Source organism: Clostridium sp. AF32-12BH (assembly GCF_003477935.1).
GTDB lineage: Bacteria > Bacillota > Clostridia > Lachnospirales > Lachnospiraceae > Brotaphodocola.
Genome location: NZ_QUEH01000004.1, coordinates 1 through 57,671 on the forward strand (window position 1 = coordinate 1; position 57,671 = coordinate 57,671).

The 57,671-nt window shown below is 49.4% G+C and carries 49 protein-coding genes; 38 read left to right on the forward strand and 11 right to left on the reverse strand.

Annotated features, from left to right (window positions below; all coding sequences use genetic code 11):
- Positions 1 to 252: 252 nt before the first annotated feature.
- From DWZ40_RS04690 to DWZ40_RS04700, 3 genes are read right to left on the reverse strand one after another with little or no spacing between them, the layout of a single operon-like run.
- Positions 253 to 507 carry a transposase gene (locus DWZ40_RS04690; RefSeq protein WP_243035201.1) on the reverse strand — a complete coding sequence of 85 codons (255 nt, stop codon included), beginning with the start codon at positions 505 to 507 and terminating at the stop codon, positions 253 to 255.
- Positions 488 to 1,372: a LysR family transcriptional regulator gene (locus tag DWZ40_RS04695; protein ID WP_118531643.1), complete on the reverse strand. Its 885-nt coding sequence runs from the start codon at positions 1,370 to 1,372 to the stop codon at positions 488 to 490. The genes DWZ40_RS04690 and DWZ40_RS04695 overlap by 20 nt, the downstream gene beginning before the upstream one ends.
- The gene (locus DWZ40_RS04700; protein WP_182431616.1) at positions 1,354 to 2,361 is read right to left on the reverse strand and encodes a LysR family transcriptional regulator; all 1,008 of its coding nucleotides are present in this window, start codon (positions 2,359 to 2,361) and stop codon (positions 1,354 to 1,356) included. The genes DWZ40_RS04695 and DWZ40_RS04700 overlap by 19 nt, the downstream gene beginning before the upstream one ends.
- A gap of 252 nt (positions 2,362 to 2,613) precedes the next feature.
- Here DWZ40_RS04700 and DWZ40_RS04705 point away from each other — a divergent pair, with 252 nt between their 5' ends.
- The 10 genes from DWZ40_RS04705 to DWZ40_RS04750 all read left to right on the forward strand — a co-directional run bounded on the left by DWZ40_RS04705 (position 2,614) and on the right by DWZ40_RS04750 (position 13,525).
- Entirely contained in the window at positions 2,614 to 3,720 is a 1,107-nt protein-coding gene (locus tag DWZ40_RS04705; RefSeq protein WP_118541254.1) for a tripartite tricarboxylate transporter substrate-binding protein, read from the forward strand.
- Between the two features lie 82 nt (positions 3,721 to 3,802).
- Complete coding sequence (locus DWZ40_RS04710; protein ID WP_118531648.1) at positions 3,803 to 4,306, forward strand: tripartite tricarboxylate transporter TctB family protein; 504 nt, start codon at positions 3,803 to 3,805, stop codon at positions 4,304 to 4,306.
- Between the two features lie 21 nt (positions 4,307 to 4,327).
- Positions 4,328 to 5,821 carry a tripartite tricarboxylate transporter permease gene (locus tag DWZ40_RS04715; protein ID WP_118541256.1) on the forward strand — a complete coding sequence of 498 codons (1,494 nt, stop codon included), beginning with the start codon at positions 4,328 to 4,330 and terminating at the stop codon, positions 5,819 to 5,821.
- A gap of 215 nt (positions 5,822 to 6,036) precedes the next feature.
- Positions 6,037 to 6,930 (forward strand): alpha/beta hydrolase, encoded by an 894-nt coding sequence (locus DWZ40_RS04720; protein WP_243035202.1) that lies wholly within the window; start codon positions 6,037 to 6,039, stop codon positions 6,928 to 6,930.
- Between the two features lie 17 nt (positions 6,931 to 6,947).
- The gene (locus DWZ40_RS04725; RefSeq protein WP_118531654.1) at positions 6,948 to 7,406 is read left to right on the forward strand and encodes a DUF3237 domain-containing protein; all 459 of its coding nucleotides are present in this window, start codon (positions 6,948 to 6,950) and stop codon (positions 7,404 to 7,406) included.
- A 34-nt stretch (positions 7,407 to 7,440) separates the two neighbouring features.
- Complete coding sequence (locus DWZ40_RS04730) at positions 7,441 to 8,364, forward strand: alpha/beta hydrolase (protein WP_118541260.1); 924 nt, start codon at positions 7,441 to 7,443, stop codon at positions 8,362 to 8,364.
- Between the two features lie 125 nt (positions 8,365 to 8,489).
- Positions 8,490 to 9,470 (forward strand): mannonate dehydratase, encoded by a 981-nt coding sequence (locus DWZ40_RS04735; RefSeq protein WP_118541262.1) that lies wholly within the window; start codon positions 8,490 to 8,492, stop codon positions 9,468 to 9,470.
- Positions 9,471 to 9,785: 315 nt separating this feature from the next.
- Entirely contained in the window at positions 9,786 to 11,030 is a 1,245-nt protein-coding gene (locus DWZ40_RS04740) for an NAD(P)-dependent oxidoreductase (RefSeq protein ID WP_118541691.1), read from the forward strand.
- Between the two features lie 476 nt (positions 11,031 to 11,506).
- Positions 11,507 to 12,004, forward strand: a complete 498-nt coding sequence (locus DWZ40_RS04745) for a tripartite tricarboxylate transporter TctB family protein (protein WP_118541264.1) — start codon at positions 11,507 to 11,509, stop codon at positions 12,002 to 12,004.
- A 15-nt stretch (positions 12,005 to 12,019) separates the two neighbouring features.
- A complete protein-coding gene (locus tag DWZ40_RS04750) occupies positions 12,020 to 13,525 on the forward strand; it encodes a tripartite tricarboxylate transporter permease (RefSeq protein ID WP_118541266.1) in 1,506 nt (501 codons plus the stop codon).
- Positions 13,526 to 13,608: 83 nt separating this feature from the next.
- Here DWZ40_RS04750 and DWZ40_RS04755 read toward each other — a convergent pair whose 3' ends face one another.
- Positions 13,609 to 14,532, reverse strand: coding sequence for a LysR family transcriptional regulator (locus tag DWZ40_RS04755; protein WP_118541268.1), 924 nt, complete (start codon positions 14,530 to 14,532; stop codon positions 13,609 to 13,611).
- 267 nt (positions 14,533 to 14,799) lie between these two features.
- Here DWZ40_RS04755 and DWZ40_RS04760 point away from each other — a divergent pair, with 267 nt between their 5' ends.
- The 5 genes from DWZ40_RS04760 to DWZ40_RS04780 all read left to right on the forward strand — a co-directional run bounded on the left by DWZ40_RS04760 (position 14,800) and on the right by DWZ40_RS04780 (position 22,146).
- Positions 14,800 to 15,432: a TetR family transcriptional regulator gene (locus DWZ40_RS04760; protein ID WP_118541270.1), complete on the forward strand. Its 633-nt coding sequence runs from the start codon at positions 14,800 to 14,802 to the stop codon at positions 15,430 to 15,432.
- Between the two features lie 71 nt (positions 15,433 to 15,503).
- Positions 15,504 to 16,676 (forward strand): efflux RND transporter periplasmic adaptor subunit, encoded by a 1,173-nt coding sequence (locus tag DWZ40_RS04765; protein ID WP_118541272.1) that lies wholly within the window; start codon positions 15,504 to 15,506, stop codon positions 16,674 to 16,676.
- 27 nt (positions 16,677 to 16,703) lie between these two features.
- Positions 16,704 to 19,745, forward strand: coding sequence for an efflux RND transporter permease subunit (locus DWZ40_RS04770; protein ID WP_118541274.1), 3,042 nt, complete (start codon positions 16,704 to 16,706; stop codon positions 19,743 to 19,745).
- 30 nt (positions 19,746 to 19,775) lie between these two features.
- Positions 19,776 to 20,945: a TolC family protein gene (locus tag DWZ40_RS04775; RefSeq protein ID WP_182431617.1), complete on the forward strand. Its 1,170-nt coding sequence runs from the start codon at positions 19,776 to 19,778 to the stop codon at positions 20,943 to 20,945.
- A 13-nt stretch (positions 20,946 to 20,958) separates the two neighbouring features.
- A complete protein-coding gene (locus DWZ40_RS04780; RefSeq protein ID WP_182431618.1) occupies positions 20,959 to 22,146 on the forward strand; it encodes a TolC family protein in 1,188 nt (395 codons plus the stop codon).
- Between the two features lie 59 nt (positions 22,147 to 22,205).
- On the opposite strand, the gene DWZ40_RS04785 is transcribed toward DWZ40_RS04780, so the two are convergent.
- Positions 22,206 to 22,952 (reverse strand): stage II sporulation protein R, encoded by a 747-nt coding sequence (locus DWZ40_RS04785; protein ID WP_118541280.1) that lies wholly within the window; start codon positions 22,950 to 22,952, stop codon positions 22,206 to 22,208.
- Positions 22,953 to 23,061: 109 nt separating this feature from the next.
- Between DWZ40_RS04785 and DWZ40_RS04790 the strand changes: the two genes are divergently transcribed.
- Genes DWZ40_RS04790 through DWZ40_RS04800 form a run of 3 tightly spaced genes read left to right on the forward strand, consistent with a single transcriptional unit; the run spans position 23,062 to position 25,408 of the window.
- Positions 23,062 to 24,120, forward strand: a complete 1,059-nt coding sequence (locus tag DWZ40_RS04790; protein ID WP_118541282.1) for a D-alanine--D-alanine ligase family protein — start codon at positions 23,062 to 23,064, stop codon at positions 24,118 to 24,120.
- Between the two features lie 5 nt (positions 24,121 to 24,125).
- Complete coding sequence (gene murI, locus DWZ40_RS04795) at positions 24,126 to 24,947, forward strand: glutamate racemase (protein ID WP_118541284.1); 822 nt, start codon at positions 24,126 to 24,128, stop codon at positions 24,945 to 24,947.
- Positions 24,948 to 24,955: 8 nt separating this feature from the next.
- A complete protein-coding gene (locus DWZ40_RS04800; RefSeq protein ID WP_118541286.1) occupies positions 24,956 to 25,408 on the forward strand; it encodes a DUF1934 domain-containing protein in 453 nt (150 codons plus the stop codon).
- Between the two features lie 89 nt (positions 25,409 to 25,497).
- Here the strand turns inward: DWZ40_RS04800 and DWZ40_RS04805 are convergent, their stop codons facing one another.
- Positions 25,498 to 25,944, reverse strand: a complete 447-nt coding sequence (locus tag DWZ40_RS04805) for a hypothetical protein (RefSeq protein ID WP_118541287.1) — start codon at positions 25,942 to 25,944, stop codon at positions 25,498 to 25,500.
- Between the two features lie 203 nt (positions 25,945 to 26,147).
- On the opposite strand from DWZ40_RS04805, the gene DWZ40_RS04810 reads away from it, so the two are divergent.
- The 8 genes from DWZ40_RS04810 to yajC all read left to right on the forward strand — a co-directional run bounded on the left by DWZ40_RS04810 (position 26,148) and on the right by yajC (position 41,336).
- The gene (locus DWZ40_RS04810) at positions 26,148 to 30,005 is read left to right on the forward strand and encodes a DNA-directed RNA polymerase subunit beta (RefSeq protein WP_118541289.1); all 3,858 of its coding nucleotides are present in this window, start codon (positions 26,148 to 26,150) and stop codon (positions 30,003 to 30,005) included.
- Positions 30,006 to 30,023: 18 nt separating this feature from the next.
- The gene (gene rpoC / locus DWZ40_RS04815; protein WP_118541291.1) at positions 30,024 to 33,677 is read left to right on the forward strand and encodes a DNA-directed RNA polymerase subunit beta'; all 3,654 of its coding nucleotides are present in this window, start codon (positions 30,024 to 30,026) and stop codon (positions 33,675 to 33,677) included.
- Between the two features lie 586 nt (positions 33,678 to 34,263).
- The gene (locus tag DWZ40_RS04820; RefSeq protein ID WP_118541293.1) at positions 34,264 to 35,694 is read left to right on the forward strand and encodes a polysaccharide deacetylase family protein; all 1,431 of its coding nucleotides are present in this window, start codon (positions 34,264 to 34,266) and stop codon (positions 35,692 to 35,694) included.
- Positions 35,695 to 35,917: 223 nt separating this feature from the next.
- The gene (gene scfA, locus DWZ40_RS04825; RefSeq protein WP_118531699.1) at positions 35,918 to 36,064 is read left to right on the forward strand and encodes a six-cysteine ranthipeptide SCIFF; all 147 of its coding nucleotides are present in this window, start codon (positions 35,918 to 35,920) and stop codon (positions 36,062 to 36,064) included.
- 217 nt (positions 36,065 to 36,281) lie between these two features.
- A complete protein-coding gene (gene scfB / locus DWZ40_RS04830; RefSeq protein WP_118541295.1) occupies positions 36,282 to 37,682 on the forward strand; it encodes a thioether cross-link-forming SCIFF peptide maturase in 1,401 nt (466 codons plus the stop codon).
- A 13-nt stretch (positions 37,683 to 37,695) separates the two neighbouring features.
- Complete coding sequence (secD, locus tag DWZ40_RS04835) at positions 37,696 to 39,828, forward strand: protein translocase subunit SecD (RefSeq protein WP_118541297.1); 2,133 nt, start codon at positions 37,696 to 37,698, stop codon at positions 39,826 to 39,828.
- Between the two features lie 2 nt (positions 39,829 to 39,830).
- Positions 39,831 to 40,970: a tRNA guanosine(34) transglycosylase Tgt gene (tgt, locus tag DWZ40_RS04840; protein ID WP_118541299.1), complete on the forward strand. Its 1,140-nt coding sequence runs from the start codon at positions 39,831 to 39,833 to the stop codon at positions 40,968 to 40,970.
- Positions 40,971 to 41,075: 105 nt separating this feature from the next.
- Positions 41,076 to 41,336, forward strand: coding sequence for a preprotein translocase subunit YajC (gene yajC, locus DWZ40_RS04845; RefSeq protein WP_243035230.1), 261 nt, complete (start codon positions 41,076 to 41,078; stop codon positions 41,334 to 41,336).
- Positions 41,337 to 41,448: 112 nt separating this feature from the next.
- Here yajC and DWZ40_RS04850 read toward each other — a convergent pair whose 3' ends face one another.
- Positions 41,449 to 42,309 (reverse strand): class I SAM-dependent methyltransferase, encoded by an 861-nt coding sequence (locus tag DWZ40_RS04850; RefSeq protein ID WP_118541303.1) that lies wholly within the window; start codon positions 42,307 to 42,309, stop codon positions 41,449 to 41,451.
- A gap of 420 nt (positions 42,310 to 42,729) precedes the next feature.
- Between DWZ40_RS04850 and glf the strand changes: the two genes are divergently transcribed.
- From glf to DWZ40_RS04885, 7 genes are all read left to right on the forward strand, one after another.
- Entirely contained in the window at positions 42,730 to 43,833 is a 1,104-nt protein-coding gene (gene glf, locus DWZ40_RS04855) for a UDP-galactopyranose mutase (protein WP_118541693.1), read from the forward strand.
- A 2-nt stretch (positions 43,834 to 43,835) separates the two neighbouring features.
- Positions 43,836 to 44,825: a glycosyltransferase family 8 protein gene (locus tag DWZ40_RS04860; RefSeq protein WP_243035203.1), complete on the forward strand. Its 990-nt coding sequence runs from the start codon at positions 43,836 to 43,838 to the stop codon at positions 44,823 to 44,825.
- Between the two features lie 3 nt (positions 44,826 to 44,828).
- On the forward strand, positions 44,829 to 45,941 hold the full coding sequence (locus DWZ40_RS04865) for a glycosyltransferase family 2 protein (protein WP_118541305.1): 1,113 nt from the start codon (positions 44,829 to 44,831) through the stop codon (positions 45,939 to 45,941).
- Positions 45,938 to 46,870 (forward strand): glycosyltransferase family 2 protein, encoded by a 933-nt coding sequence (locus DWZ40_RS04870; RefSeq protein WP_118541307.1) that lies wholly within the window; start codon positions 45,938 to 45,940, stop codon positions 46,868 to 46,870. Before DWZ40_RS04865 ends, DWZ40_RS04870 begins: the two co-directional genes overlap by 4 nt.
- Positions 46,871 to 47,036: 166 nt before the next feature.
- Positions 47,037 to 48,083: a Fic family protein gene (locus tag DWZ40_RS04875; RefSeq protein ID WP_118541309.1), complete on the forward strand. Its 1,047-nt coding sequence runs from the start codon at positions 47,037 to 47,039 to the stop codon at positions 48,081 to 48,083.
- A gap of 233 nt (positions 48,084 to 48,316) precedes the next feature.
- Positions 48,317 to 48,841, forward strand: coding sequence for a hypothetical protein (locus tag DWZ40_RS04880; RefSeq protein WP_147354136.1), 525 nt, complete (start codon positions 48,317 to 48,319; stop codon positions 48,839 to 48,841).
- A gap of 87 nt (positions 48,842 to 48,928) precedes the next feature.
- Positions 48,929 to 49,111 carry a hypothetical protein gene (locus tag DWZ40_RS04885; RefSeq protein WP_118541313.1) on the forward strand — a complete coding sequence of 61 codons (183 nt, stop codon included), beginning with the start codon at positions 48,929 to 48,931 and terminating at the stop codon, positions 49,109 to 49,111.
- A 156-nt stretch (positions 49,112 to 49,267) separates the two neighbouring features.
- On the opposite strand, the gene DWZ40_RS04890 is transcribed toward DWZ40_RS04885, so the two are convergent.
- From DWZ40_RS04890 to DWZ40_RS04905, 4 genes are all read right to left on the reverse strand, one after another.
- Positions 49,268 to 49,810, reverse strand: coding sequence for an NADH peroxidase (locus DWZ40_RS04890; protein ID WP_118531709.1), 543 nt, complete (start codon positions 49,808 to 49,810; stop codon positions 49,268 to 49,270).
- A gap of 106 nt (positions 49,811 to 49,916) precedes the next feature.
- A complete protein-coding gene (locus tag DWZ40_RS04895; protein WP_118541315.1) occupies positions 49,917 to 50,312 on the reverse strand; it encodes a transcriptional repressor in 396 nt (131 codons plus the stop codon).
- Between the two features lie 88 nt (positions 50,313 to 50,400).
- Positions 50,401 to 51,339, reverse strand: a complete 939-nt coding sequence (locus DWZ40_RS04900) for a LysR family transcriptional regulator (RefSeq protein ID WP_118541317.1) — start codon at positions 51,337 to 51,339, stop codon at positions 50,401 to 50,403.
- Entirely contained in the window at positions 51,332 to 52,084 is a 753-nt protein-coding gene (locus DWZ40_RS04905; RefSeq protein ID WP_347560045.1) for a phosphatase, read from the reverse strand. The genes DWZ40_RS04900 and DWZ40_RS04905 overlap by 8 nt, the downstream gene beginning before the upstream one ends.
- Positions 52,085 to 52,291: 207 nt before the next feature.
- Between DWZ40_RS04905 and DWZ40_RS04910 the strand changes: the two genes are divergently transcribed.
- The 5 genes from DWZ40_RS04910 (at position 52,292) to DWZ40_RS04930 (ending at position 57,537) form a co-directional block, all read left to right on the forward strand.
- Entirely contained in the window at positions 52,292 to 53,017 is a 726-nt protein-coding gene (locus tag DWZ40_RS04910) for a S1 RNA-binding domain-containing protein (RefSeq protein ID WP_118541319.1), read from the forward strand.
- A 43-nt stretch (positions 53,018 to 53,060) separates the two neighbouring features.
- Positions 53,061 to 53,723, forward strand: a complete 663-nt coding sequence (locus tag DWZ40_RS04915) for a GTP pyrophosphokinase family protein (protein ID WP_118541321.1) — start codon at positions 53,061 to 53,063, stop codon at positions 53,721 to 53,723.
- Between the two features lie 3 nt (positions 53,724 to 53,726).
- Positions 53,727 to 55,529, forward strand: coding sequence for a glycerophosphodiester phosphodiesterase (locus DWZ40_RS04920; RefSeq protein ID WP_118541323.1), 1,803 nt, complete (start codon positions 53,727 to 53,729; stop codon positions 55,527 to 55,529).
- An 11-nt stretch (positions 55,530 to 55,540) separates the two neighbouring features.
- Positions 55,541 to 55,999 carry a D-aminoacyl-tRNA deacylase gene (gene dtd / locus DWZ40_RS04925; RefSeq protein ID WP_118541325.1) on the forward strand — a complete coding sequence of 153 codons (459 nt, stop codon included), beginning with the start codon at positions 55,541 to 55,543 and terminating at the stop codon, positions 55,997 to 55,999.
- Positions 56,000 to 56,136: 137 nt separating this feature from the next.
- Complete coding sequence (locus DWZ40_RS04930) at positions 56,137 to 57,537, forward strand: aminopeptidase (protein WP_118541327.1); 1,401 nt, start codon at positions 56,137 to 56,139, stop codon at positions 57,535 to 57,537.
- Positions 57,538 to 57,671 lie beyond the last annotated feature (134 nt).

Sequence of the window (57,671 nt, forward strand, 5' to 3'; positions counted from 1 at the left end):
GATATATAAAATGAGCTGCCGCACGTTAGTGCGACAGCCCCATTTTTTCGTATGATAGGAAATTCCTCCACTCGGAGGAAGTCATACTAAAAATGCCCGCTTTTATGCGGGCACCAAAACAAGACAATTACTGAAAGAAGTCGATATAGAAACCTTCTTCGGGTTCTTCACCATCCCAGTCATCATCTTCAGTTAGAAAATAGTGCATATCCAAAAGGTCTGAATCCGACATGTTCTTAACGAGTTTTGCTGTCATACCTTCTGGTGGATGAGCAAAGAAATAAAATCCAGTGCAGGGATACATTTTTTAACAAAAGCATTGTCTTCATGGCGATGATAATGGAAAGTAACATTTTTACCATCATAAGAATCAATGCGGTTTAAGGCAATGACAGGGCGTCTAAGATAGCGGCTGATATATTTGGTGACTGTTTTAGTATCGCAAAGATTAGGTTTGGCATAGACGTAGAAGCCGTTGGAATCTTTTTTACAGTGCGGAATGTTCAAAATGCGTCAGCAGAAGCCGGATCAGCTGCTTCATAGGCTCAGAAAGCGTACAGGTCTTTGGGTAAGCGGCTACAATGTAAAAGGTAAACGGAGGATTGAGGGAATACGTGCGGAAGGTGTCCCCCTCGTGGTGGGAATCGCCTGGTACAAACGCATTTCCAAGTCCTTTGTTTAACATATAGCGGCGGGAAACATTATCCTCGACCTCACAGATGACGTTGGGCTGCAGCTGCATCGCGCGGAGGATCTGTTCTTCACTGTCACGGGCAAAAGAGGGGGCGTGGGTGAGAACAAAGTAATCATCCCGGAGTTTTTCGAAATTACCGGCATGGATCTCTTCCTGGGAGACTTCCGGATGACCATCCGGGAGAGCGAGTAGAAGTTCTCCGGTCCACAATGGAAGATATTCCAAAACGGTGTGCTCTAAGGATGCAGTAAGCACAATCCCAAGATCTGCCCTGCCCATGATCAGATCTTCCTTGGCCTTTGGGCTGTTGCAGCGCTGGGACAGAATCTCTATGTCCGGATATAGTTCGCGGAATGCAGGCAGACATTCGATGGCGGATGAGGTCGCGCAGGCAAAACGGAGCGTGTTTTTATTACTGCGACTCATGGAGGAAATCTTTTTTAAGGCTTCCCGCTTGATCTGCAGGATAGAATGTGCCCCATTGATATAGATTCTCCCGGCATCGGTGATGGAAAGACCGTTCTTTTCCCGCAAAAACAGCGGGGTTCCAAGCTCGTCTTCCAGCTTTTTTAACCGCTGGCTGAGTGCTGGCTGGGAAAGATAGAGACGCTCGGCTGCCTTACTGAGGCTTTTTTCTTCTGCAATGGCAATGACATATTCTAAGATTTTGGTGTCCATGTGTGGGTTCTCCGTTCCGTATCATATAATTCGTATTCTTCTAAAAGTCTTTTGGCATTGGCATTCGGATTGAAACGGTAATTTGCCCGTTTGCTTTCCTGCAGATAGTTTAAATAGATCAGGAAACGTTCTTCCTCGCTCAGAATGTGATCGGGAGCGGACATGATGGTCATATGCACGGAATAAGACGGTTTCAAAGAAAAGTAGACCAGGTTTTTGGAAGGCTCCACATGACCGCGTCCAAGCAGCGCTACACCGGCGCCCTGGTCTGCCATGTGCTTTAAGATCAGGTTGTTGTCGGATTCGTAAACAACGGTCGGCTGCATCTGGTTCTGCTGAAAAATCATATCCGCAGTCTGCCGTATGGTTGAATTTTCTGTAGCGAGCAGGAACGGGGTATCCTGAAATTTGCGGATATCGATCGCGGTCAGGTGATCGAGGTCCTGGCTTGCCTGGTAGGCAAGTGGATGGAAGGAAGGAACGAAAAGAACCAGTTCTTCCTCATGGAAAGAAGTATGGATGATATCGGGTTCGTCCGGGTCGTTGCAGGTGCCAAGTGCCAGTTCGACGCTGTGGTCCTGGATGGCGCGGCGCAGTCCTGCCATATAACGTTCTTTCATCTCGATTTTTACATTGGGGTAACGGCGGTGAAACTGGTTGAAGATCTGGGCGATGGCGATGGAACCGCGCAGCGGAGTCACGCCAATGTGCAAGGTTTTCTGGTAACCGTTGGAGAGCTCGGAAATCATCTGATATGTCTGCTCTTTCACACCGATGATACGGGTAGCGGCTTCCAGATAGATTTTCCCTGCAGCGGTTGGATACAGCTGTTTTTTATAACGAAGGAATAATTCCGTTCCCAGTTCGTCTTCCAGTTCTGCCAGGTATTTGCTGAGCGCCGGCTGGGATACTCCGAGTTCTTTGGCAGCAGCAGACAGACTGCCGGTTTCGGCGATCGAAAGCACATAAGTAAGTTGTCTGGTATTCATGTGACAGCCTCCATAACAAGCATCGCTGTGTGCAAAACGCAGGAGCAACGATGTATAACTTTTACTTATATGATATATAAAATTAACCTGTTTGTCAATCGTCATATTGTGTATTATAATACAGACATAGATGAGAAAAGAAATACAGATTGACTCATCAGAAACAAAATCGTAAATTTTTTCATAACAGGTAATCGGGAAAAACTATAATTATTTGTTATGAATTAGAAAAAAGGAGAGGGAGAAAACACTATGAAAAAGAACAGATTATTTGCAGCAGCTATGGCAGCATGTCTGACCGCAGTAAGCCTTGCAGGATGCGGATCATCCTCAAGCTCTGAGACCACTGCAGCAGCAACGACCGCTGCAGCAGCAGAGAGCAAAGCAGAGGGCGGCGATACCGCAGCAGCAGGCGATGCAGTAGGTCCGTGGAAATCCGGCGACAACGTTTACATCGACGTTCCGGCAAAAGCAGGCGGCGGTACTGACCTGTACACCCGTTATTTAACCCAGGCTCTTGGCGAGGTTTGCCCAGGCGTAAACTTCGTTGTAACCAACTACGATACCGGTGAAGTTGGTATGGAGCACACCAAGAACGCAGCAGCAGACGGCTTAACCCTGGTTACTTGCCACGGCGGCGCTATCATCCAGTATCTTGCTGGTTCTTCTGAAGTTAACATCAAAGATGACTTAAAGGTTGTTGGTATCATGAACCAGGGCGGTCCGCAGGCCATCATCGCAAAACCGGGCGCTCCGTACAAAAACTTTGCAGAGCTGGCTGATTATATCAAAGCTAACCCAGGTCAGGTAGTTATCGGTTGTTCCTTAGGCGGTACCACCCAGGTGCTCTTCACTTCCCTGGTTGAGGCTCTGACCGGTGATGCAAACTCCGTAAACTATGTACAGTGCTCTTCCGAGGCTGATAAGCTGACCAACGTTGCAGCAGGTTCTATCGATATTGCAAACTGCTCTATCCCGAACGCAGAGTCTTACGATGCTGACAACAAGATTACCGTACTGGGAAGCCTTGGACCGAAAGTAGCAACCCTTGAGAACATGAGTGAGCTGGTTGGTACTGAGCTGGATGAGAAGTTCGCTACTACCCAGGAGCAGGGTATCGATGTAACCTGGGATTCCAACTACTATGTACTGGCTCCGAAGGATACTCCGGATGAGATCTGCGAGGCAATCAACGAGGCTCTGTGCAAAGCCAGCGAAGTTCAGTCCTTCATCGATGGCAACAACTCCATGGCTACCTACATTGCAGCTGTAAACTATGAGGATACCAAGAAAGCTCTGGATGACGAGTGGGCATTCCAGGATGACCTTGTATCTTCCATGGGTCTGAAGGTTCGCTAAAGAACCGAACAGAAACGAAACTAAAAAACATGTCCGGCTGTCCTTACGGGCAGCCGGATTTCTTTTTAAGGAGAGATTTCCTATGAAAAAATTGAATCGTACCTATATCATGGGTATTGTGTTTATCATTCTGGCTCTGTGGGTTCTGTTCCAGACCACACAGATTCCGGAAAAACTGGTTTCCAACGAGCCGGGACCAAAGCTGTTCCCGTACATTTCCGCGATCGGCATGATCGTCATGGCAGTTCTGTCCATGATCTTCGATGGTAAAAAAGAAGCAGAAGATAACAAAAATGGCGCTGCTCCTTACCTGGATGCAGCAGGATGGAAACGTCTGGCACTGATCATGGTTGAGTGTATCGTATTCTGCGTAGCCATGAACGTAATTGGTTTCTGGATCACTGCCATGGTTGGCATGATGATGTTCATCATGACCCTGAAAGTGGACAAGAAGATCAACCTTGTATTTGCAATCGTATTCAGCATTGCACTGGGCAGCCTGTGCTACTTCGGATTTACCAAGGGCTTCAACATCCCGCTTCCGAAGGGTTTGATCTGGAGTTCCCTTGGCATTAAGATGCCGTAAGCAAGAAGGAGGAAATAGAAAATGGCTAGTTATCTTTCAGCACTTGGCGTTTTGTTCCAGCCGATGAACTTCATCATGATGTACCTGTGTTCCCTGGTCGGCTGTGTACTTGGTGCAATCCCTGGTCTTTCCGGCGGTCTTGGTATCACCCTGATCCTGCCGATGACGTTCGCATTAAACACAAACTTAAGCTTTGCAATGTTGCTTGGTATGTATGTCGGCGGTGTATCCGGTTCTTTCATCGCAGCAGTATTAGTCGGAATCCCTGGTTCCGCAGCTTCCATCGGTACCTGTTATGATGGTTATCCGATGACCCAGAAAGGTCAGGCAGCACGTGCGCTGACCATCGGTATCACTGGTTCCTTTATCGGTACCCTGGTTTCTATCATCGTTGCAACCCTCTGCTCTACCTTCATTGCAGATGTTGCCCTGATGCTTGGACCGTGGGAGTACTTCAGCCTTTGCCTGATGGCAATCACCATGGTAGTTGGTTTAAGCAACGGTTCCATTTTCAAAGGTCTGTTAGCTGCATTCTTTGGTCTGTGGCTTTCTACCATTGGTTCCGATATGGTTACCAACCAGCTTCGTTTCACCTTTAAGAATACCAACCTGTATGGCGGTATCAACGTTGTCTGCCTTCTGATGGGTACTTTCGCACTGCAGCAGGTAGCAACCAGCTACGCAAAGAACAATCTGGATATGCCGGAAGTAGATGCAGGTTCCTTAAAGGGATTTGGACTTAGCTTTAAAGATTTCAAAGCAAACTTAAAGACTATTATCACTTCCCTGTTCATTGGTCTGTGGATCGGCTTCCTTCCGGGCATGGGTTCCGGTATCTCCAACCTGATCGCTTATGGCCAGGCAAAGAAGATGAGCAAACATCCGGAGAAGTTCGGTACCGGTATCGATGAAGGTATCTGGGCAACCGAGGTTGCAAACAACGCAGGTGTCGGCGGCGCAATCATCCCGATGATCGCTCTTGGTATCCCTGGCGATGCAACCACCGTACTGTTAATGTCTGCCATGACCATTCACGGACTGCAGGCAGGCCCGATGTTCATTAAGAACAACCCGCTCCTTGCAAACCTGATCTTTGCAACCATACTGGTATCTGCAATCCTCATCTTTGTAACCGAGCTGTTTACCAAACGCTGGTTCCCAATGCTGTTAAAGGCTCCGTACCATTACCTTTACAGCGCGATCCTCATGATCTGCTTCTTAGGTGCTTACTCCGCATCTACCTCGATGTTCAGTGTTTACCTGGTACTGGTATTCGGTGCCGTTGGTATCCTGATGGAGTTCTTCAAGATGCCGGGTACCCCGTTAATGCTTGCATTCATTCTGGGAAGCAAGATTGAGAGTTACTTCCGTATGGGCTGCTCTTACGCAAGAGGCGATATGACTTCTTTCGTAACCCGTCCGATTTCCCTGATCTTCATCCTGATCGCTGTTTACAGTGTGGTTGGACCGATCATCACAAAAATGCTGAAGAAACGGAAAGCAGCAGCAAACTAGGCAGAATGGGTGTCGATATAGGTCGGCAACAAGAGATGTAAACCAAACTGTTTTTAGAACAGCAGTGAGATAAGGTGAGAAGCCGGAGCTAGAAATAGGCTTCGGCTTTCTTACTGCCAAAAATCGGAAAATCGTTAAGAAAATTAGAAAAATTGAGAAAGACAGAATAAATCAGAAATCAGAATACGTTGAATGACATGAATGGAGGACAAGTGATGCTGACACAGGAACAAAAAGAGACCATGATCGCGGCACTCCGCGGCAAGAGTGTGGCAAAAGAGAACATTACCGAGGAATACAAAAAGAACCTGGACCTGGCTGAGCGCGAAGAAGTCAAAGTAACAACTTCCGAGGGACCGGTTCCATGCTATATCTTTACAGCGAAAAACCGTACCAAAAACTGCCCGGTACATATCAATGTACACGGCGGCGGATTTGTACGCCCGCATGTACTGAGAGATGAGATCTACTCTGCAAAGGTGGCAGATGCGATCCAGGGAATCGTTGTGGATGTGGATTACAGCCTGGCTCCGGAGTATCCGTACCCGAAGGCATTCAACGAGACCTATGAAGTATGCAGATGGGTATTTTCCATGCTGGAGCACTGGGATGCGGACAGCAGACGCGTATCCATGGGCGGACACAGCGCAGGTGCAAACCTGACTGCCGCTGTCTGCTTAAAGGCAAACCAGACCAAAGAGTTCCAGTTCTGCCTGCAGGTTCTGGATTATGGCGCATTCGATATGGTAACTGACCCGGCAGACAAGCCGGAGGCAGCAACCAACATGATCCCGGTAGAGCGCGGCAGAATGTTCAGCCTTGCTTACACAGACGGAAATCCGGAAACCTTAAAGGATCCGTACTGCAGCCCGTTTTTAGCAACCGATGAGATGTTAAAAGGGCTTCCGGAAGCGCTGATCACCAGTGCCGGACATGATAATTTCCGTTTCGAGGATGCGGATTATGCAAGACGTCTGGTATTGGCCGGAGTAAAAGTTACCCAGAAATGCTTCTTAAATTCTTACCACGGCTTCATCGTTCACTGCACGGATGAGTGGGAAGAAGGACAGCAGCTTGTAATTGATACGATCAAACAGGCATCCCTGTAGAATGGAGGAAACAATCGATGAACGTTCAGTTAGATGCAGAACTGGTTATGGAGCTTCGTGCAGATTGTCCGGAGGAGGACAGACTGGTTGTCGGAGGCAATGACTGGGGATATTTAAAGGTGATCCAGATCAAAGGCGGCCATTTTGAGGGCGAGAAGCTCCGCGGCCGTGTTGTACCGGGCGGGGCAGACTGGAATATGGGAGTCGGCGGAGACACGGAGGATACCGTAAGCTCCAGAACCGTATTCGCAAAATATTTGCTTCAGACCGATGACGGTGTTTACATTGCCATCGAAAACCTTGGCTATAAATATGCAGACCAGGAGAAGAACAGCGTCATCCAGACCCGTCCATCCTTCCATGCACCAAGAGGAAAATATGAGTGGCTGAACTATGGTGTCTATGTCGGAAGTCTTTCCGGAAGCACCGTAGACGGAGTCCGTGGTGTCAATATTAAGATTTATAAAATGATGTAAGCATAAGTGAGGCAGGCAGAAAGGAGCCGGAATTATGAAAAAAGTAATCAAACCGGGCAGGGCAAGAAAGAGCATTAACTTTATTGATAATATCGTATATTCCAGACAGAAAGACCTCGAAGGCAATGAGATGGAGCTGAAGATGTCCATCATGCTGCAGAACGGAAACAGCGAGATGCGTCTGGCATCCGGACATGACGATGAGGCAGACGACAAGACTCCGAAGCCGGCAATTCTGTGGGTTCCGGGCGGCGGATACCGTGGATGCGATAAGAACCTGATGGTAGCGGAGATGGCATTTTTAGCAGATGCCGGATACGTGGTTGCTTCCATGTATTACCGCAGCAGTGCCGAAGCACATATGCCCTCCCAGATCATCGACGTAAAGACTGCGATCCGTTTCCTGCGTGCCCATGCAGATGAGTATGAGATTGATCCGGACCGCATCGGCATCATCGGCAGATCTGCAGGCGGACATCTTTCTGCACTGGCTGCCATGAACTCCGATCTGTATGAGAGTGAAGAGTGGAGCGGCTATTCTTCCAAAGTGCAGGCTTGCTGCGATATGTTCGGACCGGTTGATTTCTTAAAGCTGATCGAGATTGATGAGCATGAGATTGCCACCAACCCGAATTTCCGCTGGAAATCCATGGCGGAGACGCATGAGGGAGCACTGATGGGCGGCGACCCGGCAACCTTAAGAGAGCGTTCCAAAGAGTTCTGCCCGCCGTACATTCTGACCAAAGAGATGTGTCCGATGCTGATCCTGCATGGAGACTGCGACAAGCTGGTTCCGTGCTCCATCAGTGAGGAATTCTATGATAAGATCGTGGAGGCAGGCATGGAGGACCGTGCAGATCTTTACATTCTTGCAGGCGCCGGACATGGAACCAAAGAGTTCTTCCAGCCGGAGACCAAGGAAATCATCTGCGCGTTCTTTGATAAAAATCTGAAATAAAATCTAAAACATGACAGTTTCAAAGCCGACTTTGCTGCACAAAACAACAGAGTCGGCTTTTTCAAAAAGTAGATTGTAACAGAGTAAAAAAGCAAATCCCAAAAAGAAAGAAGAGGATCAGAAATATGATGAAAGTACAGGTACCGATGTGGTCAACTGCCAGCGATGCAGAACTTCAGTTTTACCGGGAGATGGGCGTGGAGTATATCTCGGTCATGTTTCACGAAAACGACTGGGATTATGAGCGTGTGTCCCGCCTGCAGGAGCGCATGGCAAAGTTTGATCTGAAGATTACGGATGCAGGAAGCTTTTCCGTGTTTAAAAACCCGATCATTCATCTGGGACTGGAAGGCCGGGACGAGCAGATTGCGCGCTATAACCAGTTTACTACGGTTATGGGACAGTGTAAGATTCCGGTCTGCTCCCTGGCATGGCAGCCGGACGGTGCAGTGCGTTCCTACAAGCGGGTAGGAGAACATACCCGCGGTTCTGTCAGCGGGATCGTAGACATGGAGGAGATCGCAAAGCGGGAGGCGAGCCATGGACGGGTTTATTCGGAAGAAGAAATCTGGGATAATTTCAAATATTTTCTGGACCGGACACTCCCGGTATGTGAGAAAGCCGGTGTAAAGATGGCGCTTCACCCGAATGATCCGCCAGCTGCCTGTGTCATGGGAGTACCGAGCCTCATTTACAACAGCGATGGCTTTAAGCGTGCATTTGAACTGGCTGGAAACAGCCCGTATCTGGGCATGAAACTTTGCGTGGGCTGCTGGCTGGAAGCAGGGGAGCAGTTTGGCAACCTGATGGAAGACATCCGTTATTTTGTGGAGCAGGGCAAGGTGCTGGCTGTCCATTTCCGCAACTTAAGTGCTCCGATGCCATATTTTGAGGAAGTACTTCTGGAAGATGGCTACGCAGACATGTATGAGATCATGAAGCAGCTGGTGCGCTGCGGCTGCGACGCGCTGATTTCGGTAGACCACGCATCCCACGGCGTTCCGGAATTCGGAGGAATGGCGGGTGCGTACGGATATTCCACTGGATATATGAAGGGGCTTCTGTATGCGGCAGAGCAGGAAGTGAAGCGCGAGAGCGGAAAGTAAAGCTGCAAGCGCAGAAGGTAATGTGCAGGCGCAGAAAAGCAGCGCGGGAAAACGCGGAACGTTCGTTAATTAACGAGCTTGAAGAAAGGCGAAAAAGTAGGAAAACAGGTCGGAATTTTGGAAAATCCGGCCTGTTTTTGTGCAATTTTGCGGGCGAATGCTCGGTGTATGTATGAAATTAAAAAATACTCGTTTCCTTTTTAACTTAACTTGTATACAGAATACAAAAGGTATAAAATAAGCATGTAATTGAGAAAAATGAAGAATAAATGGAAGCTGCAAAAAGACAGCTGAATGAAAAAGGGAGAGAATGTTATGGCAGTACATGTAATTGATGAAGCTAACCGTTGTCTGAATTGTAAGAAGCCGATGTGCATGCAGGGATGTCCGATCCATACCCCGATCCCGATGATGATTAAGGCATTTAAAGAAGGAAACTTAAATGAGGCGGGGGAGATGCTCTTTGAGAACAACCCGATGTCCATGATCTGTTCCCTGGTCTGCAACCATGAGAAGCAGTGTGAGGGACACTGCGTGCTGGGACGCAAGGGTGAGCCGGTCCACATCAGCAGCATTGAAAATTACGTTTCCGATACTTATTTTGATAAAATGCAGATTCCCTGCCAGCCGAAGAATGGAAAGAAAGTTGCCGTGATCGGTGCGGGTCCTGCAGGCATTACCATTGCGATCCTTCTGGCAAAGAAGGGATACGGTGTGACGATTTTTGATTCCAGGGATAAGATCGGCGGGGTTCTTCAGTACGGCATCCCGGCATTCCGCCTGCCGAAGTCGATTCTGGAGCGCTACAAAGTAAAGCTGCGCGAGATCGGTATTAAGATCCGTCCGAATACGACGATTGGCGGAGCGCTGGAGATCAAAGATCTGTTCCGTGATGGTTACCAGAGTATCTTCATCGGAACCGGTGTCTGGAGACCGAAGACACTGGGAATCAAGGGAGAATCCCTGGGAAATGTTCATTTTGCGATCGATTACCTGGCGAATCCGGATTCCTATGACCTTGGCGATCATGTGGCGATCATCGGTATGGGCAACTCCGCCATGGATGTGGCGAGAACTGCACTGCGCAAGGGAAGCCGCCATGTAACGCTTTATGCAAGAGGACTGAGCAGCCAGGCAAGTGAGCACGAAACTACCTACGCAAAACTCGATGGTGCAGAGCTGGCATTTGGCTATCAGCCGGTAGAGATCAATGATGACGGTCCGGTGTTTCAGAAAGTCCTCTTCGATGAGGAAGGAAAGATCAGCGGATACGAGCCAACTCCGATTCAGGTACAGGCAGACAGCGTGATCATTTCCATCAGCCAGGGACCGAAGAGCAAGCTGGTCAATACCACGGAAGGTCTGAAAGCTTCCGAGAATGGTCTGCTTGTGACCAACAGCTTTGGCGAGACGACCCACCCGGGCATCTTTGCGGCAGGGGATGTGGTGCTGGGAGCCAAGACCGTTGTGCAGGCAACCGCGTATGCCAAGATGGTGGCGGATGCGATGGACAAGTATATGCGCGGGGAGCTGAACCAGATGCCGGGCGCGGATGTGTAGGAACGAAAGAACGATAGCAAACAAAACAAAAGAATGAAAGCAAACAAAAAAGCAAAAACCAAAATGCAAGTAGAAAGCACCGGATGCAGGGCAGCGGAGCGGTGATTTTCGGAAACAGAACAGTTGAAAAACAAAAGTGCAAGATTTCGGAATATTATGAAATCTTGCACTTTTTTCTGCACATTTAGAAATATGAACATGAAAATCTTCTTTTTATATGGTTTCTTTATGCCTCCATTACGGAATCTATATGGAAAATTCTGGATTTTAACAGGATTTAAACTCTTAGAAAAACTTTATGGAATCACAGTTTGGCGAATTTCCATTTTGAAAACCGTGTTGTTATAATCCGGGTAAGAGGTACGGAAAGTGCGGACAATACACGGAAACGGTGTTGGATGCAGGGAAAGCACACACATCCGGAATAAAGTGGATCTGGCGAAAACCGTGCCGAAAATAAAAAGGAGATGAGAGGTATGTTTTTTAAGAAGTACGGAGACATTGTGGTTGGCGTATTTTTCATGGCACTGTCCGCCATGCTGATGATCATGGCACAGATGCTTCCGAAATCCAAGGTCATGGATATCGGACCGGATTTCATGCCGATGGTGATTGGTTCGGTTACATTCGTCCTGGCAGCGATCCTGACAGTTTTAAGTATCAAGAATTTCAAAATGCATGGGAAGGAACTGGAGCACGCAGAACCTGAGGATTGCGATTATAAGCGTGTGATTTCCAGTATCATCCTGGTGCTGATCTATGTGTTTGTGCTTCAGCCGGTAGGATTCATTCTTTCCACCCTGGCTTATCTGATGCTGCAGATGGCAGTGCTGTCACCGGATGAGGAGCGCGATGCAAAGCACATGATCCGGCTGCTCGTAATCAACGTAGTGTTTACCCTGGTTGTATTTTTCCTGTTCCGTTATGGATTCAAGATCGTACTGCCGGCTGGTATCTTTACCATTAGTTTATAAGGAGGACGAAAGATTATGCAGGCATTGGGACTTTTAGGAAATGCATTTATCGGTATTTTGCATCCGGTTTCCATCCTTATGATGATTGCCGGTGTTGCGATTGGTATTGTGTTTGGTTCGATTCCGGGACTTTCTGCATCCATGGCTGTGGCGCTGATGCTGCCGCTTACCTTCAGTATGACTCCGTCCCTGGGCATGAATACCCTGGTAGCGGTTTATATTGGCGGTATTTCCGGCGGCCTGATCTCCGCGATTCTGTTAAACATGCCGGGTACGGCCTCTTCCATTGCAACCTGTTTTGACGGTCATCCGATGGCAAAACGGGGCGAGGCCATGAAGGCGCTGGGACTTGGAATTGTATTCTCAGCACTCGGCTCCATCTTCTCTTTCATTATTTTAACATTCTGTGCACCGCTTCTTGCAGATGTCGCACTGAAATTTACTCCGGCTGAGAACTTCGGTATCTGCTTCTTCGCACTGACGATGGTGGCAATCCTTTCTTCCGGAAATATGATCCGCGGACTTTTGGCTGGTCTGTTCGGACTGATGTTTACGCTGGTTGGTATGGCGCCAATCGACGGCACCCCGCGTTTTACCTTTGGAAGCACCAACCTGATGGCCGGATTCGATACCCTTCCGACTCTGATCGGTATCTTCGCGATCGCAGATATCCTGGTTACCGCGGAGAGTATGAAAGGCGGTCGTGTTGATACCATTCCGATCAAAAAGGTAAAAGGCTTTGGCTTTAGCTGGCAGGAGTTTGTTTACCATCTCCCGAACTTCTTCCGCTCTGCCCTGATCGGTACCGGTATCGGTATCCTTCCGGGAATCGGCGGTTCCACATCCGGCATGCTTTCCTATGTAACAGCAAAGAACATGTCCAAGCATCCGGAAGAATTTGGTAAGGGCTGCCCGGATGGCGTCGTAGCAACCGAATCTGCAAACAATGCGACCATCGGCGGTGCCATGATCCCGCTTTTAGTACTTGGTATCCCGGGAGACGGAGTAACCGCAATGATGTTAGGCGGATTCTTAATCCACGGCCTTTCTGCAGGACCGCTGCTGTTCGTAAAAAATGCAGATGTCGTATACGGAATCTTTGCAGCCTGCATGCTGTGTACCGTGATCATGCTGGTAGTTGAGTGGACCTGTATCAAGGGCTTTGTGCAGGTATTAAAAGTGCCGAAGCACATTCTGCTTCCGCTGATCCTCGTTCTGTGCTGTGTTGGTGCCTATGCAACCAACAATCGTATCTTCGATGTGCAGTCCATTCTGATCTTTGGTATCGTCGGATATGTTTATCATAAGTTCAGCCTGCCGACCACACCGTTTGTACTGTGCTTCCTGATCGGTGAGATGCTGGAAACCTACCTCAGACGAGGCATCATGCAGTATAAATCCTTCGGTGCATTCTTCACCAGACCGATCTTCGATGCATTCTTCTTCATTGCGATCGGAGTGCTCGTATGGACGGTTGTGAAAGAACTCAAAGCATACAAAGTGAAAAAGGCCGCGATGTAAACAATAGGATTAAAAAAACGATGGACCGTGGAAGTTGCCTTCGGCAACTTCCACGGTCCTGTTACGTTCATGATAGTATTCGTTCAGATCCGCTCCGGCTGTATCCCCTTCCACCAGTTGTCTGCGAGTCGGATGAATTCCCGGGCGCCGACGCTTAAGTAACCGGAGGTGGCATAGCTGACGGTAACATCCCAGCTGGGGTGTCCGGGAAGACGGAAGCAGACCAGTTTTTCAGATGGATTTCGCACATAGTACCAGGGGACAATCCCGCAGCAGATCGTGGATTCGACGAGGGATACGATTCCGGCAGTACTGTTGCTCTCAAACAGGATATCCGGCTGAAAAGCGCTGCGGGCAAAAATCTGGTCGCAGAGTGAGCGGAGTGTGGAATTGCGGTCCATCAGCACAAAGGGCTCATAGCGAATCTCACTTAAATCCAGTGTGGCAAGCGGTTCACCGGGCGGTGCAGCTTTCTGGGCAATCGGATGGATCGCCGGTATGATGAGGATCAGTTCTTCGCTTCCCAGGATCTGGTACTGGTTTTTAGACCAGTCTGATCGGGAGAGAACCTGAAAACTGATATCCAGATCTCCGGAGGCAATGGCAGCCTGCTGGGCGGATACCCGCATTTCCAGAGGGCGTATCGTGAGATTTGGCATGGAACGGTGCAGTTCCGGGTAAATGGCGGTAAACATGTCGAGCCCCCGGCTGGGACACAGACCGATGTTTAAGGTGCCTTTGCACAGACGGGAGACATCGTAAAGCTGGTTATAGGTGTTTTTCTTGATCTGCATCATTTTTTTGGCACCTTCCACGTAGATGCGCCCGGCATCGGTCAGACACCATTTGTTTTTCGTGCGCTGGAACAGCGGGGTGCCGAGTTCGCGCTCCAGCTTTAAAAGCTGCTGGTTTAAGGCGGACTGGGTCAGAAACAGTTTTTCTGCCGCTTTGGTAATGTTATTTTCTTCCGCGATCTTTAAGATATATTCGATTTGTCTGGTATCCATAATCTTCCTCTGTTTTTTATTTCAGATATTATTATGCTTATTAAGCATGTCAGGGAAAATTCCCTGGAAAAAAATGATTGCTTGTTTGCCGTTATTGTAACAGAAAACACAAAGCTTTGGTTGCATGCAGCCGTAAGAAAAGTGTAAAGAAATGATAAATTTAAAGTCAGATGCTTGACAAAGTGACAGTCTGTCATTATAATGTGATATATTGTCACGTAAAAAAGTGACAGATTGTCACAAAAATGACAAAAAGGAGGTGCAAGCATGCCTACGGAGCGATTTTACCGTCTTCCGGAAGCGAAAAAGCAGATCATCCGGGAAGCAGCCATCAAGGAATTCGCAAGAGTCCCGTTTGATAAGGCTTCTATTAACCAGATCATTCAGAATGCGGATATTTCCCGCGGAAGCTTTTACACATATTTCGAGGACAAGCAGGATGTGGTCCGCTATATTTTTGAGGATCATGCAGCACAGCTCAAGGATTATTGCGAAAGTGAGCTGAACCGTAATGGCGGTGATTTTTTTACCATGTTAGACTGGCTGTTTGAGTTTACGATCCGCCAGCTGACGGAGTCGAAGGAAATGATCGAGGTGGTGAAGCATGTATTTTCCTACCAGGAGAATACCAGTGCATTTGGTATTGAATTTGGCTGCAAACCGCCGATGGGAGGAATAAAACCAGAGGAGTCCCCCGTACAATGGTTGTTAAAGAAAATCCGCCTGGAGGATTTTGCAGTGCAGTCGGAACAGAAACTCGATACCGTCATGCAGCTTGGTATGGTATCCCTTCTTCTGGCTATCCGGGCTTACTATCAGGACCCGGATGATCTGGAAGCAATCCGGATCCGCTACCGGGATGCGATGGAAGTATTAAAGTATGGCGTGTTAAAAAAATAAGCTGCTGGTCACGCCCAAGTGAACAGGAACAGCAATAACCCATAAAAAGACGAGGATAAGAGGAGACAGCTATGAAAAAGAAAGTAGTAATTGCAGGAGTGGTAGTTGCGGCGATTGCGGTTGTGGCAGGCCTGAGCTTAAGCCGCGGCAAGCAGACGGAAGAGGAAACCCTGATCCCGGTTGTGAATGTGGAGAATCCGCAGACCGGAAGTATTGAACTGTACCGCAGTCTGGTGGGCAAGGTAGAGCCGTCTGATGTGGTCTATATTTACCCGAAGGCAGCCGGTGAGATCACCGACGTGTTTGTGAAAGCAGGCGACATGGTCCAGGAGGGACAGCCGATCTGCAAGATCGATACCAAGCAGGTGGAGGCAGCAAGACTCCAGATGGAATCTGCACAGCAGGCTATGAATGACGCGAACACCAACTTAAACCGCCAGCAGGCCCTGTTTGCTGCAGGCGATATCGCAAGTGTAGCGTTTGAGCAGGCCCAGACTCAGGCCAAGAATGCCCAGATCTCCTATGATTCCGCAAAGCTGAACTATGATTATCAGGTGGAATTTGCAAACGTGACTGCACCGATTTCCGGCAAGGTGGAGACCTGCAACATTGAGGTTCACGATAATGTGGCCTCCCAGGTGCTTCTGGCCGTGATTTCCGGCGCGGGCAGCAAGTCCATCACCTTTTCCGTTCCGGAGAAGGTGGTAACCGAGCTGCATGTAGGCGACCCGATCAGCGTAGATAAGAATGGTACCGATTACCAGGGCACCATCAATGAGGTCAGCAGCATGATTGACGATTCCACCGGACTCTTTAAGGTAAAGGCGTCCGTGGAAAACGGCGATGCGCTCCCAACCGGTTCTACCACCAAGCTTTCCGTTATTTCTGACCGTGCAGATAACGTGCTGACCATTCCGGTTGATGCGGTTTACTATTCCGGTGGAGATGCTTACGTGTATACATACGACAACGGAACCGTACATTATGTTCCGGTTGAGGTTGGTCTTTATGATTCTGAGAAGGCACAGATCCTTTCCGGAATCAATGCTTCCGATGAAGTCATCACGACCTGGAGCTCTGAACTTTATGAGGGTTCCCAGGTACAGAAGGCAGATCCGGCTGCAGCGGCTTCCATTGATTCGGAAAGCGATGCACAGAATGCTGAGGGCGGTGCAGCAGATGGCGCACAGACCGCCGAAAATGCAGAAAGCACTGAGTCAGCTGCCGAGACAAAAGGTAACTAAGGGTAAAGCAGAAGGAGGAAAACATCAATGGGATTAACAAAATCAGTCCTGAAGCGGCCGGTTACCGTGGTCATGGTAATCCTGTGCCTGATCGTGTTCGGTCTTCAGTCCGTGCTTGGATCCAAGCTGGAGCTGATGCCGACCATGGATATGCCGGTACTTATTGTATATTCCGTATATCCGGGTGCCAGCCCGGAGGACGTGAACGACCTGGTCAGCACCAAGATCGAGGATGAGATCGGTTCCTTAAGCGGTGTCGATACGATCCAGTCCCGTTCCATGGAGAACGTATCCCTGGTCATCATCCAGTATGACTATGGTAAAGATATTGACGAAGCATACGATGACTTAAAAAAGAAAATGGACGCCATAGAGGGCGATCTTCCGGATGACTGCAATGCTCCGGTCATCATGGAGTTAAATATCGACGAGATGGATACCATGTCTCTCGCGGTCAATAATAAAGCAGAGTCCAATCTTTATAACTATGTAAACAACAAGATCGTTCCGGAGTTTGAGAAGATCACGACCGTTACCGATGTCAGCATCAGTGGTGGACAGAAGGAGTACATCCAGGTAGAACTGATTCCGGAAAAACTGGAACAGTATCACTTAACCCTTGCTTCTGTGGCATCTTCCATCGGAAGTGCAGATTTTACTTATCCGTCCGGCGATACCATTGTGGGTGGTCAGAAGCTTTCTGTCAGTGCCGGAACCGAGTATGGCACCGAAGAACTGTTAAAGACCATTCCGCTGACCGTTGGAGGCGGCAATGTCATTTATCTGTCGGATATCGCGAATGTTCAGACAGCGCAGGAGGATGCCGACAGTATTGCGCGCTACAATGGTGAGGATACCATTTCCATCGGCATCAAGAAACAGCAGAGTGCATCTGCGGTTGATGTTTCCAAGTCCGTAAAGCAGACCATCAAAACCCTGATGGATGCCGATGAAAACCTGGAGATCGTTACCGTAAACGATACCAGTGACAACATCACTTCTTCTTTAAAGAGTGTTATGCAGACCATGGTGATGGCAGTTGTGGTTTCCATGCTGATCATCTTCCTGTTCTTTGGTGAGATCAAGGCATCCCTGATCGTTGGTACCTCGATCCCGATCTCTATCCTGGCTGCCCTGATCCTGATCCAGGTTATGGGCTTCTCCTTAAACGTAGTTACCTTATCGAGCTTGGTACTTGGTGTAGGTATGATGGTAGATAACTCCATCGTAGTGCTGGAGAGCTGCTTCCGTTCCACCAAGGGAAAAGGCATTGTGGGATACCGGGAAGCTGCCCTAGAGGGAAGTGGCATTGTGCTGCAGTCCATTATCGGAAGTACCGTGACCACCTGTGTTGTATTCCTGCCGCTGGCTCTGCTTCAGGGTCTGACCGGCCAGATGTTCAAGCCGTTAGGCTTTACGATCATTTTCTGTATGGTGGCATCCCTCATCAGTGCAATGACCATTGTTCCGCTTTGCTACTGTTTCTATCGTCCGCAGGAGAAAGAGGAATCTCCAGTCGGTGCTTTGATCCGTGCCATGCAGAATGGTTACCGCGGCATTATGAAGGTGCTGTTGAAGAAAAAGAAAACCGTGATCTTCACTTCCGTTGCATTGCTGGTGGCTGCCTTCTGGATGGCTTCCCAGCTGCGCATGGAGCTGATGGTTTCCGATGATACCGGTGAGATTTCCGTTTCCATCGAGACCCGCCCGGGTCTGACCCTGGAAGAACAGGATAAGATTTACGCGCAGGTAGAGAAGATCATAACGGCAGATGCAGATCTGGATTCCTACATGTTAACATCCGGCGGAAGTGGTATGTCTGCCATGACCAGTTCCGGCGCAACGCTGACTGTCTATCTGAAGGATGACAGAAAGCGAGAGACCAATGAGGTCATCAAGGAGTGGAAGCCGCTCTTAAACCAGATCGCAGGTGCGAATATCTCCATGGATATCGCATCGTCCTCTTCGATGATGAGCAGCAACAGTGGCATTGAGTACATCCTGCAGAGTACACAGTACGATGAATTAAAGGATGCATCTGACCAGATCACCAAAGAACTTCTGGAGCGTCCAGAAGTATCCAAGGTACACAGTACCCTGGAGAACGCAGCGCCGGTTGTCAAGCTGAACATCGATGCCATGAAGGCGAATGCAGAGAATATCACCCCGCTTCAGATTGCAGGTACCGTCAGCAGCATGCTGGGCGGCAAAGAGGCAACGACCTTAAACGTAGACGGTGACGATGTCAGTGTTATGGTAGAGTACCCGGATGATGAGTACGACACCATCGACAAGTTAAAGGGCATTGTACTTCCGAATAATGCAGGCGGTTCCGTGGCCCTTGCCGATGTGGCCGATGTGGTATTCCAGGACAGCCCGAATACCATTACCAGAAAAGATAAGCAGTATCAGGTGACCATCACCGGCGATGTAGCGACCGACGATGCGCGCCAGATCGATGCGATCGAGAACAAATTATATAATGAAGTTGTAAGCAAGCATTTGACCCCGACCATCACCCGTGCCTTAAACTCCCAGGATGAGAGCATGAAGGAAGAGTTCGGCAACCTGGGTACCGCCATCATCACCGCGATCTTTTTGATCTTCGTTGTCATGGCAGCACAGTTCGAGTCACCGAAGTTCTCGCTGATGGTCATGACCACTATTCCGTTCTCCCTGATCGGTTCCTTCGGACTTTTATACCTGGCGGACTGCCCGATCAGTATGGTATCCCTGCTTGGATTCCTGATGTTAGTCGGTACCGTAGTAAACAATGGTATCCTCTATGTCGATACCGTAAACCAGTACCGCAGTGAGATGGACCGCGAAACCGCTCTGATCGAGGCTGGTGCGACCCGTCTGCGCCCGATCCTGATGACAACGTTAACGACCATTGTATCCATGATCCCGATGGCGCTGGCCTACGGTGACAGCGGTAAGAGCATGCAGGGTCTGGCCCTGGTAGATGTGGGAGGTCTCGTGGCTTCCACTGTGCTTGCACTCTTAATGCTGCCGATCTACTATGAGGTTATGAGCCAGAAAAAGAAACCGGAACCCCATTACGATTAATAAGCCAGACGGCTTCGGAGGATGTTTATAATGAAACGATTCAAACAGACATTGTCTCTGGCCCTTGCCGGAGTCATGATGACGGCGGCGCCGACTGCGGCGTTTGCCGCCAGCCCGGAGTTCGCCCGCAGCGCTGAGGAGTGGGCAAAGCTCCAGGACAATAAGATTGAGTACGACGAGATCGCAGACCTCGTCCATGAATACAATGCGACGGTACAGAAGAATGCCATCGATCTTGGCAAGTTCCGCAAGGATTACGGCGATACCAACGAGAAATGGGCAGACCGCTACCGGGAACTGGCAGACGACCTGGAGGCAAGCTTAAGCTATCCGGATGTAGACGATGCTTCTTATGCATCCATTATGACGCAGATCGTTACCAGTGAAATGCAGATTGACAGCTGGAGAAAGTCGGCAGATGAAGCAGTCGATGATTATATGACCTACTACTATAATTATGCTTCTGCTGAGGCGATGCTGACCTCCAATGCGCAGCAGCAGATGATCGCATATTATGTGAACCAGCTGCAGCTGGAACTGGATCAGAAAAATCAGGAACTGTTAAACGAAACCATCCAGAGCGTACAGACCCAGAAATCTCTTGGCATGGCAACGGATGTGGATGTGCTTACTGCCGAGGAAAACTTAAGAAACGCCAATAAGGCAATCCTGGATGACCAGAATACCATTGAAAACAATCAGGAGAAACTGTTTGTAACATTGGGCTGGAAGCATGATGGCAGACCAGAGGTTGGGACCCTGCCGGACCCGGATGTGAGCCGGATCGCAGCCATGAATCCGGAAGCGGACAAAGCGCAGGCAGTGGAAAACAGCTATACCATGAAGATCAACAAACGCAAGCTGGAAAACGCGAAGAGCGAAGATACAAAAGAAACCCTGGAAAAAACAATCCGGGAAGATACCCAGAAAATCGGCGCTGCAGTGACCAGCAGCTACCAGAATGTACTGGCGGCAAAAGCAACCATGGATTTAAGACAGGCTCAGTCGGAACTGCAGGAGAAGACCATGCAGACAACCGAACGTCAGTATCAGCTTGGCATGCTGGGAAGACTGGATTATCTGAATAAAAAGTATGCGTATGATTCTGCCGTGATCCAGGCCCAGACAGCCAAATACAATCTGCTCCAGGCAATCCAGTCTTATGACTGGGTATTAAACGGACTGGCAAATGCATCATAAGGTGGTGAAGAAAATGAGAACAGGAATCTGGAAAAAGAATACTGCTTTTTGTAAAACAGCAATGGCATTGAGCGCATTCCTGTTTACAGCAGCACCGCTTCAGAGTTATGCGGCCTATGCGCCGCTTACCGGCAATATGGAAGACACTTACGATGCGCAGACCTGGGCGAAGCTTCAGGATAATGTGCTGGAATACGATGAGATTCCGGACCTTGTGCATGTTTATAACAGCAGTATCGAGGATATATGGAAAAATTTGCGGGATGCAAGGGAAAAGCTGGATCGAAATGCAACGGAACTGGAAAGTCAGAGCCTGAAAATGAAGCATCTGAAAGATACGGCAAAGGATCGTGGTGAAATTGGAAATCTCATAAACTATACGACACAGGAAATAATTCTTCAGAAAACAGCAACTGCATTAAAAAGTTCAGAATTGTATTCGAAACAGACGGTTTCCAGTATCCAGAAAGCGGAAAAACAGATTACCAAGGCAGCACAGTCCCTGATGATTTCGTATGATTCTCTGATGAAACAGCGCAATACACTGGAAAAACTTCAGGAACTTTATGGGAAACAGTATGAAATCGCAGTCAATAAGCATGCGCTTGGCATGGCAACAGACCAGGACGTGCTTACGGCACAGACCAACCAGCTTTCGGCGGCAAGTTCTGTAGTTTCCCTGGATGGAGGGGCTCTTCAGTTAAAACCGAATCTGTGTACCCTGACCGGATGGGCGGCAGATGCTTCCCCGGAGCTGGCGCCAATCCCGGAAACAGATCTTTCCCTCATGGACCAGATGAACCTGGAAGAGGATACGAAAAAGGCGATCGGCAACAACACAACGCTGATCAGCCAGCGTACTTCTGAAAAAGGAAGCACCACTGCGGGTGTTGAGGCGCGTCTTGGCATGATCGAGGAAGGTGAGCAAAAGCTGACCATAGAGATGAAACGTCTCTACAACGATGTTTTCGCGCAGAAAGAAGCGTTTGAAGGTGCGAAAGCCGGATATCAGGCAGCACAGAAGACACATGACAAATATACGCGCATGTACCAGATGGGACTTCTCGGCGAGTCGGACTATATTGGAACGGAAATTTCCTATTATCAGTCTAAGAGCGCTTACGAGAGTGCAGATACGGCACTCCGCCTGGCAATCGAGACGTATAACTGGGCAGTTCAGGGCCTTGCGACCGTGGAGTAACCATGCTGTTTGCATACAGCAAAATTGCAGACGACATTGTTTGCGGCAGCTTTTTGCTGCTATGCCATTTGACCTGTGCCGTGTGATGGCAGCACAGGATCCAGATAAGGGAAAAAGAAAAAACGGATTTTGAAATCAGGGCGATGATCCTCTAACAGGGAGTAATCGCCCTGATTTAATTTCGTCCGGAGTTCGTCCCGGCTTTCTTCGGGAATCTCTTTGCACACTTCATCCAGAAAACAAAAGCGCGGGAAAAGCACGCACCACCAGTTGTGCCCGTTTCCTGCTCCGAGGATTACCCGTGCGGCATCATAGCTTCCGCAGGGAATAACCAGGTTGTCATAGACGCGGGTGGGAAAGTACGTGTGCTCCAGGGAAAGATGCATCTGATACGGCATTCCTTTCTGCTCCAGAAAACGGTCTGCGGCAGTTTCCAGACTGGTCTGATTTTCAGTTAACCAGGTAACCATCGTTTCTTTGCTGTCGACATTTTGGGGCAGCCGGTCATGGATCCAGTCCAGCAGATAGCTCCGGACCTCCAGCTTGACATCCTGATCCTCAGCACAATCGCTGTTTGCCAGAATGTGGAAGCGCAGGATGGACGGCGCGATGCGCCCGGCCAGTGCTTCCCGGCTTTTCTGCAGGCTTCCCATGGAGAGAAGAAGCAGCAAAAACAGAAGCATCAGAAACAGGGGCGGGAAGAATGGATGCAGTGTGCGATCCGGAATGGGCGGAAAAGTAGAAGCACGTTTATGCGCGGCAGACTGCGAATGTTGTTTTATGGAAAGATAAGATTTTGGTTTCATGGAAAAACCTCCGTTTCAGCAATCTTTTTTGTGTGTCCTGTTACTTTTTTAGTGTTGACAGGTATGTTATAATTAATCAGACATTTTGAATAAAGAAAGGAAATCTGTTATGAGTAAGAAAAAAATCGCAGTTCTGTTCGGCGGACAGTCATCGGAGCATGTGGTATCCTGCGTGTCAGCGGCAAATGTGATTGACCAGATAGATAAAGAAAAGTACGATCTGCTTTTGATCGGTATCACGGAGGAAGGCCACTGGGTCAAGGCAGACAGTGTGGAGGACATCCGCTCCGAAGCATGGAGACAGAGCAAGGTGGACGTTGTCATTTCCCCGGATGCCACCAAAAAGTGTGCGCTGATCACCGAGAATGGCGTAACCCGGGAAGAAAAGATCGATGTGGCATTTCCAGTGCTTCACGGTCTTTACGGCGAGGACGGTACTGTTCAGGGCCTGTTCGAGCTTGCGAAGATCCCGTATGTAGGCTGCGGCGTGCTGGCATCTGCCGTTTCCATGGATAAACTTTACACCAAGATCATCGTCGATGACCTGGGCATCCGCCAGGCGGCTTATGTTCCGGTGATGCGCTGGAAGATGGAAAAAGATATGGATGCAGTGATTGCGCAGGTTGAGGCCCGCTTCCAGTATCCGGTCTTTGTAAAACCGTCCAACGCTGGTTCCTCCCGCGGTGTCAGCAAGGCAGAAAACCGGGAAGAACTGGTAAAGGCCCTGAAAGAGGCTGCAAAGCATGACCGCAAGATTCTTGTTGAGGAGACTATTGTGGGTCATGAGGTGGAGTGTGCAGTCTTTGGCGGCGGACAGAAACCGGTAAAGGCTTCCGGTGTCGGTGAAATCCTGGCAGCAGCTGAGTTCTATGATTTTGATGCAAAGTATAATAACGCAGAGTCCCGTACCGTCATCGGACCGGAGCTTCCGGGCGATTCCGCGGAGCGTGTGCGTGAGGCAGCAGCCAAGATCTTTAACGCAGTCGACGGCTATGGTCTGTCCCGTGTGGATTTCTTTGTAACAAAGGAAGGCGAAGTGATCTTTAACGAGATCAACACCCTGCCGGGCTTTACCGCTATCAGCATGTACCCGATGCTCTGGGAGGCTGCAGGCATTCCGAAAAAAGAACTGATCGACCGCCTCATCGATCTGGCGTTTGAGAGGTAAGAAGCATGGTTGACAGAAACGCGCCGGTTGGCGTATTTGATTCCGGTGTCGGCGGGCTGACGGTAGCAAGGGAAATCATGCGCCAGCTGCCCGATGAGCGGATCATCTACTTTGGCGATACCGCACGGGTGCCATACGGAAGCAAATCCAAAGATACGGTACTGCGTTATTCCAGACAGATCATCCGTTTCCTTCGGACGAAAAAGGTCAAGGCCATTGTCATTGCCTGCAATACGGCAACGGCACTGACCCTGGATACGGTTGCAGCGGAGTCGGATATTCCGATCATCGGTGTGATCAATGCCGGTGCCCGGACCGCGGTGGAAGCAACACGCAATGGACGCATCGGTGTCATCGGAACCGAGGCTACGGTCGGCAGCGGCATTTATACGGAAGTCATGAAAAAAATGAAGCCGGACATCCAGGTGTTTGGAAAATCCTGCCCGTTGTTTTGCCCGTTAGTAGAAGAAGGGTGGCTTCATGATCCGGTGACCGATGAGATCGCATCCCGTTATTTAAGTGTCCTGAAAGAAAAATATATTGATACCCTGGTGATGGGCTGCACCCATTATCCGCTTTTGCGTTCTACGTTAAGACGCCTGATGGGAGAAGATGTTACGCTGGTGAATCCGGCTTACGAGACGGCCATTGAGCTGCGCGGACTTCTGGCGGAGAAAGGCTTAAGCCGCGATCCGTCTGCTCCGTTTGCGGGGGAGAAGCATCAGTTTTACGTCAGTGACCTTGCAGAAAAGTTTACGGATTTTGCAAGTTCGATCCTGCCGCAGGATGTAAAAGAGACGAAAAAAATCAACATTGAGGAATATTAAAGAGGATTATGACAAGAGATGTATTGATTCGCCTGAGTGGTCTTCAGGCAATGGAGGGCGACGAAGGAACCGTGGAAGTGATTACTTCCGGTGATTACTTCTGGAAAAACAATAAACATTACCTGATCTACGATGAGGTGATGGAAGGAATGGACGGAGCCATCCGCAATACCATGAAGCTGACTCCGGAAAAACTGGAGATCAAAAAGAGTGGACCGATATCTGCCAGTATGGTATTTGAACTGGACAAAAAGACCCAGACCCATTATGTAACGCCAATGGGAGAACTGCTGGTGGAGATGACGACCAGCCGTATCGGATTTGAAGAAGAGGATGACCACTTAAAGGTCGAGGTGGAATATTCCCTCGATATCAATTACGATCATGTGTCAGACTGCCGGATCGTTCTGGATATCACTTCGAAGGACTGCGCGAAGCTGGACCTGGGAAATACACAATAGGAAAGAAAAACAAAAGAACATAAAACAAAAAAGAGGCATGCGCAAAACGCGCTGCCTCTTTTTTTGTCCCGTGGGACATTTGGACAAGATTAATTGTCTTTCTTGAATCTTGCAAAGAAACCTTTTTTCTTCGGTGCCTGCGGGATTGCTCCGCCGCGGACACTCTTGATCTCGGTAATGTAAAGACCGCTCACAACCACTTTTGCCTCGGTCTTCACCGGGAGTGCTGCAAATACACGCTCGTCTGCCATCAGGGTCATAACCTTCGGACCTACCTTCGCCTTTACAACCGGAACCTTTGCCCAGCGCATGTACTTCGGAGTCTGCTCGTAGACCATCTTTGGAAGACCGGAATCTTTGATCTTCAGTTTCTTTTTGTCGATGACCAGCATAGAAACCGTCTGTTTGGACATTTCCAGAAGCTGCTGCTGCTCAACCTGACGTTTTTCGAGCTTTCTTCCTAAGAAGTACAGAACCGCAAGAGCGATCACTGCGATCACCAGAATTACCAGCAAAACGTTTAAAAAAGTCTGCATGGGGAATACCTCCGTTAGGTTCTTTTATGTAACAGGACAAACCTGTACAAAAAGTATAGCATTTTTGTCAAAAAAAATCAAGGAAAAACTTGACAGCTTGACAGACGTATGATATTATGGAGTGTGCACTATTGTGGCATTCTGGGCTTTTTGCGCCCAAAAATATGCCAGAAATTAGATTAGAAAACAGGGGTGAAACGTCAATGGAGAAAAGCAGAATGCGCCCGGTAACATCGGGAAAGAGCGTTAGAATGAGCTACTCAAGACAGAAAGAAGTTCTTGAGATGCCAAACCTGATTGAGATTCAGAAAGACTCCTATCAGTGGTTCCTCGATGAAGGATTGAAGGAAGTATTTGAAGATATCTCCCCAATCTCCGATTTCGCAGGTCATTTAAGCCTCGAATTCGTTGATTTTACATTATGTAAAGATGAAGTCAAATATAACATCGAAGAATGCAAAGAACGCGACGCAACTTACGCTGCACCTTTAAAGGTAAAGGTAAGACTTTACAATAAGGACAAAGAAGAGATCAACGAGCACGAGATCTTTATGGGAGATCTTCCGCTCATGACCGATACCGGCTCATTCGTAATCAACGGCGCTGAACGAGTTATCGTAAGCCAGCTGGTTCGTTCTCCGGGTATCTACTATGGAATCGGCCATGACAAGATCGGTAAAGAGCTGTACACCTGCACGGTTATCCCGAACCGTGGTGCATGGCTGGAGTACGAGACCGACTCTAATGATATCTTCTACGTTCGTGTAGACCGTACCCGTAAGGTTCCGGTAACCGTACTGGTACGTGCACTGGGCTATGGCACCAACGCAGAGATCATCGATCTGTTCGGCGAGGAGCCGAAACTGCTGGCAAGCTTTGGCAAAGATACTGCAGAGAGCTATCAGGATGGTCTGTTAGAGCTCTACCGCAAGATCCGTCCGGGCGAGCCGTTATCCGTTGATAGTGCAGAAAGCCTGTTAAACAGCATGTTCTTTGACCCGCGTCGTTATGACCTGGCCAAAGTCGGCAGATATAAATTTAATAAGAAGCTTCACTTTAAGAACCGCATCAAAGGTCAGATCCTGGCTGAGGATGTAGTGGACATGACCACCGGAGAGGTTCTGGCAGAGGCTGGCGTAAAGATCGACAAAGAGCTCGCAACCACCCTGCAGAACGCAGCTGTTCCGTACGTTATGATCCAGACTGAGGAGCGCAACTACAAGGTACTGTCCAACTTAATGGTTGACCTGGCAGCTTATGTAGACTTCGATCCGAAGGAAGCCGGTGTTACAGAGTTAGTATATTATCCGGTATTAAAAACGATTCTGGAAGAAGCTGGTGACGATCAGGAAGAGTTAAAGAAACTCATCCACAAGAATATCACCGAGCTGATCCCGAAGCATATCACCAAGGAAGACATCATTGCTTCCATTAACTACAACATGCATCTGGAAGGCGGCATCGGCAACGCAGACGACATCGACCATCTGGGCAACCGTCGTATCCGTGCCGTTGGTGAGCTGTTACAGAACCAGTACCGCATCGGTCTGTCCCGTATGGAGCGTGTGGTAAGAGAGCGTATGACCACCCAGGATATGGACGGCATCACTCCGCAGTCTCTGATCAACATCAAGCCGGTTACCGCAGCTGTGAAGGAGTTCTTCGGAAGTTCCCAGCTGTCCCAGTTCATGGACCAGAACAACCCGCTGTCTGAGCTGACCCACAAGAGACGTCTCTCTGCATTGGGACCTGGCGGTCTGTCCCGTGACCGTGCCGGATTCGAGGTTCGAGATGTACACTACACCCATTATGGACGTATGTGCCCGATCGAGACTCCTGAGGGACCGAACATCGGTCTGATCAACTCCCTTGCAACCTATGCAAAGGTAAATGAGTACGGCTTCATTGAGGCTCCGTACCGTGTGGTAGACAAATCCGACCCGGCTAACCCGCGTGTAACCGACGAGGTTGTATACCTGACTGCAGACGAGGAGGATAACTTCGTTGTCGCACAGGCAAACACCCCGCTCGACGAGGAAGGCCATTTCATCAACAATAATGTAGCCGGTCGTTTCCGTGAGGAGACTTCCGAGTTCCAGAAGAGAGCCATCGACTTAATGGACGTATCTCCTAAGATGGTATTCTCCGTAGCAACATCCATGATCCCGTTCCTGCAGAACGATGACGCAAACCGTGCGCTGATGGGATCCAACATGCAGCGTCAGGCCGTTCCGCTGTTAAAGACCGAGGCGCCTGCAGTAGGTACCGGTATCGAGGGCAAAGCCGCTGTCGACTCTGGTGTCTGCGTCGTAGCAAAGCATGCCGGTGTTGTTGAGCGTTCCGCTTCCAACGAGATCATCATCAAGCGTGATGACAACGGCGCAAAAGATGTTTACCATCTGATCAAATTCTCTCGAAGCAACCAGTCCAACTGCTACAACCAGAAGCCGCTCGTTTACAAGAACGACCACGTTGAGGCAGGCGAGGTCATCGCAGACGGTCCGTCCACCAGCAACGGTGAGATCGCTCTTGGTAAGAACCCGCTGATCGGTTTCATGACCTGGGAAGGTTACAACTACGAGGATGCGGTCCTCTTAAGTGAGAGACTGGTTATGGAAGATGTCTACACCTCCGTTCATATCGAGGAGTATGAGGCAGAAGCCCGTGACACCAAGCTCGGACCGGAAGAAATCACCCGCGACGTTCCGGGGGTCGGCGATGACGCATTAAAAGACCTGGACGAGAGAGGTATCATCCGTATCGGTGCTGAGGTCCGTGCCGGTGATATCCTGGTTGGTAAGGTTACTCCGAAGGGCGAGACCGAGCTGACTGCTGAGGAGAGACTGCTTCGTGCAATCTTCGGTGAGAAAGCAAGAGAAGTACGTGATACTTCCTTAAAAGTACCGCACGGTGCTTACGGCGTCATCATCGACGCAAAAGTATTTACCAGAGAGAACGGCGATGAGCTGGCTCCTGGCGTAAACCAGACTGTCCGTATCTACATTGCACAGAAACGTAAGATCTCTGTCGGCGATAAGATGGCAGGACGTCATGGTAACAAGGGTGTCGTTTCCCGCGTACTTCCGGTAGAGGATATGCCGTTCCTTCCGAATGGCCGTCCGCTGGATATCGTGCTGAACCCGCTGGGCGTACCTTCCCGAATGAACATCGGACAGGTCCTGGAGATGCACTTAAGCCTTGCATGTAAAGCACTTGGCTTCAACATTTCCACCCCGGTATTCGAGGGCGCGAACGAGGTAGACATCATGGATACCCTGGAAATTGCAAATGATTACGTAAACACCTCCTGGGAGGAGTTTGAAGAGAAATACAAAGATACCCTGAAACCGGAAGTTATGGATTACTTAGGTTCCCATCTGGAGCACCGTGAACTGTGGAAGGGCGTTCCGCTTCAGCGCGATGGTAAGGTAAGATTGCGTGACGGACGTACTGGCGAGTACTTCGACAGCCCGGTAACCATCGGTCACATGCATTACCTGAAGCTGCATCACCTGGTTGACGATAAGATCCATGCACGTTCCACCGGCCCATACTCCCTTGTTACCCAGCAGCCTCTGGGTGGTAAGGCACAGTTCGGCGGACAGCGTTTCGGTGAGATGGAGGTTTGGGCTCTGGAGGCGTATGGTGCATCCTACACCCTGCAGGAGATCCTGACCGTGAAGTCCGATGATGTTGTCGGACGTGTGAAGACTTACGAGGCAATCATCAAGGGTGAGAACATCCCTGAGCCGGGTATTCCGGAGTCCTTCAAGGTACTGTTAAAAGAGCTGCAGTCCCTTGGTCTGGATGTAAGCGTACTGCGTGACGACGGAACCGAGGTTGAGATCGGTGAGAACGTAGATTACGGCGAGACCGATCTGCGTGCCATTATCGAGGGCGACCGCCATTACAACCGCGAAGAGTCCTTTGGCGACTACGGCTATCAGCAGCAGGAGTTCAAGGGTGAAGAGCTGGTTGACGTCGATAACGGCGATGACAGCAGCGACGATTTCGAAGGGGAATCCGACGATTATACCGATGATTCCTTTGATGAAGAATAATAGAAGGGAGTAACGCTCATGCCTGAGACAAATGAAACTTATCAGCCATTGACATTTGACGCCATTAAGATTGGCCTGGCTTCCCCGGAGAAGATTCTGGAGTGGTCACACGGCGAGGTAAAAAAGCCGGAGACCATCAACTACCGTACTTTAAAGCCGGAGCGAGACGGTCTGTTCTGTGAGCGCATCTTCGGACCGAGCAAAGACTGGGAATGTCATTGTGGTAAATATAAAAAAATCAGATACAAAGGCGTAATCTGCGACCGCTGCGGCGTTGAGGTAACCAAGTCCAGCGTCCGCAGAGAGCGTATCGGCCACATTCAGCTGGCTGCTCCTGTATCTCATATCTGGTACTTTAAGGGTATCCCGAGCCGTATGGGTCTCATCCTGGATATCTCCCCGAGAGTATTGGAGAAGGTTCTGTACTTTGCATCCTACATCGTTCTGGATGCAGGTCAGACCAGCCTGCAGTACAAGCAGGTACTCTCCGAGAAAGAGTACCGCGAAGAAGTTGAGAAGTGGGGCTACGGCAACTTCCGTGTCGGAATGGGTGCCGAGGCTGTTCTCGAGCTTCTTAAGAGCATTGATCTGGAGAAAGAGTCTGAGATGCTCAAACGCGAGCTGAAAGACGCAAGCGGTCAGAAACGTGCAAGAATCATCAAGAGACTGGAAGTTGTAGAAGCATTCCGCAACTCCGGAAATAAGCCGGAGTGGATGATTATGACCGTGATCCCGGTTATCCCGCCGGATATCCGTCCTATGGTACAGCTGGACGGCGGTCGTTTCGCAACCTCTGACTTAAACGATTTATACAGAAGAATCATCAACCGTAACAACCGTCTTGCACGTCTTCTTGAGCTGGGTGCTCCGGACATCATCGTCCGCAACGAGAAGCGTATGCTGCAGGAGGCTGTCGATGCTTTAATCGATAACGGCCGCCGCGGCAGACCGGTAACCGGTCCTGGCAACCGTGCACTGAAGTCCCTTTCCGATATGCTGAAAGGTAAGCAGGGACGTTTCCGTCAGAACCTGCTTGGTAAGCGAGTTGACTACTCCGGACGTTCCGTTATCGTCGTAGGACCGGAACTGAAGATCTACCAGTGTGGTCTTCCGAAAGAGATGGCGATCGAACTGTTCAAGCCGTTCGTTATGAAAGAGCTTGTCCAGAACGGAACCGCTCACAACATCAAGAGTGCGAAGAAGATGGTAGAGCGTCTGCAGTCTGAAGTATGGGATGTCCTCGAGGATGTGATCAAAGAGCATCCGGTTATGTTAAACCGTGCACCTACCCTGCACAGACTGGGTATCCAGGCATTCGAGCCGATCCTGGTTGAGGGTAAGGCAATTAAGCTGCATCCGCTTGTATGTACCGCATTCAACGCAGACTTCGATGGAGACCAGATGGCAGTACATCTTCCGCTTTCCCAGGAAGCACAGGCAGAGTGCCGTTTCCTGCTCCTGTCTCCGAACAACCTGTTAAAGCCGTCTGATGGTGGCCCGGTAGCTGTTCCTTCCCAGGATATGGTACTTGGTATCTACTATCTGACCCAGGAGCGCCCAGGCGCAACCGGCGAGGGCATGATCTTCAAGAGCGTCAACGAGGCAATCCTTGCTTACGAGAACGCTGCTGTGACCCTGCACTCCCGCATCAAAGTAAGAGTCACCAAGACCATGCCGGATGGCACCGAGATGACCGGAGTGGTAGAATCCACCTTAGGCCGTTTCATCTTCAACGAGATCATCCCGCAGGACCTTGGCTTCGTAGACAGAAGCATTCCGGGCAACGAGCTGCTTCTTGAGGTTGACTTCCACGTAGGAAAGAAACAGTTAAAGAAGATTCTGGAGAAAGTCATCAACGTACATGGCGCTACCCAGACTGCTGTTACCCTGGATGACATCAAGGCAATCGGTTACAAGTATTCCACCCGAGCTGCCATGACCGTATCCATCGCGGATATGACCGTGCCGGCATCCAAGCCGAAGCTGCTGGCTGACGCTCAGGAAACCGTTGACCGTATCGCAAAGAACTTCCGCCGTGGTCTGATCACCGAGGAAGAGCGTTATAAAGAGGTTATCGAAACCTGGAAGACCACCGATGACCAGCTGACCAAAGACCTGTTAGGCGGTCTGGATAAGTACAACAACATCTTCATGATGGCAGACTCCGGTGCGCGAGGATCTGATAAGCAGATCAAGCAGCTGGCAGGTATGCGTGGACTTATGGCAGATACAACCGGTCACACCATCGAACTTCCTATTAAATCCAACTTCCGTGAGGGTCTTGACGTACTGGAGTACTTCATCTCCGCTCATGGTGCACGAAAGGGTATGTCCGATACCGCACTGCGTACCGCAGACTCCGGTTACCTTACCCGTCGTCTGGTAGACGTATCCCAGGATCTGATCGTGCGTGAGGTAGACTGCTGCGAAGGCAAGGATATCCCGTACATGGAGATCAAGGCATTCACCGATGGCAAAGAGACCATCGAGAGCCTGGAGGAGCGTATCACCGGCCGTTATATCGCTGAGACCATCACCGATCCGGAGACCGGAGAAGTGGTTGTAAAAGCAAACCATATGTGTACTCCGAAACGTGCTGCAGCTGTTATGAAGGCACTGAACAAGATGGGCCGTGATTCCGTCAAGATCCGTACCGTCCTTAGCTGTAAGTCCCATATCGGTGTCTGCGCAAAATGTTATGGTGCCAACATGGCAACCGGCCAGCCTGTACAGGTTGGTGAGGCAGTCGGCATCATCGCTGCACAGTCGATCGGTGAGCCTGGTACCCAGCTGACCATGCGTACCTTCCATACCGGCGGTGTAGCAGGTGGAGATATCACACAGGGTCTTCCGCGTGTCGAGGAGCTGTTCGAGGCACGTAAGCCGAAGGGTCTTGCAATCATTACCGAGTTCGGTGGTGTTGTAACCCTGAAAGATACCAAGAAGAAACGTGAGATCGTGGTTACCGATCCGGAGACCGGCAACTCCAAGACCTATCTGATCCCGTACGGTTCCAGAATCAAGGTTCAGGACGAGCAGGTGATCGAGGCCGGCGATGAGCTGACCGAAGGTAGCGTAAACCCGCATGACATCTTAAAGATCAAGGGTGTCCGTGCCGTACAGGATTACATGATCCAGGAAGTGCAGCGTGTATACCGTCTGCAGGGTGTAGAAATCAACGATAAGCACGTTGAGATGATCGTTCGTCAGATGTTAAAGAAGATCCGCATCGAGGAGAGCGGCGACAGCGATGTGCTGCCGGGCGTATCCATGGATGTCCTCGACTTCAACGAGATGAACGAGGCTCTGATCGCAGAGGGCAAGCAGCCGGCAGAGGGCAAGCAGGTTATGCTTGGTATTACCAAGGCATCCCTGGCTACCGATTCCTTCCTGTCTGCAGCATCCTTCCAGGAGACCACCAAGGTTCTGACCGAGGCGGCTATCAATGGTAAGGTTGACCATCTGATCGGTCTGAAGGAGAACGTCATCATCGGTAAGCTGATCCCGGCTGGTACCGGTATGAAGCGTTACCGTTCCGTAAAGCTCAACACAGATGCTGAGCCGGAGGATGAGATCGCTCTGGAGGATGACGACGAGATCCTGCTTTCCGGCGATGAGGATATGGCGGAGGAAGCTCCGGAAGTATTCGATATCGACGATAGCGAAGAGTAAATAAAATGAACTGCCTTTTCTGCTAATAGAGGTCCGAAAACGCCTGCCCCACCTTACTGCGTCGCTTCGCCTTCACCCAGAGTCCCGTGTTCGGACGGTGCTAGCTGACAGCTGTTTGCGGATAGTCGGACAAAAATGTCCGACTACCTCAAACACCAGTCGCTACACAGCCGGACACGTCGGACATCGGGTTACGGCTACGCGATGCAGCAAGGCGGGACAGGCGTTTTCTACGTTATTGGCATTGTGAGGTAAAATTGTTTCTTTTCATTTTGAGCAGTATTGTAATGGTTGCGGGTTTTATTACCAAGTATAGCCAATAAAGTAGAAAGCCACCGCCACGCATTACAGAATAAGCATTTGTTTGAAAATCCGTGAGTGGGCGAGCATAGCGTTGGAACGGAGACCCTTGTTTGAGCACGCAGCGCGTGCGAGTTTGGGCCGCAGTTCCAACAACAGGCGGCGCAGTCCACGAGCAAAAGGATTTTCACCAAAATGCGTTTCTGTAATGCGTGGCGGTGGCTTTCGGACCTTTATGAAAAACGGAAAACAGAATTGTTTTTTATGGTAGAGATAAGAGGGTTTTATGGAACAAAAACAACATGGGGGAAAGCAGGAAATTGAGAAAAAAACTGTTAATAGAAGAAATATGCCGCCAAATACCGGGCAAAGACCGAAGCGTCCGCTTTCCGAGCGCGAACTTTATGAAATGCGCGCGCGCAAAGCACGGAAAATGAAGATCATGCGCCGTCGTCGCCGCATCCTGCTTTTGGGCTTGCTTGCGATCTGCATTCTGACTGGTGTGCTGGTGGCTGCGATTTCCGGGAAAATCCGAAGCTGGAAGGCGGAGAAAGCAGCGGTGGAGGCTGCGGCTGTACAGGAGAGTATGAGCGCGTCTGCGGCAGAGAAAGAGAGCCAGAAAGCGGAAGAAGACGCGGCGTACCGTGCCTCTTTGCCGGATGTGGGGGCAATCTACGGTATTGCAGTGAGCCAGGTGGGATGGAGCCACTTTTTTGCAGACAATTCGTACAGCATGGCACCGACAACCTCCTATGTGACGGCGCTCCGGGCAACATTAAGCGGACAGCCGGAGGGCATGAGCGGAACCATCCGTTACCGCGTGAATTTGAGCGGTACAGGCTGGCTGGACTGGCAGGAAGACGGTGCTGAGGCTGGAGATTCGGCAGGTACGGCGCCGCTTGAAGGCATTGCCATGGAGTTGACCGGAGATTTGAGCGATTATTATGAGGTGCTCTACAGCGTGCTGCAGGATTCCAAATGGACAGACTGGGTTTCAGATGGTGCGGAAGCCGGAACGGTTGGTGCAGGACTGCGGGTAGACGGTGTAAGAATCTCTGTGGTGAAGCGGACCGGCGGCGAGGTTTATGCAGGTAATATTGACCCGAACCGGCCGATGGTGGCGCTGACTTATGATGATGGACCGTCACCGACCGTGACACCGCGGATTTTAAACTGTCTGAAAGAAAACGGTGGACGGGCTACGTTCTTTATGGTAGGACAGAAGGTCATTAAGAGCCCGGATGTCTTAAAACAGATGGTGGCACAGGGCTGCGAAGTGGCAAATCATACCTTTGACCATACCCTGATGACGAAAGTTTCTCCGACGGATCTGGCGAATCAGCTGGTGGCTACAAACCAGGCAGTTTCCGATGCCTGCGGCATCTCGCCGGTGCTGATGCGGCCATGCGGTGGAGCGAAAACGGACGCGGGCATGAACATTGCCGGAGCCATTTCCATGCCTGCAATTTTGTGGAGCGTGGATACGCTGGACTGGAAGACGCGGGATGCATCGCAGACGATCCAGACGGTGTTAGATAAGGTAAAGGACGGTGACATCATCCTGATGCATGACCTTTACGATGCGACGGGCGATGCCAGCGAGACCATCGTTCCGGAACTGGTAAACCGCGGCTTCCAGCTGGTGACGGTCAGTGAGCTTGCGTCTTACCGGGGCGGCATGATCCCGGGAAAGAGTTATTCGCAGTTCCGGCCATAATAGTTCCGGCCATAATAGTTCCGGCCATAATATTAACTTTAACTTGCGGACGTGTCCCGTATATGGTATAATCAACGCGAAAATGTACCATTGCAACCTTTTTCGGGTCAGATTGCATTTGCATATCGGGAAGCCGCCAGTAATAGCGCGTCTGTTGATTCAAAAAAGCATGCGATCCAAAAGGCATCAGCAAAAGGCAAAGACAATACAGGAGGCTAAGACTATGAAACATGTAAAGACTTTAAACAATAAAACTCTGAAGGAGTCCATGAAGAAGGGCGGATGCGGCGAGTGCCAGACTTCCTGTCAGTCTGCATGCAAGACTTCCTGCACCGTTGGCAACCAGAGCTGCGAGAACGCAAACAGATAATTCATCTGTCGTATACTGGAATATAACGGTTCTTAAAGATGGCAGAGGTGAATAAGGGTTCCTTTTGGCGGAACTCTTATTCATGTCTGCCTATGTGTGTGTTAGGGGACTTACACATAGGCGTTGTTTTTGCGGCTTTGGGGCGTGAAAATGGCGGGTGATAGGTGATATAAGAAACAGAAATAAAGAAAAAGGTCCCATTAGAAGGAGAAATTGAGTGATTCATCAGTATAAGAATAATGGATATAATATCGTCATGGACATTGCCAGCGGTTCTGTCCATGTAGTCGATGATGTAGTTTACGATGCGGTTGCGCTGTTAGAACCGGTGATCGGTGAGGTTATGTCTCCGGTGCAGATCCCGGAAACCGCAAGAAAAAATGCAGAGGAAGAGCTTTTAAAGAGCTATCCGGCAGAGGATGTAAAGGAAGCACTGGACGAAGTTCAGGAGCTGATCAATGCTGAGGAGCTGTATACAAAGGATATTTACCAGACTTATGTGACAGACTTCAAGAAGAGAAAGACCGTTGTAAAGGCGCTGTGCCTGCACATTGCACACGATTGTAACTTAGGCTGCAAGTACTGTTTTGCGGAAGAGGGCGAGTATCACGGCAGACGTGCACTCATGAGCTTTGAGGTCGGCAAAAAAGCACTGGATTTCCTGGTAGCGAATTCCGGAAACCGCAGAAACCTGGAAGTAGATTTCTTTGGCGGTGAGCCGCTTATGAACTGGGAAGTTGTAAAGCAGCTGGTAGAGTACGGCCGTTCCCTGGAGGAGCCGAATAACAAGCATTTCCGCTTTACCCTGACGACCAATGGCGTGCTGTTAAACGATGAGATCATGGAGTTCTGCAACCGCGAAATGAGCAATGTGGTACTCAGCCTGGATGGAAGAAAAGAGATCAACGATCTGATGCGTCCGACCAGAAACGGTCACGGCAGCAGCTATGACATTATCGTGCCGAAATTCCAGAAATTTGCGAAGAGCCGTGCCGGTAAGGATTATTATGTCCGCGGTACCTTTACCCGCAACAACCTGGACTTCTCTGAGGATGTGAAGCATTTCGCAGACCTTGGATTTGAGCAGATGTCCATTGAGCCGGTTGTCGGTGCAGAGGACGAGCCGTATGCGATCCGTGAGGAAGATCTTCCGAAGATTATGGAAGAGTACGACAAGCTGGCTGTTGAGTATATCAAACGGAAGAAAGAAGGAAGAGGCTTTAATTTCTTCCACTTCATGATTGATTTAAACCAGGGACCGTGCGTGGCAAAACGTCTTTCCGGCTGTGGCTCAGGTACGGAGTATCTGGCAGTGACTCCTTGGGGCGACTTTTATCCGTGCCACCAGTTTGTAGGTCAGGAAGATTTCCTGATGGGCAATGTAGACACCGGTATCACCAGAACCGATATCCGCGACGAGTTTAAGCTCTGCAATGTCTACGCAAAAGAAAAGTGCAGAAACTGCTTCGCAAGATTTTACTGCAGCGGCGGATGCGCAGCCAATTCCTATAACTTCCACGGAACCATCACCGATGCTTATGAGATTGGATGCGAGATGCAGAAAAAACGTATCGAGTGTGCGATCATGATTAAGGCGGCTCTTGCCGACGAAGAATAAAAGGAGAAGAAAGATGAAGAACAGCAAAGTAAAAGGTCTTTTAGGTCTGCTGGTCCTGCTGTTCGCAGTAGGGCTGTTCGGATTCTTCGGCTATGATACCATGGATGACATCAAGCTGGGTCTTGACCTGGCAGGCGGTGTCAGCATTACGTATCAGGCAGTTGAGGAGAATCCGACATCGGAAGAAATGTCCGATACCATTTACAAGCTGCAGCAGCGTGTACAGAACTACAGTACCGAGGCTGTAGTGTACCAGGAAGGAAATAACCGGATTAACATCGACATCCCGGGTGTTTCCGATGCAAATGCCATCCTGGAAGAACTCGGCAAGCCGGGTTCCCTGATCTTTACCGATGAAACCGGTAAGACCATTTTAACTGGTGACCAGGTTGCATCCGCAAAAGCGGGAATCATCGAGCAGAATGGTCAGAAATCTTATGTCGTAAGCCTGACCTTTACTGAGGAAGGTACCAAAGCATTTGCCGATGCGACTTCCGCAAACGTAGGAAAGCGCATTGCCATTATCTACGATAACCAGATTTATTCCAATCCGGTTGTCCGTGAGGCAATTACCGGAGGTCAGTGTCAGATCGACGGTATGACGGACTACAATGAAGCTGAGAACCTGGCAGCGACCATCCGTATTGGTTCTCTGTCCCTGGAGCTGCAGGAACTGCGTTCCAACGTAGTTGGTGCACAGCTTGGCCAGCAGGCGATCTCCACCAGCTTAAAGGCCGGTGCGATCGGTTTTGCGATCGTTGCCGTATTCATGATGGTAGCTTACCTGATCCCGGGTGTTGCTTCGGTTATCGCCCTGGCTCTGTATGTTGGTCTGGTGCTCATCATGCTGACTGCATTTGATGTTACCCTGACGCTTCCGGGTGTTGCAGGTATCATCCTTTCTGTTGGTATGGCAGTGGATGCAAACGTTATTATCTTCACCCGTATCAAAGAGGAAATTGGTCTGGGACGCAGTGTGAAATCTGCGATCAAGGCTGGTTTCTCCAAGGCACTGTCCGCAATCCTGGATGGTAATATCACCACCCTGATCGCAGCAGCAGTCCTGTATTTCCGTGGTTCCGGTACGGTAAAGGGCTTCGCAAGCACCCTGGCAATCGGTATCGTACTTTCCATGTTTACTGCACTGTTCATCACCAAGGGTGCCCTCTACGCTTTGTATGCAGTTGGTTTTGAGGATCCGAAGTTCTACGGAACCAAGAAAGACGGCAAGATCATCAACTTCCTTGGAAAGAAGAACCTCTGCTTTATCCTTTCCATCGTTGTGATCGTGGCAGGCTGGGCAGGCATGGCTCTGCACAAGGGTCAGACCGGCTACATCTTAAACTACGGCATGGACTTCACCGGTGGTACTTCCACCAATGTGACCTTCAACGAGGATATGAGTCTGGATGACATTTCTGCAAAGGTAGTTCCGGTTGTTTCCAAGATCACCGGCGATGCGGATGTGCAGACCCAGAAGGTTGCAGGTACCAACGAAGTTATCATCAAGACCAAGACTCTGGACGTAGAACAGAGACAGCAGCTGGAAGACGCTATGGTGGAGAACTTTGGCGTTGACGCTGAGAAAATCACGGCAGAGAGTATTTCCGGTGCTGTCAGCACGGAGATGAAGAAGGATGCAGTCTGGGCAGTAACGATCGCAACCGTTCTGATGCTGTTATACATCTGGTTCCGGTTTAAGGATATCCGTTTTGCAGCCAGTGCAATCCTTGCCCTGGTGCACGATGTACTGGTTGTCGTAACGTTCTATTCCCTTGCGAAGTGGTCCGTTGGTTCCACGTTCATCGCATGTATGCTGACCATTGTCGGTTACTCCATCAACGCGACGATCGTTATCTTCGACCGTATCCGCGAGAACCTGGCGCTGAAGAAGGCAGGAAGCAAGCAGACCCTGGAGGAGATCGTAAACTTAAGTATTACCCAGACCTTCACCAGAAGTATCAATACTTCCCTGACAACGTTCATCATGGTATTTGTTCTGTTCTTACTGGGCGTATCCTCCATCCGTGAGTTCGCCCTGCCGCTGATGGTTGGTATCGTTTGCGGAACCTATTCTTCCGTATGCGTAACCGGTGCTCTCTGGTATGTCCTGACAACCAGAAAACAGAAAAAGGCTGAGAAATAATTATGAGATATAAACTGATTACAACGGACGGACGTGCCAAGCGGGCTGAGGTAGAGACCGTACACGGCACGATCCAGACTCCGGTTTTCATGAATGTAGGCACGGTGGCCGCCATTAAAGGTGCGGTTTCCACCGATGACCTGCGCCAGATCGGCACACAGGTGGAGCTGTCCAACACTTACCATCTGCATGTGCGGACCGGCGACAAGCTGATCAAGCAGTTCGGCGGACTTCACAAGTTTATGAACTGGGACAAGCCGATCCTGACCGATTCCGGCGGATTCCAGGTCTTTTCCCTTTCCGGTCTTCGCAAGATCAAGGAAGAGGGCGTAACCTTCCGTTCCCACATTGACGGTCACAAGATCTTTATGGGACCGGAGGAGAGCATGCAGATCCAGTCCAACCTGGCATCGACCATTGCCATGGCATTCGACGAGTGTCCGCCGAGCCATGCAGAGCTTTCCTATATCCAGAATTCCGTAGACCGCACGACCCGCTGGCTGGAGCGCTGCAAAAAAGAAATGGCGCGCTTAAATTCCCTGCCGGATACCATTAACAAAGAGCAGCTTCTGTTCGGTATCAACCAGGGCGGTGTGGTAGATTCCATCCGTATTCAGCATGCAAAGACCATTGCAGACATGGACCTGGATGGTTATGCAGTAGGTGGTCTGGCCGTCGGAGAGACCCATGAGGAGATGTATCATATCCTCGATGTGACGGTTCCGTATCTGCCGCAGAACAAGCCGACGTATCTGATGGGAGTCGGAACTCCGGCAAATATCCTGGAGGCAGTAGACCGCGGCGTGGACTTCTTTGATTGTGTATATCCGTCCCGCAACGGCCGCCACAGCCATGTATATACCAACCACGGAAAACTCAATCTGTTAAACCAGAAATACGAGCTTGATCCACGTCCGATCGAAGAAGGATGCCAGTGCCCGGCATGCCGCTCTTATTCCAGAGCGTATATCCGCCATCTGTTCAAGGCGAAGGAAATGCTGGGAATGCGTTTATGTGTCTTGCATAATCTGTATTTTTATAATAAAATGATGGAAGAGATCCGCGACGCGATCGAACAGCACCGGTACGCCGAGTACAAAGCACAGAAGCTTGCCGGTATGGAGGAGGGTCCGAAGGAATAATCGGGCTAAAACAAAAACGAAAGTAGGCTGACCAGAGCGAGGCGCAGGGACAGCCGCAAGGAGGACAACATGTTAGTAGCAACTTCAACCATGAACCCAACCGTAATGATTGTGTTATACGTGGTAATCTTTGGTGGTATCTTCTATTTCATGGGATACCGTCCGCAGAAGAAGGAGAAAAAGAGAGTCGAGGAGATGATGGCAAGCCTTGCTATCGGTGACAGCGTATTAACCACCAGCGGTTTCTATGGTGTGATCATCGACATGACCGACGATACCGTAATCATCGAGTTCGGCAACAACAAGAATTGCCGTATCCCGATGCAGAAAGCAGCAATCGTACAGGTTGAGAAGCCGGAAGCATAAAATAGTCATATCGTTAATGGAATGAACAAGGGCCGAAAGTTCCTGCCCCGCCATACGGCGGGGCGGAAGCTTTCGGCCCTTTCGTTTTGTGTTTCATGGATCAAATGGTTATTTATTTCTCCCAACGTCCGGATGCGCCGCATGGCAGTACCAGTCCGGTTTCGGTGACCGGAAGTCCGATTTCCTGGGCTTCCACGTGACCGCCGAATTTCGGTACGATCTCGGTGCTCATCATGTAGGTAAGAACAGCCGGAGCAAGTCCGGTGGTGTAGGAGTTGATGAGGAAGAAGAGTGGGTCATCGGATAAAAGCTGGACGCACAGCTTTACCAGCGGATGGATCGCGTCTTCAATTTTCCAGATCTCGCCTTTCGGACCGCGTCCGTAGGATGGCGGGTCCATGATGATGGCATCGTAATGGTTGCCGCGGCGGATCTCGCGCTCTACAAACTTCACGCAGTCATCGACCAGCCAGCGGATCGGTGCATCGCTTAAGTTAGAGGATGCAGCATTTTCTTTTGCCCAGCCGACCATGCCCTTGGAGGCATCGACATGGGTGACGGAAGCACCGGCCTTGGCAGCAGCCAGTGTAGCGCCGCCGGTGTAGGCAAACAGGTTTAAGACTTTGACCGGGCGGCCTGCATTGCGGATCTTATCGCCGAACCAGTCCCAGTTTGCAGCCTGCTCCGGGAAGAGTCCGGTGTGCTTGAAGCTGAATGGTTTTAAGTTAAAAGTAAGGCCTTTGTAGCCGATGGTCCACTGCTCCGGGAGATTAAAGAACTCCCACTCGCCGCCGCCCTTGGCGCTGCGGTGATAGTGACCATTCATGTGTTTCCAGCCTTTGTGTGTCTTTGGAGTGTCCCAGATGACCTGCGGGTCCGGGCGGACTAAGAGATATTCGCCCCATCTTTCCAGTTTTTCTCCTTTTGAACAGTCAATGACCTGATAATCTTTCCAGCCATCTGCTAACCACATATATTTTTCCACCTTTCGTATTTACGGTTTGTTTTACGTTGTATGTCACGTTTCATGGTTACCAAAGCAACCGCGCCTCGGTGCGAGGATGTGCCAAGGCACATTCTTTCTTGCGTTGTTCCATCTTCTCATTATAACAGTAAAATGAAGAGGTGTCCACGAGTTTCCAGAGGCAACTTTCGAGTTTCCAGAGGCAACTTTCGAGTTTCCGGAAGTACTTGTTTGGTGTACAGGGAAATTATTGTTCCGGTAAATGGCAAGCCGAAATTTACTTTTTGGGGAAGCTATAGTATATTAGATAACAGAGAAAACATGGCAGTTTTCGGAGAAAATAGAAAATAAAACGGTCGCTGCTGATCGCATAACATATGGACAGCAGCAAACTGTCAGACCAAAATGAGGATAAGGTGGATGAATTTTATGAAAAAATATGATTATGTACTGGTAGGAAGCGGACTTTACGCAGGTGTCTGGGCTTATGAGGCAAAAAAGCGTGGAAAAACCTGTCTGGTTGTGGAAAAACGCGATCATATCGGCGGAAATGTGTATTGTGAGGATGTTGAGGGGATTCACGTACACCGTTATGGTGCCCATATTTTCCATACCAGTGACCGTCAGGTGTGGGATTATGTGAATGAACTGGCAGAGTTTAACCGCTACACCAACAGCCCGGTTGCAAATTACAAGGGCGAGATGTACAACATGCCGTTTAACATGAATACGTTCAGCAAGATGTGGGGCATCAGCACTCCGGCAGAAGCGAAGGCTATCATCGAGGAGCAGAAGAAGACCGTGACCGGGGAGCCGAAGAACCTGGAGGAGCAGGCCATCAGCCTGGTGGGAACCGACATCTACCAGAAGCTGGTCAAAGGCTATACGGAGAAACAGTGGGGAAGAGACTGCAAAGACCTTCCGGCGTTCATCATCCGCAGACTTCCGGTGCGTTTTACGTACGATAACAACTACTTCAACGATCTGTATCAGGGTATCCCGATCGGCGGTTATAACGTGATCATCAACAAGTTGTTTGAAGGCTGCGACATGGAGACTGGCGTGGATTATCTGGAGCATAAGGAACATTACGATGCGCTTGGTGACAACGTGGTCTACACCGGAACCATCGATGCGTATTATCAGTATCAGTTTGGCAAGCTGGAGTACCGGAGCCTGCGCTTTGAGTCTGAGGTGCTTGATGAGGAGAATCATCAGGGAGTTGCGGTGGTCAATTATACAGACCGCGAGACCCCGTATACCCGTGTGATCGAGCATAAGCATTTTGAGTTTGGAACCCAGCCAAAGACTGTGATCACCAGAGAGTATCCGGCCGACTGGAAAGAGGGCATGGAGGCATACTATCCGGTGAACGACGAGAAGAACCAGGCATTGTACCAGCAGTATGCGGCTCTGGCAGAGAAAGAGGAGCACGTGATCTTCGGCGGACGTCTGGCAGAGTATAAGTACTATGACATGGATAAAGTCATTGCTTCTGCGCTGAAGCGTACGGCAGAGTGCATGGGAGAGTAAAGATGGACCGGGAATGTATGAATGTGGTTTACGCCTCGAATGATGCTTACGCAAGGCATTTGGGTACGTCAATGTATTCGCTGCTTGACCGGAACCGGGATTTTGCAGAGATTACGGTTTACGTCCTGACGCTGGGGCTTTCCAGGGAAAACCAGGAGCGGTTAGAGGAGATCGCAGCGCATTTTGGGCGGAACCTGGTCTGCGTCAACCTGGATGATCTGCGGGAGCGAATCGGCTATGAGGTAGATACCGGCGGCTTCGATATCAGTGTGATGCTGCGCCTGTTTATGGGCGATATGCTTCCGGAGTCTGTGGAGCGGGTGCTGTATCTGGACTGCGATACGGTAGTGCTCCAGTCTTTAAAGCATCTGTGGAAAGAAGATCTGGAGGGAAACATCGTTGGAGCCGTGATGGAGCCGACCATCTACCAGGCGGTAAAAGAATCCATTGACCTGGGCGAGGAGGATCCGTATTATAATTCCGGCGTTCTTCTGGTTGATTTAAAAAAATGGCGCGAAAAAGAAGTTCAGAAAAAACTTCTGGAATTTTGGAAGAGCAAAGGCGGGAAGCTGTTTGCCAGTGACCAGGATGTGATCAATGGCACGCTGAAAGGGCAAATCCACACGCTGATGCCGCGTTATAATTTCTTTACGAATTACCGGTATTTTTCTTACCGGGAGCTGGTGCGCCAGGGAAAAACCTATAAGGCAGTTACGCCGAGAGAACTGCAGATTGCAAAAAAACATCCGTCGATCGTCCACTATATGGGCGATGAGCGGCCATGGATCGCGGGAAATTTCAACCATTACCGCAGGGCTTACGAGCTCTATCTGGCAAAGACTCCGTGGGCAGGAGCCGCGAAAGAAGAAGGAAAGCGGGCCTATATGCTGGCTTATCATATGCTGGATTATGCGACAGCGCTTTGCCCGCCGGTGCGGCGGATGGTGAGCCGGAAACTGGGAATGAAACTTGTGGAGAATCGGAGGAAATAATAAATGGTTATGGTTTTGATGGCAACATATCAGGGAAAGCAGTATCTGGAGCAGCAGCTGGATTCGATTCTGGCGCAGACAGTTCCGGTAAAGATCCTGATCTCCGACGATGGTTCCGATGACGGAACCAGGGAAATGTTAAACGATTATGCCGGATGGTATCCGAAACAGGTCTTTTTGCATCACAGAACGGAGCATACAGGCGGCGCGGCCGGAAATTTTTTCTGGCTGATGAAAGAAGCTCTGAAGGACGAAAAAAACGAGTACATTTTCTTCAGTGACCAGGATGATGTATGGGAAAACAACAAGGTAAAGGTCATGCTGCACCGGATGCGGGTGCTGGAAAAGGGACTGGGAAAGCAGTGCCCGATTCTTTTGTACTCGGATATGGAAGTGGTGGATGAGGATATGTACGAGATCCATGAGAGCTTTGCAGGTTACACGCATCAGGATCCGGACCGCAACAGCTTTGCAGAGCTTCTGGTGGAAAACCAGGTGACCGGTGGCGCTTCGATGATCAACCGTGCCCTTCTTGAGCGCTGTGCGAAGGAGCCGGAGGTCTGCTGCATGCATGACTGGTGGATCGCGCTTACCGCATCCTGCTTTGGCGTGATCGAATTTATGCCGAGGGCTTTATCCAAATACCGCCAGCATGGAAATAATGTACTGGGTGCGAAGGATGCAGGCAGTTTTGAGGAGATGAAAGCCCGCCTTGGTCGCGGGGAAGAGGTGGAGCGGAATTACCGCCGGATGCTGAACCAGGGCATTGCGTTTGGCCGCATGTTCTGGAAAGAGATGGATAAGGGCGAGCGCATGACACTTCGGGCCTTTTTGGCACTCCCATACCAGTCTGCGGCAGGTCGCCTGAAAAATATCCGTTACAATCATTTTTATAAAAATTCTATGCTGCAGACCCTGGCGATGTGCGTGACCATCCCGAAGGCAGAGAAAATGCGCCAGCCGAAAGTGGATGAGGAAAACACCTCAAAATCGGAAACGGAAGAGTGGGAGCAGTGGCCGGAGAAGCCGGGCGTGGTGGAAAATCCGGAGGTAGTGGAAAAGCCAGAAGTGAAGGAAGTGCAGGAAACAGAGAAAGTGCAGGATGAACAGGCATGATAGCGGCAGCGGAAGTTGAGAAAGACAGGAAGAATACGGTGCGACTAAGCTGTGTGATCTTAAATTATAATGATGCAGAGACAACGGAAAAGTTAGTTAAGCAGATTGCGGATTATGAGGTACTCCATCAGATTATAGTGGTGGATAATGCTTCTACGGATGATTCGCTGGAACGGCTGAAGCAGTTGGAAGGGCAGGAAAACTGCAGCCAGATCAGGAAAATCAAAATCCTTACTGCGCAAAAAAATGGTGGTTACGGTTCCGGCAACAACATCGGTGTCCGTTATGCGATAGAGCAGGGCGGTGCCACCCATGTGCTGATCGCAAATCCGGATGTGGTATTTTCCGAGCAGTCTTTAAAAGCAATGCTGGCAGTATTTGCCCGTCATCCGGAGGTTGGGATTGTGACAACCCGGATTCACGATGCCCGCTATCCGGATTTAAAAAATGGATGGCCGCTCCGAAGCTTTACGCGGGAACTCATCAGTATGGGACCGGTAAGCAGACGCCTGTTTGGCAGGTCATTTGATTACCCGGATTCTTACTTCCAGGGCAGGAATGCGGTATACGTGGGAGCCGTGCATGGCTCCATGCTGATGGTGGACGGAGAAAAATTTCTGGAAGCCGGAGGCTACGATGAAGGAATCTTTCTCTATGAGGAGGAGCAGGTTCTGGGCCGCAGGATGCAGCAGGCGGGATACCGCAGTGTGCTGCTGTTAAACCAGCATTATGACCACGAACATTCCACATCCATTAGCAAATCTTTTTCCGATGCCATGAAACGCCAGAAAATCCGGGAAGAGAGTACGCTGTATTATATGAAGAAGTATTTGAAGATTGCTCCATGGCAGGAGCACTTGGCGAAGCTGTGGTTTGCAGGGATACGGATGGAGATGCGTGTTGCGAAATACGCAGGGATTCAAGTTTAGCGGCAAAATGTAATGTGCATATAGACGGTCATTATCTGCATATAAAAAGATAAAATATATGCAGATAATGGCTGTTTTTCTGCATATAAAAGGATAAAATATATGCAGATAATGGCTGCTTTTCTGCATATAAAATGATATAATCATATGCAGAAAGAGGTGGAATATGAGAATATTTGATTATTCGTTTTTGAATAATGGTTTATTGCCATCAAATTTACTGAACCTGACCATGAATATTGCAGAACTAAAAACGATGGCAGGTATACGCAAGGCAGAGTATGCACAGATATTTACAGAATTAGAGGCAGTGGCAAAGGTACAGTCAATTAAAAGTTCCAATGAGATAGAAGGGATTGTTACCAGCGATGAACGTATTGCAGAAATTGTGAATCAGAACAGTGCCCCTTTAAATCACAACGAAGCGGAGATTGCCGGATACCGCGATGCCTTAAGTGAAATCCATCTGGGACATGAATATATGGATTTTTGTGAAAGAGATATTTTGCATCTGCATGAAATTTTGATGAGTTTTACGGGAAATGGATTTGGTGGGCAATATAAGACAGACGATAATGTGATTTTAGAAATTGACGCGGATGGGAGGCGTAAGGTCCGGTTTCGCCCAATATCGGCGAAAGAGACACCGGATGCAATGGAACAGATGGTTCTTGCCTATCTGGATGCCCGGGATGATGCTAACATCAATCAGCTTTTATTAATTCCGTGTGTAATCCTGGATTTCCTTTGCATTCATCCATTTCGTGATGGCAATGGCAGGATGTCGCGTCTGCTGTCGATTCTTTTGCTCTACAAAAATGGTTTTGATGCAGGAAAATATGTTTCTTTCGAAGAACAAATCAACCTTTATAAGGCGTATTACTATAATGCCTTAAAGCAATCATCAGATGGCTGGGATACGAATGAAAATACGTATTTTCCATTTATTGAAAATTTTCTTTCCACGTTGTACCTGTGCTATAAAGAATTAGATAAGCGTTTTGCGGTAGTAAATGGGAAAAAGATTACGAAGAAAGCACGTGTAGAGGCGACCGTTTTGAACAGCCTGACGCCAATGTCAAAAGCAGAAATCTGTAAAATTCTGCCAGACGTAAGCCCTACAACAGTGGAAGCGGTTTTGGGAGCCATGGTTCGGAGTGGCAGCGTGAAGCGGATTGGTTCAGGCAAAGCATCGCGATATAGCAAGGCCTGATCTTAGCTGTAACGGTCTGAACCAGAGAAAGAAGAGGAAGAACAGGAATTACTGTAGGAAATCTGCCGCAAGGTGACCAATTCGTGACAATTGTTTTGCTATAATAACAAAAATATGTTTCTGTATAAACTACGAAAGAAAGGATTCTGGGATATGAAAAATAAGCCGTTTTTTCTAAGGCTATGCTCTGGGCTGATGGCAGCCTCCATGCTGGTCGGCTGTTCTGCTACCAGATGAGGGACAATATCGTAAGGCCGGTCGTGAAAAACGAGACCATCTCGTCAGACTCCAAATGGATCAACTCCACGATTGACGGTTCGATTGATGAAAACACTCCGGTCAATCTCAAAGATGACTTTTACACGGTCATCAACAAAGACTGGCTACTTGAACCACTTGGCAAAGGAGAAGAGGCGTATTCTCCGTATACCGGTATTCAGGAGCAGTTTGATGAGAATCTGTATTATCTTATGACAGCGGATCCTTCGGATGTTTCGGGACTTGACACCAACATCATGTCGGAGGAAGCCCTGATCCATCTTCAGGAACTGGTTCATACCATAATCGGTTTCGGAAGCGATGCGAAGACCCGCAATGCTCAGGGGGCGGAGCCTCTGCGCCCTTACCTTGAAAAAATTGAAAAAATTTCAACACTTGATGAACTGACAGATTATCTTTGCAACACCGACGGTACAAACCTGTTTTCCCTGCAGCTTGTTCCGTTTATCGTCGATTTCCCGGTTGATACAAACTTTTAGGTGACGTAGACATCCAGCTTCTGGAAGAAGTGCATGAGACGGTAAGTCTGGAGAATTTTTATTTCAATCTGGTAGGAGGAGAGAAACATGCTTAATTACATTCATGCGGATCTGCATCGTGTTTTCCGCCGCCCTTCGCGTTTGGTTTTTGTCATTCTCTTTTTTGCGGTCATGCTTGGCAGCGAGTTTTATCAGGCTGTGAGCAGAAGCTACAACAGCATCAATGGACTGACTGTTCTTGCGTTTCACAAATGTAAACTGGATTTTTAGCCTGAATTTTCAGGATTGCCAGAGATAGAAACAGAAGTATGAAACAGAAGGATACAAAAATAGAAGTATACAAAACGCCAGAACCGGTATTGCCCGATTCTGGCGTTTTGTATCTGTAATTTGTTTTACAGTCCACGCTTGTAGAGTTTTTATCGATTAACCAAAGTATCTCTTTAACAGCCCCTCAAATGCCTTGCCGTGTCTTGCTTCGTCTCTTGCCATCTCATGAACGGTGTCATGGATTGCATCGAGGTTTGCAGCTTTTGCTCTCTTAGCCAGGTCAAACTTGCCCTCGGTTGCGCCGTGCTCAGCAGCAACGCGCATCTCCAGGTTCTTCTTTGTAGAGTCGGTTACTACTTCGCCTAACAGCTCTGCGAATTTTGCAGCATGCTCAGCTTCCTCGTAAGCTGCCTTCTCCCAGTAAAGGCCGATCTCCGGGTAGCCTTCTCTGTGTGCAACTCTTGCCATAGCCAGGTACATACCAACCTCAGAGCACTCACCCTCGAAGTTTGCACGCAGGTCTGCTAAGATATCTTCGCTGACACCCTGTGCAACGCCTACTACATGCTCAGCAGCCCAGGTCATCTCGCCAGCCTGCTCTTTAAATTTGGAAGCCGGTGCCTTACATACCGGGCAGAACTCCGGTGCAGCATCTCCCTCATAAACGTAACCACATACAGTACAAACCCATTTCTTCATAACTCAGTTCTCCTTTACATGTGAATTTTGTAATTTCCAGCAGCTTTTGTGTTGCTGAATGTTTATATTGTGTTGACAGATATCGGCACTGACCTGCCGGAATCTGTCAGTGAAGCGCTTGTTTCAGGCACTCTGCGCAGCGTCCAAAAAAGAATACGGTGTGCGCGTCCACTTCTCCTGCGGTGCAGGCCTGCGCTTTCTCATCGATATCGGAAAGCGGCTCCATGGGAAGATCGATGACAGCACCGCAGCTTCTGCATACAAAGTGATAATGCAGGCTGGTGTCTGCGTCGAAGTGGTCCTTGCCGTCACCAAAGGTGAGCTTCTGGACTTCCCCTAACTCCACAAGGAGGTTTAGGTTTCGGTAGACCGTGCCAAGGCTGATGTTCGGGAATTCCTCGCGAATACTTGCGCATACGGCGTCTGCAGTCGGATGGTCCTTGCGGTTCATGAGACTAGCTTTGATGGATTCCCTCTGACGGCTGTATTTTAATGTTTTCATCGCGGCTCCTTTCATCAATAAATAATAGTAATAATTACTATGATTGGATTATAGCAAATGAAAAGCAGACTGTCAAGTCTTTTTTCCCTTAAATCATTTCTTTTGCAGTTTGTATGAATTCTTTGGTTGCCTGCGACATATAATGACCTTTGTGGTAACCGATGGCTAAAATTCCGTGGGCTTTTGGATAGTCCAGGGAGTAGAAGTTTAAAACGGACTGTCCCCTGGCTTTTTCCTGCGCTTCCTCCCGGCCGGAGATGAACATACGCGGATAAAAGGTGATTCCCATGCCTTTTTCAGCCAGGGCAAGGACGGTCTGGATATTTTCGGTTTCCAGCACGATATCCGGTGTGATCTGGGCTTCCTCAAACATCTCGTCCGCAATGGTTCGGACACGGTTTCCTTTGTTGATCAGAAGAAACGGGCAGTTTGCCAGAAGCTTTAAGTCGGTATGTTCGGAAAGCTGGGCTTTGATCTCTTTTAAGCGCCCCGGAAATGCATGTTCCAGAATGCTGTCCGGGACGGCGAGCAGGATCTCCTCTTCGCAGATCGGTACGGTTTCGACATTTTCTACTTTAAATGGAAGCATGTCGATGATCAGATCGATGTTGCCGTGCAGAAGATCGTCTGCCAGTTCGGAGGAATTGCCCTCGATCAGCTTTAAGTCGATGTTCGGAAAACGATCCTTAAATACAGGCAGGATTTCCGGCAGGATGACACGGCCGCGGGTATGGGAAAGTCCAAGTGTCAGCTGACCGACCGAGAAGTCTTTGATATCGGCAAGCTGCCGGTAGGTCTCGTCGCGCAGTTCCAGCATCTGTTTTGCCTTTTCCTTTAAAGCCTGACCTGCGTAGGTCAGGGTCAGGGGTGTGGTGCGGTTGAAGAGGATGACATCGAACTCTTTTTCCATATTGGAAATATGGTTGCTTAAGGACTGCTGGGAGATGAAAAGCTTTTTGGCTGCTTTGGTAAAGTTTAGTTCCTCGGCGGCCACCAGAAAGTATTCCAGGTTTAAAAAGTTAATCATGGACGTTACCTCCAAGATAGAGTGGCTGGTTCAGATAAGGAATATACTGCGCCGCCTTTTCTATCGAAGAATTGACAACGAGCTCCTCTGGAAAATCGATCTCGTGAAGCAGTTCCCAGGCACGGATGTGGTTGCCGACGTCGGCATCACTGTGTGCATCGCTGTCGAGAATGACGGATACCCTGTGGCGGCGGCACAGTTCCAGCATGGTGATATAGTTTTCCTTTGCGTTCAGGCGGTGGCACTGCGGATGCAGGGAACTGGAATTGACTTCGAGAAGTACATGGTTCTCCTTTGCGGCGCAGACCAGGGTCTCGTAATCGACCGGGAAACGTCCGTCATCCGGGTGGCCGATGATCTGAACAGCCGGATTTTTCATGGCGCCCAGGTAGGCAGCCGTGTTCTGGGCAACGGTGCCGCTGGTATAGCAGGGATCGTGGATGCTGGCAATGGCAAAGTCCAGCCCGTTCACATAGCGGGGTTCTAAGTCCATGTTCCCCTCATAGTCGATGATGTTCAGCTCACAGCCCAGCATCAGCTTAACGCCGAACTGCTGCCTTGGGACGACCTTGAAGTTAATAAAATAAAAGGGGTGGCAGGCACCCGGGATGCGCGGGGCATGTTCGGTGATGCCAAGAAGTTTCACTCCTTTTTCGGATGCAGAGCGGAGCATTTCCTGCATGGTATTGTAGGCGTGTCCGCTCATGATCGTATGGGTATGAAGATCTAAAATATCGTGGATCATAGTGTAAGTTCTCCTGATAAAATATGACATGGATGTAATCAAAATAAGCCTGCCGGATCCGGGCAGGACGGTCCGGTTCCAACATGAAAATTATAACACGCTTTTCGGGAGAAAACCAGAAAACTATAGCAAATTGACAGGAAATATGGTAAAGTGGGTAGTAGTATTGAGACGTTCCCAGAGGGAACGGGAAAAGGAGTAAACATCATGAGCGAAGTAAAAGAAACAATGGAAGATTTTGCCAGCGAGCTGGAGGCATCTTATAAGGAATATGACGCACGCCGCAGTAATGCATATCAGGATCAGGAAGGTCCGGACGCAGAAAAGTGGGCAGAGCTTGCACAGCAGATGCAGGATAAAACCGTATTAAAGGTAAAAGTAAAAGAGGCTGTCAAAGGCGGTTTGGTTGCATTTGTCGACGATATTCAGGGCTTTATCCCGGCATCCCAGGCAGCAGATCACTATGTTGAGAAGCTGGAAGATCTGGTAGGTCAGCACCTCGAGGTGGTTCCGATCACGGTAGATATGGAGAAAAAGAGACTGGTTCTTTCCGCAAGAGCAGTCCTGGAGGAGAAAAAGGCAGCAGAGCGTGCAGAGAAACTTGCTGCTGTTGAAGTTGGTTCTGTTGTGAATGGTACCGTAGACAGCTTAAAGGACTACGGCGCATTCATCAATCTGGAGAATGGTTTAAGCGGACTCTTACACGTTTCCCAGATCAGCAACCAGCGCATCAAACATCCGGGCGTAGTATTAAAAGAGGGTCAGAACGTGACCGTAAAGGTTACCGGCGTAAAAGACGGCAAGATCAGTCTCAGCATGAAAGCTCTGACTGCAGACGGCGAGCCGGAAGAGCCGGTAGAAAAATTCGACTACAAAGAGACCGGCGAGGCAACGACTGGTTTAGGCGCATTGCTGCAGGGTCTGAAGTTCTAAGATTTTTTCCGGCTGCAGCGCATCAATCAAAGGAGGGATAGGGTTGGTATATATCCCAAATGCCTACAGTCAGCTGGATCAATGGAATTCTGTCATGTTTCTGTACGAATCGGCACTGAAGGCAATCAACACCAAAATTGAGATCTTAAACGAAGAGTTCATCCATATGTATGGGCATACGCCCATCGAACACATCAAATCCAGGGTCAAGACTCCGGACAGCATCGTCAAGAAAATGAAGCGCAATGGCTATGAGGTCACCATTGAAAACATGGTAGAGAAACTCAGTGACATTGCGGGAATCCGCATCATCTGTTCTTTTAACCAGGATATTTACCAGATCGCGGACATGATCGCCAGACAAAAAGACGTTACGGTTCTTTATGTGAAGGATTACATCCGCAAACCCAAGCCAAACGGCTACAAAAGTTATCACATGGTGGTGACGATCCCCATTTATCTCACGGAAGGTCCGGTGGAAACCAAGGTGGAAATCCAGATCCGCACGATCGCGCAGGATTTCTGGGCCAGCCTGGAACATAAGATCTATTATAAGTTTGAAGGAAGCGGTCCGGATTCGCTGCAGGCTGAGCTGAAGGCATGTGCCGACATGGTCGATATGCTGGATGCAAAGATGTTTTCTTTGAATCAGTCGATCCTGGAAACCAGAAAGGCCCAGGAGGACGAACCGGAGCCGAAAGAGTAATTTATGAAGAGCTTAACAAAAGATACCTGGCAGATCATACGGCAGAACTGGAAACATATTTTTTTGTTCGAACTTTTATACCGTGGAATCACGACACCGGTCTATATGCGGCTTGTCAGCCGCGGAATCCGGCTGGCGCTGAAAGCGGCAGGCTACAGCTATCTGACACCGGCGAATATCGGAAACTTTCTGATCCGGCCGGTGACATTGCTGATATTTGCTGCCGTAGCGCTTGTCGGCATCCTGATCCTGTCACTGGAGACGGCCGGACTGATTACCGCATTTCAGGGGTCAGCCTATTATCAGAAGCTGACCCCTTTGCATATCCTGTGGGGCGGCCTGCAGAAACTGAAAGATGAGATCGTAAAGCACAACTGGCGCCTGCCGCTGTTTCTGACAGCCCAGTATCTGCTGATCCAGCTGCCTTTTATTTTACGGACGATTGTCCGCTATAAACCGGCAAATTTTATTTTTCAGGAGTTTCGGAAACAACCAGTCGCAGTGGCATTTTTGCTGATCCTGCTGATCTTTGGAATTCTTGCGCTGATTCCGAGGTCGCTCACGGCGTATGGCTGTATGATTGAGCAGAAACACTTTCACAGCGGTATGGTACGAAGCTGGCAGATGACCCACAAGCGGAAAGGAAGAATTACATTTCTGGCTATGTTCTGGGAACTGACTGTGATCGTGTCTGCCATGGCCCTGTATGCGGCTTCTGTGTGTATTGCTGCAGTTTGTGTACTGCGGTTTTTCCGGCAAAGCCTTGCAATGGCAGTGCTTCTCTCAGCAGCTGACCGCCTGGAAACCGGAATCACCTATCTGGCATCCATGCTTGCAACGGTGGCAGTGTATGCGGCACTTTCCGTAGTTTATTATCAGTATGGAAACCGCAGATTTCATGCGGAACGATGGGATTTTGGATACCCGGCAAAGGGAAGCGTAAACCGCAAAACCCTGGCTGTTGTTTTGACGGCGGCGGTCTGTGTCGGAATGTTTTATATTTACGATCTGGTTCGCAATGGCTCGGAACTTTCCAAAGAACTTTTGATTGAGACCGAGATCACGGCGCATCGCGGAAGTTCTGTTTCTGCGCCGGAAAATACGATTCCGGCTCTCGAAGCGGCGATGAAAGAGATGGCAGACAGTGCAGAGATCGATGTGCAGATGACATCGGACGGAGTGATCGTGTTGGGACATGATGCCAGTCTGAAACGTGTGGCAGGGGTAAACCGGTCGATTGCGTCCATGACCTTCGCGGATCTGGAAAAACTGGATGTGGGATCCTGGTTTTCACCGGAATATGAGGGCACCCGGATCCCTGCATTGCGGGAAGTCCTGGAGTTGTGCAACCAGAAACTGAACCTGAATGTAGAAATCAAATATGTAGGAAAGAACAGCGAACTGCCGGAAAAAACAGCAGAACTGATCAAAGAATACGGGATGGAAAACCAGTGCGTGATCACTTCGACGAACCTGTCTTATCTGAAACGGGTAAAAGAGGTGCTGCCGGAAATCCGTACCGGATATATTATTTCTGCAGCTTATGGAAATTTTTATTCCAATGAGGATGTTGATTTTATCAGCATTCGTTCCGGATTTGTGACCTCTGCCCTGATGCAGAATGCCCATGAACAAGGTAAGGCAGTCTATGCATGGACGGTCAACACCAAGAGTGAACTGGAGCGGCTGACCCTTCTCGGGGTGGATGGCATTATCACAGACCGGCCGGTGCTGGCAAGGGAGATCGTCTACCGGGAAGAAACTACGGAATCCCTGTTTGAATATTTAAGACTGGTATTGCGATAGGAGAAAATACAATGCGTGTAGTTTTACAGAGAGTGACACAGGCCAGTGTCAAAGTAGATGGGGAAGTCATTGGCGCGATCAAAAAAGGATTTCTGATCCTTCTTGGCGTATCCGATGAGGACAATGAGACTGTGGCCGACAAAATGGCAGATAAGATCTGCAAGCTGCGGATCTTTGCCGATGAAAACGGAAAAACAAACCTGTCCCTGACGGATGTGGGAGGAGAGCTTTTGGTTGTCAGCCAGTTTACATTGTATGCGGACTGCCACAAAGGCAACCGGCCGAGCTTTATCAAGGCGGGAGCACCGGATAAAGCCAACCAGCTTTACGAATATTTTGTGGAGCGCTGCAGGCAGTATGTTCCAAAAGTGGAGCATGGAAGCTTTGGCGCTGACATGAAAGTAGAACTGTTAAATGACGGACCATTTACCCTGGTCCTGGATGCTGACGAGCAGGGCATCCATGCATAGACAGAAATCAGCAATAGGATTACAAGATACTGGCCGGTCCTGTATAGGGGAACGGCAGAGAAACGCTTATGGTTTACGCGTTGCGCAAACGAGAAATGTTTCGGTCAGGAGGCCGGACGAAGAGAGGAGAAGATACGATGAGTGAAAAAGAAAAAACCGAAGGAAAACTTTTGGAAGAACAGCTGACGTTTTCTTTCCCGCATATTGGAAAGGAAGCACCGCAGCAGATCGATGAGGCTGCAGCATTCTGTGAAGGATATAAGGCATTCTTAAATGAAGGAAAGACGGAGCGTGAGTGCGTAGCGGCAGCTGTAAAACGGTTAGAAGCAGCTGGTTACAGCGAAATGGACTTTGCAAAACAGTACCAGCCGGGCGATAAAGTATATTTCATCAACCGCAAAAAAGCGATCGTCATGACAACATTTGGAGAAAAGCCGCTGAAGGAAGGCGTCCGTATCAATGGCGCGCATATCGATTCTCCGCGTCTGGATTTAAAACCGAATCCGGTTTACGAGAAAAATGATATGGCTTATTTCAAGACCCATTACTATGGAGGCATCCGCAAATACCAGTGGGGTACCACGCCGCTTGCCATGCATGGTGTGGTTGTGAAGAAAAACGGGGAAATCGTGAATATTTCCATCGGTGAGGCAGAGGGAGATCCGCAGTTCTGCGTCAGCGATCTGCTTCCGCATCTGGCAGCAAAACAGAATGAGAGAAAGTTAAGCGAGGGATTAAAAGGTGAGGAACTCAATGTCATCATCGGTTCGATCCCATATGTGGATGACAGCGTGAAAGAGCCGGTGAAACTGCTGGCGTTAAAACTTCTGCATGACCGCTACGGCATTACAGAAGCAGATTTCTGCCGTGCCGAGATCGAGATGGTACCGGCCTACAAAGCAGTGGATATCGGACTGGATCGCAGCATGATCGGTGCTTATGGACAGGATGACCGTGTCTGCGCCTACACTGCCCTGATGGCAGAAATGGAGACAAAGCATCCAGAGTTTACCACGGTGACCGTATTTACGGATAAAGAAGAAATCGGTTCTGTCGGAAATACCGGCATGAATTCAGAATTTTTAAAGCAGTATCTGGAGCGTCTGGCACAGATGCAAAAGACCGATGTGAAGGATGTTTATGCACATTCCCTGTGCCTCTCTTCCGATGTCAATGCTGCATTTGACCCGACGTTCGCCGATGTGTATGAGGCAAGAAACTCCTGCTACATCAACAAGGGCTGCGTACTGACCAAATACACCGGATCCAGCGGAAAATCCTTATCCAATGATGCCAGCGCAGAGACCATGGCAAAGGTCATCGGCATTATGGAAGAAAACGGCGTATACTGGCAGAACGGCGAACTGGGGGCAGTAGACCAGGGCGGCGGCGGAACCATCGCGAAACTGGTTGCCCAGTTAAATATCGACACCGTGGATCTGGGCGTGCCGATCATTTCCATGCATGCACCGTTTGAGCTTTCCTCCAAACTGGATGTATACAATACATACAAAGCATTCTGTGCTTTTTATAAATAAGCAGACAGGAAATGAAAAAAATATGAAATTATGAAGAAATGCTTTTTTTCACGCCTGCAATATGCTATAACTGTAGGAAATACGCAAATCCGGAAAATCGGCGCAGTTTTTGGCGCCGATTTGCTGAATTGCTA

Coding starts and splice junctions, on each gene's coding strand:
- murI (WP_118541284.1), top strand. CDS start 24,126: ATGGTTGACAGAAACGCGCCGGTTGGCGTATTTGATTCCGGTGTCGGC.
- DWZ40_RS04745 (WP_118541264.1), top strand. CDS start 11,507: ATGTTTTTTAAGAAGTACGGAGACATTGTGGTTGGCGTATTTTTCATG.
- DWZ40_RS04720 (WP_243035202.1), top strand. CDS start 6,037: ATGCTGACACAGGAACAAAAAGAGACCATGATCGCGGCACTCCGCGGC.
- DWZ40_RS04860 (WP_243035203.1), top strand. CDS start 43,836: ATGGACCGGGAATGTATGAATGTGGTTTACGCCTCGAATGATGCTTAC.
- DWZ40_RS04755 (WP_118541268.1), bottom strand. CDS start 14,532: ATGGATACCAGACAAATCGAATATATCTTAAAGATCGCGGAAGAAAAT.
- DWZ40_RS04740 (WP_118541691.1), top strand. CDS start 9,786: ATGGCAGTACATGTAATTGATGAAGCTAACCGTTGTCTGAATTGTAAG.
- DWZ40_RS04875 (WP_118541309.1), top strand. CDS start 47,037: ATGAGAATATTTGATTATTCGTTTTTGAATAATGGTTTATTGCCATCA.
- DWZ40_RS04705 (WP_118541254.1), top strand. CDS start 2,614: ATGAAAAAGAACAGATTATTTGCAGCAGCTATGGCAGCATGTCTGACC.
- yajC (WP_243035230.1), top strand. CDS start 41,076: ATGATTGTGTTATACGTGGTAATCTTTGGTGGTATCTTCTATTTCATG.
- DWZ40_RS04805 (WP_118541287.1), bottom strand. CDS start 25,944: ATGCAGACTTTTTTAAACGTTTTGCTGGTAATTCTGGTGATCGCAGTG.
- dtd (WP_118541325.1), top strand. CDS start 55,541: ATGCGTGTAGTTTTACAGAGAGTGACACAGGCCAGTGTCAAAGTAGAT.
- rpoC (WP_118541291.1), top strand. CDS start 30,024: ATGCCTGAGACAAATGAAACTTATCAGCCATTGACATTTGACGCCATT.
- scfA (WP_118531699.1), top strand. CDS start 35,918: ATGAAACATGTAAAGACTTTAAACAATAAAACTCTGAAGGAGTCCATG.
- DWZ40_RS04850 (WP_118541303.1), bottom strand. CDS start 42,309: ATGTGGTTAGCAGATGGCTGGAAAGATTATCAGGTCATTGACTGTTCA.
- DWZ40_RS04765 (WP_118541272.1), top strand. CDS start 15,504: ATGAAAAAGAAAGTAGTAATTGCAGGAGTGGTAGTTGCGGCGATTGCG.
- DWZ40_RS04695 (WP_118531643.1), bottom strand. CDS start 1,372: ATGGACACCAAAATCTTAGAATATGTCATTGCCATTGCAGAAGAAAAA.
- DWZ40_RS04920 (WP_118541323.1), top strand. CDS start 53,727: ATGAAGAGCTTAACAAAAGATACCTGGCAGATCATACGGCAGAACTGG.
- DWZ40_RS04780 (WP_182431618.1), top strand. CDS start 20,959: ATGAGAACAGGAATCTGGAAAAAGAATACTGCTTTTTGTAAAACAGCA.
- DWZ40_RS04700 (WP_182431616.1), bottom strand. CDS start 2,361: ATGAATACCAGACAACTTACTTATGTGCTTTCGATCGCCGAAACCGGC.
- DWZ40_RS04885 (WP_118541313.1), top strand. CDS start 48,929: ATGCTTAATTACATTCATGCGGATCTGCATCGTGTTTTCCGCCGCCCT.
- DWZ40_RS04725 (WP_118531654.1), top strand. CDS start 6,948: ATGAACGTTCAGTTAGATGCAGAACTGGTTATGGAGCTTCGTGCAGAT.
- DWZ40_RS04820 (WP_118541293.1), top strand. CDS start 34,264: ATGGAACAAAAACAACATGGGGGAAAGCAGGAAATTGAGAAAAAAACT.
- DWZ40_RS04735 (WP_118541262.1), top strand. CDS start 8,490: ATGATGAAAGTACAGGTACCGATGTGGTCAACTGCCAGCGATGCAGAA.
- DWZ40_RS04715 (WP_118541256.1), top strand. CDS start 4,328: ATGGCTAGTTATCTTTCAGCACTTGGCGTTTTGTTCCAGCCGATGAAC.
- DWZ40_RS04865 (WP_118541305.1), top strand. CDS start 44,829: ATGGTTATGGTTTTGATGGCAACATATCAGGGAAAGCAGTATCTGGAG.
- DWZ40_RS04910 (WP_118541319.1), top strand. CDS start 52,292: ATGAGCGAAGTAAAAGAAACAATGGAAGATTTTGCCAGCGAGCTGGAG.
- DWZ40_RS04730 (WP_118541260.1), top strand. CDS start 7,441: ATGAAAAAAGTAATCAAACCGGGCAGGGCAAGAAAGAGCATTAACTTT.
- tgt (WP_118541299.1), top strand. CDS start 39,831: ATGAGATATAAACTGATTACAACGGACGGACGTGCCAAGCGGGCTGAG.
- DWZ40_RS04760 (WP_118541270.1), top strand. CDS start 14,800: ATGCCTACGGAGCGATTTTACCGTCTTCCGGAAGCGAAAAAGCAGATC.
- DWZ40_RS04880 (WP_147354136.1), top strand. CDS start 48,317: ATGAGGGACAATATCGTAAGGCCGGTCGTGAAAAACGAGACCATCTCG.
- DWZ40_RS04800 (WP_118541286.1), top strand. CDS start 24,956: ATGACAAGAGATGTATTGATTCGCCTGAGTGGTCTTCAGGCAATGGAG.
- DWZ40_RS04785 (WP_118541280.1), bottom strand. CDS start 22,952: ATGAAACCAAAATCTTATCTTTCCATAAAACAACATTCGCAGTCTGCC.
- DWZ40_RS04810 (WP_118541289.1), top strand. CDS start 26,148: ATGGAGAAAAGCAGAATGCGCCCGGTAACATCGGGAAAGAGCGTTAGA.
- DWZ40_RS04930 (WP_118541327.1), top strand. CDS start 56,137: ATGAGTGAAAAAGAAAAAACCGAAGGAAAACTTTTGGAAGAACAGCTG.
- DWZ40_RS04790 (WP_118541282.1), top strand. CDS start 23,062: ATGAGTAAGAAAAAAATCGCAGTTCTGTTCGGCGGACAGTCATCGGAG.
- glf (WP_118541693.1), top strand. CDS start 42,730: ATGAAAAAATATGATTATGTACTGGTAGGAAGCGGACTTTACGCAGGT.
- DWZ40_RS04895 (WP_118541315.1), bottom strand. CDS start 50,312: ATGAAAACATTAAAATACAGCCGTCAGAGGGAATCCATCAAAGCTAGT.
- DWZ40_RS04770 (WP_118541274.1), top strand. CDS start 16,704: ATGGGATTAACAAAATCAGTCCTGAAGCGGCCGGTTACCGTGGTCATG.
- DWZ40_RS04900 (WP_118541317.1), bottom strand. CDS start 51,339: ATGATTAACTTTTTAAACCTGGAATACTTTCTGGTGGCCGCCGAGGAA.
- DWZ40_RS04710 (WP_118531648.1), top strand. CDS start 3,803: ATGAAAAAATTGAATCGTACCTATATCATGGGTATTGTGTTTATCATT.
- DWZ40_RS04905 (WP_347560045.1), bottom strand. CDS start 52,084: ATGATCCACGATATTTTAGATCTTCATACCCATACGATCATGAGCGGA.
- DWZ40_RS04750 (WP_118541266.1), top strand. CDS start 12,020: ATGCAGGCATTGGGACTTTTAGGAAATGCATTTATCGGTATTTTGCAT.
- DWZ40_RS04890 (WP_118531709.1), bottom strand. CDS start 49,810: ATGAAGAAATGGGTTTGTACTGTATGTGGTTACGTTTATGAGGGAGAT.
- DWZ40_RS04870 (WP_118541307.1), top strand. CDS start 45,938: ATGATAGCGGCAGCGGAAGTTGAGAAAGACAGGAAGAATACGGTGCGA.
- DWZ40_RS04775 (WP_182431617.1), top strand. CDS start 19,776: ATGAAACGATTCAAACAGACATTGTCTCTGGCCCTTGCCGGAGTCATG.
- secD (WP_118541297.1), top strand. CDS start 37,696: ATGAAGAACAGCAAAGTAAAAGGTCTTTTAGGTCTGCTGGTCCTGCTG.